This window comes from Amycolatopsis sp. NPDC026612, assembly GCF_040638285.1.
Lineage (GTDB): Bacteria > Actinomycetota > Actinomycetes > Mycobacteriales > Pseudonocardiaceae > Amycolatopsis.
On sequence record NZ_JBEZYB010000038.1, the window covers coordinates 1 to 57,671 of the forward strand.

The following is a 57,671-nucleotide window of genomic DNA, read 5'->3' on the forward strand; positions in this document are numbered from 1 at the left end:
CCACCCTACCCGGGGGGGGGCGCCGCCGTGGGGCGGGGGGGGCGGGGGCGCCCACCCCGGGGCCGGGGTCCCGGCGACGGTGTCGACGTTGACGTGGCAGCTGGTGTCGTCGGGGCACGCGAGGACGACGTCGTTCGTGCCCGCCTTCAGGTCCACCGGCACCGACGAGCTCTTCCACGCGTCCCAGCCGTCGGTGACCGGGAGGGACAGCGTGCGGGTGACGCCGTTCGCGGTGACAGCGGCAGTGCGCATTTCGTGGCGGCCGTCGCCGCCGGTGCCGTTGGCGTACCGGACGTGCAGCAGGTACGTGCCGTCGCCCGGGACGTCCGCCACGCGGTGGGTCAGCGTCGAACCGCGGTTGAGCTCGGCGACGAAACCGCGCCCGGCGTACCCGCTGTGGTCGGTCGCCACGACGGCGGATCCCGTGCGGAGCCCGCTTTCGGCTTCGCAGCTCACCCCGGCCGGGCAGCCGGTGAACGCGCGGGCCGACGCCGGCGGGAACGGCGCGCCGGCGGTCAGGACGGCCAAGCCGTCGAGGTTGACGTTGCCGGAATCGCCCGCGGTGCGTTCGAGGCGGACGCTGTGGTGCCCGGCGCCGAGGGTGACCGGGACCGAGGCGAGGGCCCAGGCGTTCCAGTCGGCCGTCACGGGCAGGGTGAGCTTCTGCGCCGCTCCCCCGTCGACCGAAACGCTGAGCGTGCGCGTGATGTGCTGGCCGTCGCCGCCCTGGCCGTTGGCGTAGCGCGCGGTCAGCGAATACGTCCCCGCGGTGGTCACGACGACGTCCGCGGTCACCGAGTTCCCGGTGCTCTCGAACCCGGCGAGGAAGCCTTCGCCGGTGTAGCCGGGGTGGTCGGTGGCGACGCCGAGCCCGTCGGTCGTGAGGTCTTCGGCCTCGCACCGGGCGCCGGCCGCGCAGGTCAGGTGGTGCCAGGGGGCCGCGAGCACCGGGGCCGGGCCCGCGGTGGTGCGGAGTTCGAGGTTGCCGCCGTCGAACGGGCCGGAGTTCAGCCGGTAGGTCAGCGTCGCCGCGCTCGTCCGGATCGTGAGCACGCCGCCGGAAGTCGTGCTGGTGTACGGCGTCGCCGTGAAGCCTCCGCGGCCGACGGCGTTGAAGGTGGCGGCGTCGGTGAAGCGGCCGTCGCCGGCGTATTCGGTCCGGATCAGGGTCGGGGACAGCACCTGGAAGCGGGCGTTCCCGGCGGTGACGGTCTGGCGCGCGGGCCCGGCCAGTGCGGGCGTCGCGACGGTCACCGCCGCGACGGCGATCCCGGCGACGGCGAGGGCACAGGCCCGCCGGATGGTTCTTGTTCTGCTCCGCACGGGGGAACTCCGTTCCGGTGAAGGGACCCGTCAGTTTTACAACGTTGGAAAGCCGTCCCGATCTGAGCACAGCGGTCGGCTCGTTGTCCAGACCAGTGGGCGGACCTGTCCCGGACAGATCAGCGGCCGGTGACGCCGTCGAGCTGCTCCCGCAGGATGTCCGCGTGTCCAGCGTGCCGGGCGGTCTCGCTCGTCATGTGCGCCAGCACCCACCGGAGGGTGTGGAGCTTGCCGTCGACCGCGACGGCCACGGGGGTGTCCGGGTCCCCGGCCGCCCGGATCGCCGCGTCGCTCGCCTCGATCGCCGCGCGGTAGCCGGCCAGGACCTCGGCCACGGTGAGCCCGTCCGGGACCGTCATCTCCACGTCCCCGGGATCCGGGCCGCCCGCGACGTGGTGGCCGAACCAGACCTGTTCGGCGAGGGTCAGGTGGTGGACGAGCCCGAGCAGTGTCGTGCCCGAGCCGACCAGGACCCGGCGCAGCTGCTCCTCGGTGAGCCCGTCGGTCTTCTTGAGCACGCACTCGCGGGCGAACGCGAGGAACGCCGTCGCCGTGTCGAGCTCGCCGCCGTCGTTGCGCGGCACCGGTTTCCGCTGGGTTTCGACCATGCCGCCGAACCTAGCCGCCGGCCGCTCAGGCCGAGTCGCGGACCACCAGTTCCGGGTCGAAGATCACCGACTCCGCGCGCAGGGCCGGGTCGGCCATGCGGTCCAGCACCATCCGGGCCATCGCCGCACCCATCTCCTCCACCGGCTGGCGGACCGTCGTCAGGCGGGGGCGGCAGCTCAGCGCGACCCGGCTGTCGTCGAAGCCGACCACCGCCACGTCGTCCGGGACCCGCCTGCCCGCTTCCCGCAACACCGTCAGCGCGCCGTACGCCATCAGGTCGTTGGCCACGAAGAGGCCGTCCAGCGCGGGTTCCTCGGCGAGCAGGCGCTCCATCGCCCGTTCGCCGCCGCGCTCGGTGAAGTCGCCCTCCGCCACCGTGACGTACGCGTGGCCGCGGCGGGCCATCGCGTCGCGGAAGCCGGCCAGCCGGTCCTGCCCCGCAGGGGTACCGGCCGGGCCCGCGATCGTGGCGACCCGGTGGCAGCCGCGCGCGACGAGCCTGCCGGCCGCCAGCCGGGCACCGTCCTGGTTGGCCACGTCGACGTAGCACACCGGCGCCGGGCGGCCCGGCCGCGCGAACAGCGCCGTGGGGACGCCCGCGTCCGTCAGCACGCGGGGCAGCGGATCCTCCGCCGGGTGCAACGAGATCAGCAGCACCCCGCTCACCTGCTCCTGACGCAGCTTCGGCACCAGCTTCGCGCGCTCTTCGTCGCTGTCGACGAGCATCAGCAGCGGGTGCAGGCCGTGCGGGCGCAGGTGCGCGACCACGCCTTCGACGACCCGGCCGAAGAAGGGGTCGCCGAACACGCCGCCGGTGAACACTTCGACATGCCGCTCCGGTTCGGACACGACGAGCGCGATCCCGCCGGTGCGCCGGGTGACCAGCGAACGGGCCGCCCGGTTCGGCACGTACCCGGTGTCGGCGATGGCGCGTTCGACCGTCTCCCTCAGCTTGGGGTCGACGTTGCGCACACTGTTCACCACGCGGGACACCGTGGCGCGCGAGACGCCGGCGACCCGCGCGACGTCCTCCAGAGTGGGCGGCTGCGTCGTCACCCGTCTTTTGTAGCACGCTGTGAGAGCGCTCTCCCACTGCCGTGCCGCTGACAAGGCCGCTGACAAATGTCACGGACGGCCCGTGTGGGACGGCACTGCCCGCCGCTGGCTCGCCCGGCGAGCATTTCCCCATGACCACCACGCGAACCGCAACCGTCGCTTTCCGGCCCGTGCTCCTGCTCACCGGCGCGTACGCCGCGCTCTCGATCCTCACCTTCGTCGTGATCGTCCTGTTCCGGAACCACCCCGCGATGGTGACCGACGCGGTCTGGGTGCGCGCCACGCTCGTCGTCGCCAGTTCGCTGCTGACGTTCACCTTCGCCCGCAGCGCCGCCCGTGGCTCGCGCAAGGGCCTCCTGCGGCTGCGGATCGTCTCGGCGGTGATGCTCGTGGCGATCGCCGTCATCGTCGCGCTCCCGGGGTTGTTCCCGCTTTGGCTGCGGCTCGAGCAGGCCGCCTGCGGGGTGCTGCTGCTCGGCGTCACCGTGCTGATCAACGGCCGGCGGGACCGGTAGCGTGCCGGTGGTGGACGAGGCGAGCGACGCGCAGCGGTGGGTGCGCGGCTGGCGGCTGCGGCTGCTCGACGCCGGGATGCTCGTCTACCCGGCCGTGACCGTGGCGGCCGTGCTGCAGCACTCCGCAGGGGCGACCGCGGTGCTGGGCTGCGCGGTCGTCGGCGCGTTCGCCACCGGTTACCTCGCCGCCGCCGAGGCAGCCGCTCGCCGGGCATCACGGCCGTTCTGGCTGCTGGTGGGCGGCTGTGCCGCGCTGTTCGCCGCCGCTGTCCCCTTCGCGCACGCCGACGCGTTCTTCCTCGCCGCCGTCGTCCTTTCCCTCGCCGTGCCGCGGCTGCCCCGGCGCGCCGCGGCCGTGCTGGTGGCCGGGTCCGCGCTCGCCGCCGTCGCGGTGCCCTGGCCGGACGGCCCGGGCTGGACGCAGGCGGTCGCGCTCGTGTTCACCGTGCTCATGGTGTCCGCGTTCGCGGAGGCGATCCGGGCCAACACCGCGCTCGTCGAGGCCCGCGCCGAGGTCGCGCGGCTGGCGTCCGAAGCGGAACGCGCCCGGATCGCGCGGGACCTGCACGACCTGCTCGGCCACTCGCTCACCGCGATCACGGTGAAGAGCACGCTGGCCCGGCGGCTCGTCACGGCCGAGGCCGCTCGCGCGGGCGAGGAGATGGCGGCCGTCGAGACGCTGGCGCGGCAGGCGCTGACCGACGTGCGCGCGGCGGTCTCGGGCTACCGCGAGGTCACGCTGGCCGGTGAGCTCGCGCGTGGCCGCGAGCTGCTGCGCGCGTGCGGGGTCGCCGCGGACCTGCCGACGGCCATCGACGTCGTGGGCCCGGGGCAGCAGGAACTCTTCGGCTGGGTCGTGCGGGAAGGACTCACCAACGTGGCTCGGCACGCGCGGGCGACGCGCTGCGCTGTGACGCTGTCGGCGTCCACTGTGGAGGTGGTCGACGACGGCGTCGGCGGGGCCGCGACCGGGGGTTCGGGGCTCGACGGGCTGCGCGAGCGCGTCACCGCGGCCGGCGGGCGTCTCTCCGCCGGCCCGCTGCGGCCGCGCGGGTGGCGGCTGCGGGTGACGGTATGACCATCCGGTTGCTGCTCGCCGACGACCAGGCACTGGTCCGGGAGGCACTGTGCGCCTTGCTGGCGCTCGAGGACGACTTCGAGGTGGTCGCTTCGGTCGGCCGCGGGGACGAGGTCGTCGCGGCGGCCCGCGAACACCGCCCCGACGTCGCCCTGCTCGACATCGAGATGCCGGGCCTGGACGGGCTGGCGGCCGCGGCGGTGCTCGCCGCGCAGGTGCCGGACTGCCGCGTCGTCATGCTCACGACGTTCGGCCGGGCGGGTTACCTGCGGCGGGCGATGGAGGCGGGCGCGGCCGGGTTCGTGGTGAAGGACGCGCCGGCCGACGTGCTCGCCGACGCGATCCGCCGCGTCCGGGCCGGCGAGCGGGTGGTGGACCCGGCGCTCGCGGTGGCGACCCTGGCGGCGGGCGAATCCCCGCTGACCGCGCGTGAACGGGACGTGCTCATCACGGCCCGGAGCGGAGCGACGATCGCGGAGATCGCTTCGCGGCTGTATCTGTCCGAGGGGACGGTCCGCAACTACGTGTCGGCGGCGATCACGAAGACCGGGGCGCGCAACCGGGTGGAAGCCGTGCGGATCGCGGACGAGCGCGGCTGGCTGTAGCTCGCGGAGCACGTGCGCCGCTAGGTTGAAACGATGCCCGAACCGATCCTGATCTCCATCGCCGCCGCGCTCGCGGCGAAGGGTGCGACCGGCCTCTACGACCTGGTCAAACGCAAGTTCGCCAAGGACCCCGCGGCCGTCGCGGTGCTGGAGGCGGCTTCGGCGGCCCCGGAGGACACCCGCCCGATCACGGCGCTCGCCGAGCGGCTGTACGAGGCGGAAGCGGAGGACGGCGAGTTCGCCGAAGCGCTGCGGGAGGAGTGGCAGAAGCTCCCGGAAAGCCGCGTCACGCACGGCGGGGTGCACAACACGGTGACCGGGAACGTCACGGGGAAGGTCGTGCAGCTCCGGGACGTGCACGGCAACATCAACCTCTGACCCCCGGAGCCGGTCGCGCCGTCAGCCGGGCAGCCGGGCCTCCGCCGCCGCCCAGCCGGCGGTCCCCGACGGCTCGTAGCGCCGGATCTCCTGCGTCTCGCGCACCAGCGCCCGCATCGCCGCCAGGTCCGGCAGGTCCTCGCCCAGCGCGCGGGCCTGGACCAGCACGTTGCCCAGCGCCGCGGCTTCGACCGGGCCCGCCAGGACCGGGACCCCGCACGCGTCCGCCGTCGACTGGCACAGGAGCTCGTTGCGCGCGCCGCCGCCGACGAGGTGGATCACCTCCACCGGCCGGCCCGTCAGGCGGGCCGCCTCGTGGATCGTGCGGCGGTGGGCCAGTGCCAGGCTGTCCACGATGCAGCGGACCACCGCCGCCCGGCTTGACGGCGGGCGCTGGCCCGTCGCCCGGCACGCCGCCGCCACCCGGCCGGGCATGTCGCCGGGAGGCAGGAACGCGGCGCCGTCGATGTCCACCACCGCCGCCAGGGGCGGCTCCCCGGCCGCCGCCTTCAGCAGGGCCGGGAGTTCCTCCGGGCACGACCAGGTGCGCAGCGTCTCCGACAGCACCCACAGGCCCATCACGTTGCGCAGGAACCGGATCGTGCCGTCGACACCGCCTTCGTTCGTGAAGTTCGCCGCCAGTGCCGCGTCGCTCAGCTCCGGTGCGGGCAGCTCCAGGCCGGCGAGGGACCACGTGCCCGAGGAGATGTAGGCGAAGTTCGTCCCCGGGGCAGCCGGGACGGCGACCACCGCCGACGCCGTGTCGTGGGAACCGACCGCCACCACCGGCACGCCGGACAGCTCGTCCGCCGTGCCCACCACCGTGCCGGGGTCGCGCAGCGGTGGCAGCAGCCTCGGCGGGATACCGACGCGCGAAGCGAGCGAAGCAGCCCACGTCCGCGCGCGGACGTCGTAGAGCTGGGTGGTCGACGCGTTCGTGCGCTCCGCGCCGATCGAGCCCGTGAGCCAGTGGTTCAGCAGGTCGGGGATGAGCAGCATCGTCGACGCCGCCTCGAGCCGGTCGCCCTCGGACACCAGCTGGTACAGCGTGTTGAACGGCAGCTGCTGCAAGCCGGTGACGTCGTAGAGCTCGCGCGCGGACACCTTGGACGCAACCTGCGAAGGCACGCCGTCGGTGCGCGAGTCGCGGTAGTGGACGGGGTTGCCGAGCAGTGCGCCGCGGTCGTCGAGGAGCCCGTAGTCGACGGCCCAGGAATCGATGCCGACGCCGTCCAAGCGCCCGGCTTCCCGGATCCCGGCCAGGGTCTCGCGGTACAGCCCCAGGACGTCCCAGTACAGCGCGGGCCCCGCGCGGACGCCGCCGTTCGGGAACCGCCGGACCTCCTCGACGCTCAGCAGCGAAGGCCCGGCCGTCCCGGCCATCACCCGCCCGCTGGACGCGCCGAGGTCGACGGCCGCGACCCGCTTCACGGGCGGACCACCGTCAGCTCCAGGCCGAGCAGGTCCGCCACCGCCGTCAGCTCGGCGACGCGGTGGCCGGTGCCGAGTGCCCAGTGGTGCGCGATGCCGCTGGCGGACCAGGCGTCGGTCCACTCCCCCGGGTCGCAGCCGAAGTCGACGCGGGACGTCGTGTTCCCGATCCGCAACAGTGGCCCGGGCACGACCGTGCCTTCCGACGCGATGAGCGTGAACGTCCCGTCGCGGCGCTGGCCGAGGCCGCACAGCGTCACCGGCCCGTGCTTGACGTCGAACTCCACCGACACGCCCCAGCCGCGCTTGCCGTGGTAGACGCCCAGGCCGCGCAGGAGCGGCTTGCGGGCGCTGATCCCGAGGTGCGCCGGGCCGTCGTGGCCCATCTCGACCACGCCGTCGTGGAAGTTCAGCGCCTGCAGCTCGGTGAAGGAGCCACCCGCGCCGAGCCGGTCCATGACCAGCATGGCCAGCGACGTCCGCAGCTCGTACTCGCCGACGGCCGGGATGCCGCGGGCGGTGAGCAGGGACGCGCCCAGGATGAACCCGGCGCCGACGCGTTCGTGGGTCTCCCCGTCGAGGCCGCGGTGGTAGTAGGCCAGCGAGTCCAGCGAGAAGTCGTCGACGAGCCGGTCGAGGGCCACCGAAACCCGCGCGCCCCAAGCGAAGTCATCGTCCACAACGGACTCGTCCACGGTGAACACTTCACGGGCCAGCGCGACGCGGGCGGCGGTCTCGTCCTCGGTGACCTTCTCCACGCGCACCCGCAGGTCGTCGATCTCGAGGACCTCGACGTGCCCGCCGAGCTGGGCCGAAACCAGCGTCGGGTCGGTGGAGACGTCCATCATGCCCGGGTAGAGGTGCCCCAGCAGGCCGTGGCGGCCGTGCCGCAGCGCCGCCCGCACCCCGGCCGCCTTGATCCACCGTTCGATCCGCGTCCAGGCCCGCTCGTCCTCCAGGTACCCGGACACCGAGCGGAACTCGACGCCGAGGCGCCGGAAACTGTTGGCCATCTCCGGCAGCGGGCACGCGCCGCAATAGGCCAGCCACGCGCCGGTGTCGAAGGACTCGTGGTCCATCGCCTCGGTGGGCTGCAGGTTCAGCAGCAGCACCGGCGCGCCCGAGCGCTGCGCGACCGGCGCCAGCATGCTGGACGTCAGGTACGTGGTGAGGAAGCCGACGATCAGGTCGCAGCCGGCCACCCGCAGCTTCTCCGCCGCGGCCGCGCCCTCGACGGCGTCCGAGACGAACCCGGCGTCGATCACCTCGCAGTCCATCGTGGACAGACGCTCGGTGACGCGGCGAGCCGAGGCCTGCAGCTGGGGCAGCAACGCCGGGAACTGCGGCCAGTACGCCCCGAGCCCGCCGGAGACGAGCCCGACGCGGGTGCGGCGCGGCGTGATGCGGTCGATCATCGGTCTCCTCCGGGAGTCAGCGCAGGAACGCGGCGGCCACCCCGGCGTCCACCGGCACGTGCAGGCCGGTGGTGTGGGTGAGGTCACCGCCGGTGAGGGCGAACACCGCGGCCGCGACGTGCTCGGGCAGCACCTCGCGCTTGAGGATGGTCCGCTGGGCGTAGAACTCGCCCAGTTTCTCCTCCGGGACGCCGTAGACGGCGGCGCGCTGGGCACCCCAGCCCCCGGCGAAGATGCCGGAACCCTGCACGACGCCGTCGGGATTGACGCCGTTGACGCGGATGCCGTGGGCCCCGAGCTCGGCCGCCAGCAGCCGGACCTGGTGGGCCTGATCGGCCTTCGCGGCGCCGTAAGCGACGTTGTTCGGGCCCGCGAACACCGAGTTCTTCGACGAGATGTAGACGATGTCCCCGCCGATGCCCTGCGCGACCATGGCCTTCGCCGCGGCCTGGGCGACCAGGAACGAGCCCTTGGCCATGACGTCGTGCTGCAGGTCCCAGTCGCGCTCGGTGGTCTCCAGCAGCGGCTTCGAGATGGACAGCCCGGCGTTGTTGACCACCAGGTCGATCCCGCCGAACGCCAGCACGGTCGTGTCCACCGCGGCCTGGACCGCCGCCGCGTCGGTGACGTCGGCGGTGACGGCCGTGCCGCCGATCTCCGCGGCGACCTCCGCGGCCGCGTCGCCGTTGAGGTCGGCGATGGCCACGCAGGCGCCTTCGGCCGCGAGCCGCTGCGCGATGGCCTTGCCGATGCCCGACCCGGCCCCGGTCACCAGGGCGATCCGGCCTGCTAGGGGCTTGGGCTTCGGCATCCGCTGCAGCTTCGCCTCTTCGAGCGCCCAGTACTCGATCCGGAACTTCTCGCTTTCCGGGATCGGGGCGTACGTCGAGACGGCTTCGGCGCCGCGCATGACGTTGATCGCGTTGACGTAGAACTCCCCCGCCACCCGCGCGGTCTGCTTGTCCTTGCCGAAGGAGAACATCCCGACGCCCGGGACCAGCACGATCGCCGGGTCCGCGCCGCGCATCGCCGGCGAATCCGGGGTGGCGTGCCGCTCGTAGTAGGAGCGGTACTCGTCGCGGTACTCGCCGTGCAGCTCCTTCAGCCGCGCGACGACGTCCTCCAGGGATGCCGTCGCCGGGAGATCCACGACCAGCGGCCGGACCTTGGTGCGCAGGAAGTGGTCCGGGCACGACGTTCCCAGCGCGGCCAGGGGGCCGAACTTCGCGCGGGCCAGGAACTCCAGCACGACGTCGCTGTCGGTGTAGTGGCCGACCACGCGCTGGTCGGTCGACGCCAGCCCGCGGATCACCGGCGCCAGCGCCGCCGCCCGCGTCCGCCGCTCGGCGTCGGGCAGTGCTTCGAACCCGGGCACGACCGGCCCGAACGGCTCGGGCGCGCCGCGCGAGGCGAGGAACTCCTCGGCGGTCCGGATGATCTCCAGGGAGTTCCGCTCGCACTCTTCCGAGGTGGCGCCCCACGCCGTGATGCCGTGCCCGCCGAGGATGACGCCGATGGCCTGCGGGTTCGCCGCCTTGACCGCGGCGATGTCCAGGCCGAGCTGGAACCCCGGCCGCCGCCAGTCCACCCAGGCGACGCGGTCGCCGAAGCACTCCTTGGTCAACGCGGGTCCGTCGGCCGCCGTGGCCAGCGCGATCCCGGAGTCCGGGTGCAGGTGGTCGACGTGCGGGGCCTCCACGAGCCCGTGCATCGCGGTGTCGATCGACGGCGCCGCGCCACCCCGGCCGTGCAGGCAGTAGTCGAACGCGGCGACCATCTCGTCCTCGCGCTCGACGCCCGGGTAGACGTCCACCAGGGCCCGCAGCCGGTCCAGCCGCAGCACGGCCAGCCCGGCCTCGGTCAGCGTCCCGAGGTCGCCGCCGGAGCCCTTGACCCACAGGACGTCGGTGGGCGAGCCGGTGACCGGGTCGGTCACCGCACCCTTGGCGGAGGTGTTGCCACCGGCGTAGTTGGTGTTGCGCGGGTCGGCCCCGAGCGCGTTGCTGCGCGCGATGAGCTGCTCCGGCACGGTCATGCTCATGCTCCCCATCCGGCCTGCGTGCCGCCGGCGCGCTCGGCCACGATCTTCTCCTGGTACCCGCTGCGGTGGTAGGCCGCGATCGGGTCCGGGTCCAGCCCGGTGTCTTCCCGCAGCTCGGCCAGCAGCGGCCGGACGTCGGTGTTGTAGGCGTCCATCAGCACGGCGTTCGCGGCGAGCACGTCACCCGACTGCTGGGCGGCGCGCAGCGCGGTGCGGTCCACCAGCAGCGCCTTGGCCGTGGCCTCCTGGACGTTCATCACCGACCGGATGATCGCCGGGATCTTCGCCTCGATGTTGTGGCACTGGTCGAGCATGAACGCGATGCCGTAGGCCGGGTCCAGCGCGTCGGCGCGGACGATCTCGTACATGATCCGGAACAGCTGGAACGGGTCCGCCGCCCCGACCATCAGGTCGTCGTCGGCGTAGAAGCGGGAGTTGAAGTCGAACGCGCCGAGCTTCCCCGCCCGCAGCAGGAACGCGACGATGAACTCGATGTTCGTCCCCGGCGCGTGGTGGCCGGTGTCGATGCACACCGTCGCCCGCTCCCCCAGCTCGATGCAGTGGGCGTAGGACGTACCCCAGTCCGGGACGTCGGTGGCGTAGAAAGCGGGCTCGAACAGCTTGTACTCCAGCAGCATCCGCTGGTCCGGGCCGAGCCGCTCGTACGTCTCGCGAAGCGCCGCCGCCAGCCGGTCCTGGCGGTCGCGGATGTCGTCCTGACCGGGGTAGTTGATGCCGTCGGAGAACCACAGCTTCAGGTCCCGCGAGCCCGTCGCGTCCATGATCGAGATGGCTTCGAGCAGGTGGTCGGTCGCCTTGCGGCGGATGCCGGGGTCGGGGTTGGTCACCGAACCGAGCTTGTAGTCCTCGTCCTGGAAGACGTTGGTGTTGATCGCACCGACCTCGACCCCGAGATCGCGGGCGTACGCGGTCAAGGCGCCGTAGTCGTCGACCTCGTCCCAGGGAATGTGCAGCGCGACGCTCGGCGCCACCCCGGTGAACCGGTGCACGGTCGCGGCGTCGGCGATCTTCTCCTCCGGCGTGCGCGGCACCCCCGGCTGCGGGAACACCTTGAACCGGGTGCCCGAGTTCGCGTACGCCCACGACGGCGTTTCGATGCGCTGAGCTCGCAGGGCCTGTTTCACGGCCGTCAAGTCGCCCACGGCGATCACTGTCCTTCCGCGACGGTGGTGGGGTCGAGGTGGAAGACCTCGGCCAGGAGCTGGAAGCCCTCGTCGGGCGGGCCGCCGTCCAGGCCGGTGAAGAACTCCGCCATCTCCGCCTGCCAGCGGGCGTTGACGTCGGTCTCGGCCATCGCGGCCTGCGCGGCGGCGAGGTCATCGGCCTCGACGTACCCGATCAGCAGGCCGTCTTCGCGCAGGAACAGCGAATAGTTGCGCCAGCCGGTGTCGCGCAGGGCCTGCTGCATCTCGGGCCACACCGCGCGGTGCCGCTCGGCGTACTCGGCCCTCCGGTCCGGTTTGACCTGCAGACAGAAGCAGTATCGGGGCAAAATCCGTCCTTTGTGGAGTCCGGCCGGGCCGCCCGTCGCGACCCGGCCGGAAGTGAGAACCTTATTCAGCCGTCGGCCGCCGCATGACTTTCGCGGTAATCAGCAGTACGCGCGCGGGGCGCGGCGGCCTAACCGGAATAAGGTTCTCTCAGAAGTTGAACTTGTCGATGTTGTTCGTGTCGAAGGTCGTCGGCGGGCCGAGGACGATCTCGCCGTTCTCGCCGATCGTGTAGTCGCCGAGCTTGCCCGCCTTGAACTTCTCGCCCTGCTTGCCGCTGATCTGGCCCGACTTCAGCGCGACGCCGGCGTAGGCGGCCAGGTAGCCGATGTCGGCCGGGTTCCACAGCGCGAACTGCTTCACCGTGCCGTCCTTGACGAAGGCACGCATCTGGTTCGGCGTGCCCAGCCCGGTCACCGCGACCTTGCCCTTGTAGCTGGACGAGCTGACGTACCGCGCGGCGGCCGCGATGCCGACGGTGGTCGGCGCGATGATCACCTTGAGGTTCGGGAACGACTGCAGCAGGCCCTGGGCCTCCTGGAACGACTTCTGGTCGTCGTCGTTGCCGTAGGCGACCTTGTCCAGCTTCAAGCTCGCGTACTCCGGCTTGGCCAGTTCCTTCTTGAACACGTCGATCCAGGCGTTCTGGTTGGTGGCGTTGGGCGTCGCGGACAGGACCGCGACCTCGCCGGAGCCGCCGGACAGGTCCTTCGCCTGCTTGGCGAGCGCCTCGCCGATGCCCTGCGTGGTGGCCTGGTTGATGAAGACGTCGCGGCAGTCCTTCGCCGCGTCGGAGTCGAACGCGACGACCTTGATGCCGGCGCTGCGGGCCTGGTTGAGCGACGGGCAGACGGCGTTCGGGTCGTTCGCGGCGATGCCGATCACGTCCTGCTGCTGCTGGATCAGCGTGTTGATGTAGCTGACCTGCGACGACGCGCTGGCGTCGTTCGGCCCGACCAGCTTGTACTCGCCCTTCAGCTCGCCGAGGGCCGCCTTGCCGCCGCTGACCTCGATGTCGCTGTAGGGGTTGTTGAGCTGCTTGGGCAGGAACGCCATCTTGACGCCCTCCTTCGCCGCGGCGTTCGGGTTCGCCGCCGCGGTGGACTGCTGGGCGCCGGAGCCGGCGTTGTCGTTCTTGGTCGTGCCGCTGCAGGCGGCCAGGACCAGCACCAGCCCGGCCGACACTGCGCCGGTGAGGAACCGTCGGGACATCTTTGTCACCTTTCTGGGGATACCGGAGCAGTCGCTCGGCTCCGGCGCCGCAGCGCCGTCCGGGCCGAGGACACGATGTTGGGAAGGAGGACCGACACGATGAGCAGCACGCCGGTCACGATGTTGAGCGCCTCGTTCGAGACGTCCTGCAGGCGCAGGGCGTTCTGCAGGGACGCGAGCAGGACCACCCCGGCGAGCACGCCGGGAAGCGTGCCCTTGCCGCCGAAGATGGACACGCCGCCGAGCAGCACGGCGGCCACGACGGCCAGTTCGGCCCCGAACCCGTTGTCGGCACGGGCGCTGGAGTACCGCAGCGTCCACAGCACCCCGGCCAGGCCGGCGACCGCGCCGCTCACCACGTACAGCCAGAACTTGAGCCTGCCGGTGCGGATGCCGGCGAACCGTGCCGCCTGTTCGCCCGCGCCGGCGGCGAACACGCCGCGGCCGATCGGCGTCGCGTGCAGCACGACGCCGAAGATCAGGGCCGCCACGATGAGCGGGACCAGGACGTTCGGGATCGGGCCGTCGCCGATCGTCCCGGTGACCCAGCTCGTGTAGGCACGCGGGAAGTCGGCGACCGCGCCGTCACCCAGCACGACGAAGGCCAGGCCGCGGTAGAGGGCCAGCGTGCCGATCGTGACGGCCAGGGACGGCAGTTTCAGCACGGTGACGAAGAAGCCGTTCAGCGCGCCGAGGACCGCGCCGAGCACGATGCAGAGCGGGATGATCGCCTCGATCGTCAGGCCCGCGTCCCACAGCGACCCCATCACCGCCGACGTCAGGCCGAGCGTGCTGGCCACCGAGAGGTCGATCTCGCCGGTGACGATGATGAACGTCATCGGCAGGGCGATCAGCGCGATCGGCAGCAGGTCGAGCAGCAGGAAGGTGAAGTTGCGGCTGGTGCCGAAGTTTTCGACGGCGCCGGAGGCGACGATCAGCACGATGACCGTCACCAGGACGACGGCGGCGTCCCAGCTGAGCAGCCGGCCGAGCCGGTTCCCCTGGTCAGACATGGGAATCCCTCTTCTTCAGTGCCTTGGCGACGCGCACGGCGACGAGCCGGTCGGCGCCGATGGCCAGCAGGATCAGCGCGCCGACGATCGCCTGCTGCCAGAACTGGTTGATGTCCAGCACGGCCAGCGCGCTGCCGATCACCGTCAGCAGGAGCGCGCCGAGGCCCGCCCCCCAGACCGAGCCGCTGCCGCCGAACACCGCGACCCCGCCGACGACGGCCGCGGCGACGACGTTGAGCTCGTAGCCGGTGCCTGCCGCGGCGTCCACGGTGCCGAACCGGGCGGCGAACAGGACACCCGCCAGACCCGCGAGCGCCCCGCTGACCAGGAACGCCACGCTGGTGTTGCGGCCGACCCGGATGCCGGCCAGCTGCGCGGCCTGCGGGCTCGACCCCATCGCGTACAGCTCGCGCCCGCCGCGGTAGCTCCGCAGCACGATCCCGGCCACCACCAGGACCAGGAGCGCGATGAGGACCAGCCACGGCACACCGAGCAGCGAGGCCGTGCCGAAGTCCAGGAAGGACACCGGCAGCTTGTCGGCGTTGATCTGCCGGCCACCGGCCCAGAAGAAGCTGACGCCGCGGTAGGCGTAGAGCGTGCCCAGCGTGACGACCAGCGCCGGGACCTGGCCGAAGCGCACCAGCGCCCCGTTGACCAGCCCGCACACCGCGCCGACGGCCAGCCCCACCAGGATCGTGACGATCACCGGCAGGCCCGGGTTGTCCTGCATCAGGGTGCCGGCGGCGAACGCGGCGAGGCCGAGCACCGAGCCGACCGAGAGGTCGATGTTGCGGGTGATCATCACGATCGCCTGCCCGACGGCGAGCACCGCCAGGATCGCCGTCCCCAGCAGGATGTCGCGGATGCTCTGCCCCGACAGGAACCGGGAGTTCTGCGTCGCGGTGAACGCGACCAGGACGATCAGGGCCAGTACGATGCCGGCTTCGCGGGCCTTCAGGACGTTCGCGGTCCACGACCGTCGCGGGTGGACGGTCGGTTTCCCGGTCACGCGGGCCTCCTCGGTGACGGTCATGCGGCGGCTCCCTGGCCCATCGCGGCGAACATGACCGAGTCCTCGGTCGCCTCGGCGCGCGGGAGCCCGGCCACGATCCGGCCCTCCCGCATGACCAGCACGCGGTCGGCCATGCCCAGCACCTCCGGCAGTTCCGAGGACACCATGACGATCGCGACGCCTTCGGCGGCCAGCGCGGACATCAGCCGGTGGACCTCGGCCTTCGTGCCGACGTCGATGCCCCGCGTCGGTTCGTCCACGATCAGCACCTTCGGCGCCATCGCCAGCCACTTGGCCAGCACGACCTTCTGCTGGTTGCCGCCGGAGAGCGTGCCGACGGGGTCGCCGAGGCGGCGGTACTTGGTGCGCAGCCGTTCCGTCCAGTGGCGCGCCTCCTGCCGTTCGCTCGCGCCGGTCAGGAAGCCGAGCTTCGCCAGCGCGGCCGACCGCGGCAGCGTCACGTTCCGCTCGATCGACAGGTCCATGATGAGGCCCTGCTGCCGCCGGTCCTCGGGCACCAGAGCCATCCCGGCGGCCATCGCGGCCCGCGGCGAGTGCGGCTTGAGCTTCTTCCCGCTGACGCGCACGACCCCCGCGTCACGCTCGTCGACGCCGAAGACGGCCTGGACGACCTCGGAGCGGCCGGACCCGACCAGCCCGGCGAACGCGACGATTTCCCCGGCGCGCACGGAGAAGGAGATGTCGCGGAACACGCCCTCCCGGGCGAGGCCCTCGACCTCCAGCACGACCGCGCCGGGTTCGACGTCCTGCTTGGGGAACAGCGCGTCCAGGTCACGGCCGACCATCCGCTTCACCATCTCCTCGACGGTGACGTCGGCGACCGCGTCGGTGGAGACGTGCCGCCCGTCGCGCATGATCGTCACGCGCTGGCAGAGCTCGGTGATCTCCTCGAAGCGGTGGGAGATGAACATGATCGCCGCGCCTTCCCCGCGCAGCGTCCTGGCGACGGTGAAGAGCCGCTCGACCTCGACGCGGCTCAGCGCGGCGGTCGGCTCGTCCATCACGAGCACGCGGGCGTCGGCGCTGAGCGCCTTCGCGATCTCGACGATCTGCTGGTCGGCGATGGACAGCCCGCGAGCGGGGCGCGCCGGGTCGATCCGGACGCCGAGGCGGGCGAAGAGCCGCTCGGCTTCGGCGCGGATCGCCGCACGGTCGATCCGGCCGAGGCTCTTGCGCGGGTGGCGGCCCATCACGATGTTCTCCGCGACCGAAAGGTCGGGGAAGAGCGTCGGTTCCTGGTAGATCACCGCGATGCCGGCCGCCTTCGCGTCGGCGGGCGAGCCGAACTCGACCACCTCGCCGTCCAGGAGCAGCGTGCCGTCGTCGGGCTTGTGCACCCCGGCGAGCATCTTGACGATCGTGGACTTGCCGGCGCCGTTCTCCCCGACCAGCGCGTGGGCCTCCCCGGCGTGCAAGCCGAAGCTCACGCCGGCGACGGCCGCGACTGCACCGAACGACTTCGTCACGCCGCGCACCTCCAGCAGAGGGGCTCGGCCCGGGTCCTGCCGCGTCATCGCGACCTCCGGATTGAAAGGTTTCACAAATCTGGTGCGGTGAAGCTACTATGCGGCGGAAGAGGAAGTCAATGCATCGGCACAGCCGTGGCCAAACAGCTTCTCCACCGGGTAGTTCGTGGTGATGTTACGTTTCAACGCCGCCGGTCCAAGAGGGGGTCGCATGGTAGTCAGGGAACCCGGTACCGAGCCGAGGTCAGCGGGCATGAAGGACGTCGCGGCCGCCGCCGGCGTCTCTCTCGGCACCGTGTCCAACGTGCTCAACCGGCCCGACCGGGTCAGCCCGGCGACCCGGGCCAAGGTCGAGGCCGTGATGGCCGAACTCCGCTTCGTGCGCAACGAATCCGCGCGGCAGCTGCGGGCCGGGCGCAGCCGGGTGCTGGCCTACGTCATGCTCGACGGCAGCAACCCGTTCTTCACCGACGTCGCGGCCGGCATGGAAGACGCGGCCGACGCGGGCGACCTCTCCCTCTTCCTGTGCAACAGCGCACACCAGCCGTCGCGGGAGGCGGCCTACCTCGGGCGCCTCGAACAGCAGCGCGTCCAGGGCATCCTCATCACGCCGGTCGACCCGGACGCCCCGCTGCTGGGCGAGATCGCGCGCCGCGGCACGCCGGTGGTCGTCGTCGATCGCACTCCCGGCGGCACCACCCACTGCTCGGTCGCGGTCGACGACGTCTACGGCGGCGAGATCGCCGTGCGGCACCTGATCGAACAGGGTCACGAGCGGATCGCCTTCATCGGCAACCACACGACCGTCGGCCAGGTCCGCGACCGGCGGCTCGGCGCGTTGCGGGCGCTGAGCGCCGCCGGCCTGTACCCCGGCCACCTCGTCGACCTGACGACGACGGCGCTGACGGTGGCCGACGGCCGCGGTGCCGGCGAGCGGCTGGCGGGGCTGCCGGCGGCGGTCCGCCCGACCGCCGCGTTCTGCGCCAACGACCTCGTCGCGCTCGGCCTGCTGCAAACCTGCGCGAACCTCCGCATGCGCGTGCCCGGCGACCTGGCGATCGTGGGGTACGACGACATCGAATTCGCCGCCGCGGCCGCGGTCCCGCTGACGTCGGTCCGCCAGCCCCGGCGGCGGCTCGGCCGCACCGCCGCGGAGCTCCTGCTGGCGGAAACCACCGAAACCGGCCATGAACACCGGAAGGTCGTGTTCACCCCGGAACTGGTGGTCCGCGCCTCGACCCTGCGCTGAGGCCCGTGTAACCCCCGGGACCCCACACCTGATTCACAGGGGGAGACGCACGATCGGGTACGAGGCGCACGGAGGTCGTCATGGGCGGGGAGCGGCGGCTGTCCCGGCGTGGGTTCCTCGCCGCGAGCGGGGCCGCGCTGCTCGGCGCCGCCGTCGCCGGCTCGGCCGGGCACGCCGCGCCCGGCCCGGATCCGGCACAACTCGGCGATTTCTGGTTGTTCGGGCGGTACGACGACGGCTGCACCGACCTCGGCTTCGACGAGGTCGACCTCTCGCCGGTGCAGCTCCCCCACTGCGTGACGCCGCTTTCGTGGACCGGCTGGGACCCGGCGTCCTGGCAGGACCGGTGGATCTACCGCAAGCACTTCACGGTCACGACCACCGAGCGCCACACCGCCCGCTTCGACGGCGTCATGACGAACTCGGCGGTGTACCTCAACGGCACGCTCGCCGGCACCCACGAAGGCGGCTACCTGCCGTTCGAGGTGGAGCTGCCGGACGTCGTGGCGGGCGACAACGTGCTCGCCGTGGTCGTCGACGGGCGGTGGGCGCTGGACGTCCCGCCCAACCTGCCGCGCAGCGCGGGGCCGTCGGTGATCGATTTCTACCAGCCGGCCGGGATCTACCGTCCCGCCACGATCGGCGCGGTGCCGCGGACGCGGCTGACCGACGTCTTCGCCCGGCCCGTCGACGTCCTCTCCCCCGGCCGGTCGCTGCACCTGACGTGCACGCTCGACGCGCCCGTCGCCGCGGAGATCACCGCGTCGGTGCGGCAAGCGGGTCGCGAGCTGGCGCGCGGCACCGCCCCGGTGACGGCCGGCGGCACCACCGTCGAGTTCGACGTCCGCGAGCTCGGCGCGGTCCGGCTCTGGGACGTCGAGGACCCCGCCCTGTGCGACGTCGTGGTGACCGTCCGGGCCGGGCTCCGGGTGCTCGACCAGCGGGTGGTGCGGACCGGGTTCCGCGACGCGCGGTTCACCACCGAGGGCTTCTTCCTCAACGGCAGGCGGCTCAAGCTGTTCGGCCTCAACCGCCACCAGTGGTACCCGTTCGCCGGCGGCGCGCTGCCGGACCGCGTCCAGCGGCGCGACGCGGAGATCCTGCGCCGCGAGCTGAACTGCACCATGGTCCGCTGCTCGCACTACCCGCAGTCGAGCGCGTTCCTCGACGCCTGCGACGAGCTGGGCCTGCTGGTGTGGGAGGAGATCCCGGGCTGGGGCCACATCGGGGACGACGCCTGGCAGCGGCGGAACCTGGCGGACGTCACCGGGATGGTCGTGCGCGACCGCAACCACCCGAGCATCGTCGTCTGGGGCACGCGGGTGAACGAGGCCAACGGCACGACGGCGATGTACCAGCGGACCGGGCAGCGCGCCCGGCAGCTCGACCCGTCCCGGCCGACCAGCGGCGCGCTGGCCAGCGCCACCGGTGGGCGGTTCGCCGGCGGTGACGTCGAGATCCTGGCCTACAACGACTACACCGCCCGGCGCGGCGCGCCCTTCCAGCTGCGCCCGCCGCGGCCGGGGGTGCCGTACCTGGTGACGGAGACGATCGGCACGCTCGCCGGGGCCCGCGCCTACCGCCGCACCGACGCTCCGGCCGCCCGGCAGCAGCAGGCGGAGCTGCACGCGAAGGCCCACGACCTGGCCGCCGCCGACGACCGCTACTGCGGGCTGCTCGCCTGGTGCGCGTTCGACTACCCGTCGGGCTGGCTGCGATCCGTCGGCGGGTCGAAGTACTGCGGGGTGTCGGACATCTTCCGGATCCCCAAGCCCGCCGCGGCCTTCTACGCCTCCCAGTGCGACCCGCGGGTGCGCGCGGTCGCCGAGCCCGGCTTCGCCTGGGACTTCACCGACCGGCCGGGCGGGCCGGGTCCCGGCGCGACGATCTGGTCGAACTGCGACCGCCTGCTGCTGTTCCTCGACGACCGGCCCGCGGGCGAGGCCCGCAGCCGGCGCGGCGACTTCCCGCACCTGCGGTACCCGCCCTTCGCCGCCGACCTGACCGTGCCGAAGGGACGGCGGCCGCAGCTGCGCATCGACGGCTACGCGGGCGGTCGCCTGGTCCTCAGCCGTCGCTTCAGCGGCGACCGCGGCCGGGACGTGCTCAGCTGCGTCCCCGACGATCCGGAACTGCGGGCCGACGGCGGCGACGCGACCCGCGTGGTCGTGGCGGCGGTGGACCGCTTCGGGACGCTGCGCGCGGGCACGACCGGCGAGGTGAGCCTGACGCTGACCGGCCCGGGCGAGCTGATCGGCGATCCGACGCTGGACTTCGGCGCGACCGGCGGTGCGGCCGCGGTCTGGCTGCGCCCGGCGGCCGGCCCGTCGGGGACGCTGACGCTGACGGCCCGGCACGAGACGCTCGGCTCCGCGACGGCGATCGTCAAGGTGACGCCGGACGCGACGCACCCCTGAGCCGGCCGCCTCGATGGACGACAGGGGCTCAACCCTCGGTGAGCACCGCCGCGAGCACGGCCGCCTGGCTGATCGACGGTGCCCCGCTCGCCGTCAGCAGGGTCACCGGCCCGTCCCCGGCCAGCGCGCGCAACCGCGCCAGCGCGGCCATCCGGTCCGGCTCGCGCAGCTCGGCGCGGTAGCGCTCGGCGAATTCCGCGAAGCGGCCGGGGTCGTGGCCGTACCAGGTGCGCAGCTCGTCGGAGGGAGCCAGCCCGCGGTACCAGCCGTCGAGCACGACCGAGGTGCGGGCGGTGCCCCGCGGCCAGAGCCGTTCGACGAGCACGCGGACGCCGTCGGCGGGCCCGGCCGGGTCGGCCAGGCGCGCCACCCGGACGGCCGTGGGCTGCATGCGCGCATTCTGCGTCGGGCGGGGACCCGCCGCCACCGGAGAGCAGCGAGGGACCGTGCGCCCGGGCTACCGCCCCCGGGGGTAGCTGCCTCGGGCAGGAACCTTCCCGCCCGCGCCGGCGGCGCTCACGGGACCAGGCAAAAGGGCCACCACGGCGACCGTGGAGGGGTCGCTGTGGTGGCCCTACCCCCAGCTCGTGCCGCCCGTGGAAACGACAACCGAACCCGCCGGTTCCCCGGGACCGAGCCGGTGCGTGGACGTCGTCGGAAGCGTGTCCTGCAGCCCGGCCAGGATGGCGGACCGGGGCTGCACCACGCTTGCAGTACGCTTGCACGCCAGGCCACGACCGGGTGAACGCAAGCGGAGGTGACCGGGTGGAGTTCCGCGTCCTCGGCGCCGTCGAGGCCACGGCGGACGGCGCCCCGGTCGACCTCGGCTCCCGCAAGCAGCGCCTGGTCCTCGCCGTCCTGCTGCTCGAAACCGGCCGCCCGGTCGCCATGGACCGGCTCGTGGACCTGCTCTGGCCCGACGATCCCCCGGCCAGCGCCCGCAACACCGTCCAGGCGCTGATTTCGCGGCTGCGCGCGGTGTTCCGCGCCACGGGCGGCCCCGAGCTGGTCACCGAGGGGCACGGGTACGTCCTGCGCGCCGACCCGGACACCGTCGACGCCCACCGCTTCACCGCCCTCGTCCGCCGGGCCCGCGCGGCCGCCGACGAAGCCGCCGTCGCGCTGCTCGACGAGGCACTCGCGCTGTGGCGGGGCGACGCACTGGCCGGGACCGCCTCCGCCGCCGTCGCCGGGCGGCTGCTCGCCGGGCTGGACGAGGACCGCTGGACCGCGCTGGAAGACCGCATCGACGCGCAGCTGCGGCTCGGCCGGGGCCGTGCCGTCCTCGCCGAACTGACGACGCTGATCACCGCGCACCCCCTGCGGCAGCGGTTCGTCGGCCAGCTGATGCTCGCCCTGCACCGCGAAGGCCGCACCGACGCCGCGCTCGCCGCCTTCCGCGGCCTGCGCGCCCGGCTCGCCACCGAGCTCGGCCTCGACCCGGCGCCCGAGCTGACCCGCCTGGAAGCCGGGATCCTCGCCGCCGACCCGGCGCTGGACCCCGCGCCGGAGCCACCGCCCGAACCGGTGCGCCCGGCCCAGCTGCCCCACGACGTGCGCGGGTTCACCGGCCGAGCCGCCGAGCTCGCCCAGCTCGACGCACCGGCCGGCGCCGGCCCCGGGCCGGACATCCGCGTGGTCACGGGCACCGCGGGCGTCGGCAAGACCGCGCTCGCCGTCCGCTGGGCGCACCGCGTCCGCGACCGGTTCGCCGACGGCCAGCTCTACCTCGACCTGCGCGGGTTCGACCCGGACCACGAACCGCTCACGCCGGCCGTCGCGGCCGGGCAGCTGCTGCGGGCGCTGGGCACCGACCCGCGCGCGATCCCGCCGGACCCGGACGGCCGCACCGCGCTGTGGCGCTCACTGCTGGCCGACCGGCAGGTGCTGGTCCTGCTCGACAACGCCCGGGACAGCGCGCAGGTGACGCCGCTGCTGCCGTCGTCGGGCACGGTGCTGGTCACCAGCCGCCAGCGGCTCGGCGACCTCATCGCCCGCACCGGTGCGCGGGCGGTACCGCTGTCCGTGCTGCCGGCCGAGGACTCCCGGCAGCTGCTGGAAACCGTGCTCGGCCCACCCGCGGTCGCCGCCGAGCCGGCCGCCGCCGCCGAGCTGGCCCGGCTGTGCGGGCACCTCCCGCTGGCGCTGCGGCTGGCCGCGGCGAACCTCGGCGCCGGCGAGGCGTCCGGGATCGCGGAGCTGGCCCGGGAACTCGCCGACGGCGATCCCCTGACCGGGCTGAGCGTCGACGGCGCCGAAGAAAGCGCGGTCACGACGGCGTTCTCCGTGTCGTACCGGGCACTGCCCGCCGAGCACCGCCTGCTGTTCCGGCGGCTCGCGCTGGTGCCGGGCCAGACGTTCACCGCGCCGGTGGCCGCGCGGCTCGCCGCGGTCGCCGAAGGCCGGGCGGGCCAGCAGCTCAAGGCCCTCGCCGCGGCCAACCTCGTCGAACGGCACCTGCCCGGCCGCTACCGCTTCCACGACCTGCTGCGCAGCTACGCGGGCGACCGGGTCGCGGCCGACGACAGCGCCGCCGAGGGGGACGCGGCCCGGCGACGGCTGCTCGAGCACTACCTCGCCACGGCCGACGCGGCGGGGCGCCTGCTGATCCCGCACTTCCTCCGGCTGCCCCGGCCCGACCCGCAGCCGGTGTTCGACGGGACCGAGGACGCGCTGGCCTGGCTGGACACGGAGTGGCCGAACCTCGCCGCCGCCGTCGAGCACGCGGCGGCGCACGGCCCGCGCGAGTACGCGTGGCACCTCGCCGACGCGCTCCGGGCGTTCTTCCACCACCGCGGCCACCACACGGAGTGGATCGACACGGCCACGACGGCGCTGACCGCCGCCCAGGCCGCCGCCGACCGCCGGGCGCAGGCGGCGATGCGGCTGTCCATCGCGCTCGCCGGGGTCAACAGCGGCCGGTACGCCGAGGCTCGCGCCCACCTGACGACGGTGCTGGCCGACGGGCTGGCCGCGGAGTGGCCGGCCGGGCGCGCCGCGGCGCTGAACAACCTGAGCGCCGTGCACCAGCGGCTCGGCGACGCCCACGAGGCGATCGCGTGCGGCCTGGAGGCCCTGCGGCTGTGCGAAGAGCTCGCCATGCCCAGCGTCACGATGGCGCTGGCCAACCTCGGGTTCGCCTGCGGCCAGGTCGGGGACTTCGACGCCGCGCTCGGCCACTTCGCCCGCGCGCTGGAGATCGCCGAACGCGACGGCGCCCGGTTCAGCGTGGCGGTGCTGCTGGTCGACCTCGGGCACGTCCACCGCGACCTCGGGAACGCCGTCGCGGCCGAGTTCTACGAGCGGGCCCTGACCGCCAACCGGGAACTCGGTTACCAATACGGCGAAGCGGCGGCGCTGTCCGGCCGGGCCGTCATGGAGGCCCGGGCGGGCGACGCCACGCGAGCCCTCGCCGACGCGGCGGACGCGGTGGAGCTGACCCGCCGCATCGGCGACCGCGGCACCGAAGCGTCCGCGCTGGCCGCGCTCGGGGAAACCTGCCTCCGGCTGGACCGGGCGGCGGACGCGGTCACGCACCTGACGGCAGCGCTGGACATCGCCCGCGAAACGAGCTTCACGTGGTGCGAAGCGGCGGCGCTGACCGGCCTCGCCGAAGCGGCGCTCGCCGTGGGTGACACCGAAGTGGCGCGCACCCACGGCGAAGCGGCGGCCAAGCTCGCCGCCGAGGCGGGCTACCGGCCCCTGGAAACGCGGGCGGCGCGCACGCTCGAGAGCCTGACCGGCTGAGCCTTCAGCAGGTGCCGGTGGGCGGGGCGGAACACTTGGCGCGGGCCAGGATGGTGCTGAAGTTGTCCTGGTAGGCGGCGCTGATCGCCGCGTTCTCCACCTTGATCAGGATCTCGTCGTTGTCGCGCAGGGCCGCGCCGGAAACGTTGTGCGAGCCGGTGAAGACGAGCGCGCGGCCGGCCTTCTCGCTGTAGTTGCCCGTGTAGAGCATGTACTTCGAGTGCACGGTGATCTCGCGGTCGTTCACCGTCGTGCTGAACCGCTTGAGCGTCACGTTCGCCTTGCCCTTGAGGGCGGCGAGCGCCGCCGTGCCCATGTCGTCGTAGACGATCCGGACCTTGCAGCCCAGCTTGGCGATCCGCAGCAGCTCGGTGACGACCGGGGTGCGCGAGTCGGCGATGTTGGCCTGCACGACGTTCAGCGAGCAGCCGGCTTCGTACTTGGTGATCCACGTCAGCAGCTGCGCCCACGTGTCGGTGGCGAGTTCCTCGGCGGCGCCGCCCTTGGAGTCGGCGCGCGGCGAGAGGTAGCTGGTGACCATGCTGGTCAGCGTCTTGTGGTAGCCGGCGTCGGCGTAGTAGTTGTTGTTCTTCTTCTGCGCCAGCAGCTTTTGCATGTGCCCGAGGTAGAAGCCGTACAGGTCAGGGTCGCCGTAGGTCAGCAGGGCGTTGTTGAACATGTTGCCCTGCACCGAAGTCAGGTTGTAGGAGCCGATGACGACGACGTCCTTCTTGCCCTCGGTGTCGGAAAACATCCACAGCTTGTCGTGGTTGATCGAGTGCGGGCTGCCGTCGTGGGCGATGCAGCCGGTGTTGTCGCCCCCGGTGCCGCAGAACACCAGCTGGGTGAGCCCGGCGCTCTTGAGGATCGGCATCGCGGTGTTGGCCGGATCGTCGTCCGCGCCGCCGTCGAGCGCGATCCGCACCTTGACCCCGCGTGCCTGCGCTGCCTTGATCGCCTCGGCGAGCGCGGGGCGGGTCCAGCTGTAGAGGGAGATGTGGATCTCCGAACCGGCCGGGGCGCCGTCTGTCAGCCGGACCAGCCGGGTTTCGATGGAGTGGTCGCGGTCGCCGTTCTCGGGCGGGTTGTTGAAGATCGCTTCCATGCCGTTGCCGTCGACAGCCGGCGTCGCGTGCGCGATCCCGCCGCCGGCCAGCGCGAGCAGCGCGCCGACGGCCACGGTCAGCGCCTTGAACTTGGGGGCCATGTCTTCCTCCCGGTCGGAAGGCGCCAAGTTCCCAATCCGGTGTACAAGTTCCGTACATCCGGACGGTGGTGCTCCACATCCGTCCGAAGTGGATGTTCGCATCGGAAGCCGCGACACCCGAATTCAGCTTGCACGGCAATGATTCCTACGAATACCGCGGATGGCGCCCAGCCGGGTTCCGAGGAACGCCGCGCGCGGCGGCCGCCAGGGCCGTCCGGCCCGGAAAGGCGGTTCCGATAAGCCATGGCGCCGGGCGTCCGTCGGGTCTAGAAAGGAACACCGTCCACCGTTCCCGTCCGGAAGGGACTCGCTCGTGTCCGTCTTCATCGCCGTCCTCCTCGCGCTGGGTGCCGGGCTGCTCGTCGGCAGCCGCGTTCACAGTGCCCGCGAGGCCCGCGCCAGCTACTCCGCCTACCGGGCCCGCACCGCCAAGGGGTTCGGGGAGATGATCCGGTCCGCCGTCTCCGCGTGCCTCGCGGTCGCCGGCGCCGTCGCACTCCTGGTCATCCTGCTGAACGTGCTCCAGCAGGGCTGATCGCGGAACCCGACTCATGGCGGGTTGTTGCGGCGTGAGCCGCAGAGGACGCTTTTCAAGGCTCCCACGGGCGGAGCCGGGAAAGGACGACCTCCATGAGATCGAGGGTGCTTTCTGCTGCGCTCGGCGTGGCCACCGGCCTGCTGGGCACAGTCATCGTCGCCGCGCCGGCCCAGGCCGCCGTGGTCTGCGGTGACCAGATCGTCGGCAACGGCGGGTTCGAGAGCGGCACCACGCCGTGGACCCAGACCACCGGGGTCATCTCCGCCGCCACCACGGCGGAACCCGCGCACAGCGGCACGACGGTCGCCTGGCTGGACGGCACCGGCAGCACACACACCGACACCCTGTCCCAGACGCTGACGCTCCCCTCCGGGTGCGCGTCGGCGACGCTGTCGTGGTGGTCGCACATCGACACCAAGGAGACGACGACCAGCACGAAGTACGACAAACTGCTGGTCCAGGCGGGCTCCGACACCCTCGCCGGCTACTCGAACCTCGACAAGAACACCGGCTACGTCCAGCGCACGGTGGACGTCTCCCGCTACCTCGGCCAGACGGTGACGCTGACCATCACCGGCACCGAGGACTCCAGCCTCGCCACGAACTTCGTCCTCGACGACTTTTCGCTGACCACCACCGGGACGAGCAACCCGCAGTCGCCGGTCGTCACCTCGCCGGGCGCCCAGTCGGGTGCCGTCGGCCAGGCCGTGTCGCTGCAGGTCCAGGCGAGCGACCCGCAGGGCGACACGCTCACCTACAGCGCCACCGGCCTGCCCGCCGGCCTCACGATCGGCGCGAGCACGGGCAAGATCACCGGCACGCCGACGACCGCGGGCACGTCCTCGGTGACCGTGACGGCGAAGGACCCGGCCGGCAACAGCGGGAGCGTCACGTTCGGCTGGACGGTCTCGGCGGCGCCCGGCGACTCGACACGCACCCCGGTCAACCCGGCGTACACGGTGAACCTGACCTCGAACACCGCGGGCGACACGTGGACCGGGCACCAGAGCGTCAGCTTCACCAACGGCTCGTCGACCGCGTTGCCGGAGGTGTACCTGCGGCTTTGGGACAACTACCACGGCTCCTGCCCGACGACACCGATCACCGTCACGAACGTCACCGGCGGTACGCCGTCGGCGCTGAGCGTGAACTGCACCGCGCTGAAGGTCACGCTGCCGGCGCCGCTGTCGCAGGGTCAGTCGGCGACCATCGGCTTCGATCTGAAGATCGTCGTGCCCAGTGGCGCCGACCGGTTCGGCCACGACGGCGCGTACAACATGATCGGCAACGCGCTGCCGGTGCTCGCGGTCCGCGACGGCGCGGGCTGGCACCTGGACCCGTACACGAACAACGGCGAGTCCTTCTACACGGTGATCAGCGACTTCGACGTCACGCTCGTGCACCCGACGACCCTGCTGACGCCGGCCACCGGCACCTCGGCCGAGACGACCAGCGGCACCACGACCACCACGCACGCCGTGGCGGCCAAGGTGCGGGACTTCGCGTGGGCCGCCGGGCCGTTCGCGAAGATCGCGACGACGTCCGGCAAGGGCGTGCGGGTCAACGTCTACTCGGTCAGCGGGATCTCGACCAGCAGCGCCAACCAGATGCTGAGCCTGGCCGCCGACTCCATCGACGTCCACTCGGGCCGCTTCGGCGACTACCCGTACGGCGAGGTGGACGTGGTGCTGGACAACAACTTCTGGTTCGGCGGCATGGAGTACCCGGGCTTCGTGATGGACCTCGTCTCGACCACGGCGCTCCCGCACGAGCTGGCGCACCAGTGGTTCTACGGGGTCGTCGGTGACGACGAGTACAACTCGCCCTGGCTCGACGAGAGCTTCACCGACTACGCCACCGACCTCTACCGCGGGATCACCGGCAGCGGCTGCGGCATCACGTGGCAGTCGAGCGCGGAGAAGCTGACCAACTCGATGGCCTACTGGGACGCGCATTCGTCCCGGTACTCCACGGTGGTCTACAACTACGGCAAGTGCACGCTGCACGACCTGCGGCGGCTGATCGGCGACACGGCGATGGCGAACCTGCTGAAGTCGTACGCGCAGTCGCACTGGTACGGCGTGTCGACCACGGCGGAGTTCAAGGCCGCGGCGCAGGCGGCGGCCGGGTCGACCGACCTGACGTCGTTCTGGGCCTCGCACCGCGTGGAGGGCTGAAACCGGTTGGAGTTCCCCGTCCACGTCCGCCACTGTGGGGACATGGACGGGGAACGGCTTTTCTGCGACGTCGGCTTGGCCCGGCGCATCGAACACGCGGAAGCGCGGTTCGTCGGCGCCTGCTGTGCCGCCGCTCAGGAACGACTCGGGGACGATGCCGGCTTCACGCGCCCGCTCGCCGACGGCATCGCGAGCTTCGCCGAGGCGGGCTCACCGTTCAACAAGGTCGCGGGCCTCGGCTTCGCCGGCCTGCCGGACGTCGACGAGCTGGCTGGGATCGAGGCGGCTTTCGCGGCGGTGGGTGCGCCGGTGCAGGTCGAGCTGTCCCAGCTCGCCGACCCGTCGGTGGGCGCGTTCCTGACCGCTCGCGGATACCGGCTGGAGTCCTACGAGAACGTGCTCGGGCGGCGGATCGGTGACGGTGACTCCCCCGGCGACGTCCGCGCCTGCCGGGACGACGAGCTGGAGACCTGGCTGGCCGCGGTGGCCGAAGCGTCCGCGGTGGCCGACGAGCAAGGCCTCCCGTCGCACGAGGACTTCCCCCGCGAGCTGCTCGTCAACGCCCTGCGGGACATGGCCGGGGTCCGGCGGTACCTCGCGGAGCGGGATGGCTCGTTCGCCGGTGGCGCCAGTTTCCGCGTCACCGGCGGGATCGCGCAGTTCACCGGCGCCGCGACCATGCCCGCCCACCGGCGCCGCGGCGTCCAGACCGCGCTGCTGCAGGCCCGGCTCGCGGCGGCCGCCGAGGCCCGGTGCGACATCGCCGTCGTCACCACCCAGCCGGGATCGAAGTCGCACCAGAACGCGCAGCGGCAGGGGTTCGACCTGCTCTACGCCCGGGCGATCCTGGTGAAGGGCACTTCCTCGACGAGCTCTTCCGGTGCGGACAGCCGCCAGGCTTCGTAGAGGAGCTCGGCGAGCTCGTCGGCGTCGATGCCGTCGAGGTACACGACCACCCAGCCGAACCCGCCCGCGGTGAACTGCACCTCGAAGACGTCCGGCCGTTCCGACACCAGCGCGAGCTGCTCGGACACGGTCTGCTTGAGACCGACGGTCCGGGTCCGCGGCCAGAAGTAGCCGAACCGCTTGCCGCGCACGCTGAACGACGAGTAGTCGCGCGCTTCCGACCGCTGGACCTCCGCCAGCGCGCCGATCAGCTGGTCGAGCTTCCGGACCTGCACCGTCACCGTCGTCCCCCTTGTTCTCCGGCGACCACCGTAGCGCGCCGGTAGCGTGGGCCGACATGAGCGAGCCCGGAGGCGTCCGCGAAGCCGTCCTCGACGACGGCCGCGAGGTGGTGGTCAAGCGCGGTCACGCTCCCGGCGCGGCGGCGGCCGAGGCCGCCGGCCTGCGCTGGCTGGCCGCGGCGGACACGGTGCCGGTACCCACCGTGCACCGCCACGACGACGACCACCTCGTCATCGACCGCGTCCCGGCCGGGCGGCCGTCGGCCTCGGCGGCGGAACGCTTCGGCCGCGGGCTCGCCGGGTTGCACGCCGCGGGCGCCCCGGCGTTCGGCGCCCCGCCACCGGACGGACCGGCGGAGGCGTGGATCGGCCGGGCACCGATGGCCAACGTCCCGGCCGGCGACTGGGCGTCCTGGTACGCGTCGGACCGCGTGCTGCCCTACGTCCGGCTGGCGGTGGACGCGGGGACGTTCGAGCCGTCCGAAGCGGCCGTGTTCGAGCGGGCCTGCGCGCGGATCCCGGCCTCGGCCGAGCCGCCCGCGCGGCTGCACGGCGACCTCTGGAACGGCAACGTCCTGTGGGACGGGCGCGAGGCGTGGCTGATCGACCCGGCCGCGCACGGCGGGCACCGCGAGACGGACCTGGCGATGCTGCACCTGTTCGGCTGCCCGCACCTCGACCGCGTCGTCGCCGCCTACGACGAGGCGACGACGCTCGCGGACGGCCGGCGCGACCGGATCGGGCTGCACCAGCTGTTCCCGCTGCTGGTGCACACCGTCCTGTTCGGACAGTCATACGCCGCGCAGGCGGTGGCGGCGGCACGCTCGTTCTAACAGCGGTCCAGCATCGATTCCAGGGCCTTCTTCTCCGGCACGGTGATCGTCAGGCCGTAGTTGCTCTTCACGACGATCCAGTCGGTGGCGTAGGCGCACCAGTACGAGACCAGCGGCGGCTTCCACGCGTCCGGGGCCTTGTCGCTCTTCTGTTCGTTGAGGTTGTCGGTGACCGCCTTCAGCTGCGGCCGGATGAGGTCGTTCGCGAACTGCTCGCGCCGTTGCCGCGTCCAGGACTTCGCGCCGCTGATCCAGGCCTGCCCGAGCGGCACCATGTGGTCGATGTCCACATCGGACGCCTTGTGCCAGGTCTCGCCGTCGTAGGGGCTGACCCACGTACCGGACTTCGCCGCGCACTGCGCGTCGGTCTTGACGTCCTTGCCGTCGCGCTTGAGCACCTGCTCCCGGACGTCGCAGTTCGCGTCGACCTTGTCCCAGTGCGGGAACTCGTCGCGGCTGTAGCCGTCCATGGTGCCGCGCACGGCGACCTTCAGCGCCGCCAGCTCGCTCCGCGCCTCGGTGGGCGGCACCCGCGGGGCGGCGACCGTCCCGGGTGCCTGGGTCCCGGCCCCGGATGCCAGCCCGTCGGGAACCTTGCACGCGGTGAGGGACGAACCCGCGAGGACGGCCAGCAGGACAAGCGCTCGGGTGCGCGGCATCGTGAACCCCTTTCAGGTCTACCGGGAGGTGCCCAGCCGACGCGCCCGGGAAACGGTGCAGATGGCCTAGTTGACGCGAAACGATCGGGGCAGTCAGGAGCCGTGGAAGACCTGCGCGACGAAGACCGCGGCGACGACGCCCACGGCAACGAGCACGGTGAGCACGAAGACGAGGCCCCACGGAACCTGCCGGATCAGCCGCGGCCGGGGGAAGGCGGCCGAGCCGGGCCCGCGCGGCACCGGGATCCACGGACCAGGATCGTCATCGGCCGCGGCGGGCGGCGGCGGTTCCGTGAGCACGGGGAGGGCGGGAAGGACGGGGACGACGGCGGGCAGTTCCGGCAGCCGCGAGAGCGCCGGAAGCCGCGCCGGGAAGCCATCGGCGATCAGGACCGCGCGCGGTGGGGCCAGGTGGGCGAGGGAAAGGGCGTAGCAGGCGTCGAGGACGTCGTCGGCCGACCAGACGGTCCGCCACCGGTTGTGCTGGGCGATGATCCGCCGCAGGCCCCGCGAGTCGGCCAGCACAACCGCAACACCGGGCACGGCCGCCGCCGCCGATCGCTCCGGCCAGGACTCCGACGGGGCCACCATCGGCTCCGACCCGGCCACCACCGACGCTCCTGCCTGGTCCGATCCGATCGCCACCGGCTGAGGCCGATCCCCCGCCGGGATCTCCGCCGCTCCGGAACCGTTGCCCGGCGCATCCACCGGCCGCGGCACGACCGCGACCAGGCCCGTCACATGGCGGCCTCCTTCGTGCCCGGCGAGCGCGCTCTTCGCCGCCGCGACCGCGGCTCCCGTCCGGTTTCCCGGGCCCGGCCACTCCGCCGGATCCGGTTCGTGCGCGGCGATGACCACCACTCCGTAGCGGGTGAAGACGAGCGCATCGACGAAACGGGGGCCCAGCCGGCTCGGCAGGGTGATGCCCGCCAGCGTCAGCCCCGTCAGGTGGTCCGGCCCGGGGCCCCACGACCGCAACAGCCCCAGCAAATGCTGCGCCGCCGCGGGGAGCGGCCGGTCTTCGCCGGTGCGCTGGAGCGACACGAGCACGCCGGTGACCCCCTCCCACGACGAAGCGGCGAGCACTTCTTCGACGGTAAGAGGCAACCGCGCCGCCACCCAGCAGCCGAACGAGTGGTCGATCACCACCGTGCGTAGCCGCGGCATCCTGGAGGGGCCACTCCACCGACGAGGGAGACCGCCGATGGCTTCACCCCCAGCCGCGTACCGAGGCTCCGCCCTCGATGTCGACCGGCCCTTCTACCGGCGGCTCGCCGGGGAAAACGGCCGGGAGCTCGTCGAGGCATTCGAGGTCCCGATCCGCTCGGGACGCGCGTGGCGGGTGCCGCGCGGGCACCTGTGCCGCCTGCGGACCGTCGACGGGCCGCAGGTCGGCGACCTCAACCTGTGGCACGCCGACGACCCGCGCGAACGGTTCTGGGCTTCGCGCACCCGCCAGCTGCAGCGCGCCCACGTCAGCACCTTCGACCGCCTGTGGTCGACCCTGCCGTTCCTGCGCCCGCTGGCCACGATCACCGCCGACACCCTCGCCGGTTACGGCGCCGACGGTGACGGCGGCCGCGTCCACGACCTGCTCGGCACCCGCTGTGACCCGTACGTCAACCGGCTGCTCACCGGCGAGGACTTCGACTTCTGCTGCCACTCGAACCTGGTCCGCGCGGTCGCCCCGTTCGGGCTCACCGAGTTCGACGTGCACGACGTCCTCAACGTCTTCCAGTGCACCGGCCTCGACGACGAGGACCGGTACTTCATGAAGGCCTGCCCGGCGCGCCCGGGCGACCACTTCGAGTTCTTCGCCGAGGTCGACCTGCTGTGCGCGCTGTCCACCTGCCCGGGCGGCGATCTGTCGGTGCCGCTGTGGGGCCCGGACGCCCGCGACCCGATCGACACCTGCCGCCCGCTCGGTGTCGAGGTCTTCAAGCCACCGGCGGAACTCCTCGACGGCTGGGCACCCCCGGCGCGCGCGGCCTACCGCGGGCTGCACGGCGTCCGCCTGCCGGAGTGGACCGAGCGGGCGCCGTAGTCACCGATCCACAGTGGACTGCGGCCGGAGCTACGGCCGCGGGGTGTTGCGCAGGTTGGCCCGCGCCAGGTCGACCATCTTGCCGACCCCGCCGTTGAGCACGGTCTTCGTTGCGCCCAGCGCGAAGCCGCGCACCATCTCGCCGGTGATCCGCGGCGGGATCGACAGGGCGTTCGGGTCGGTGACCACCTCGACCACCGCCGGACCGGGGTGGGCGAACGCCTTTTCCAGCGCGCCGCGCACATCGGCCGGGTCCTCGACGCGCTCGGAGAACACGCCGCAGGCGGCCGCGATCGCCGCGAAGTTCACCGGCGCGTGGTCGGTGCCGAAGTCCGGGAGGCCGTCGACGAGCATCTCCAGCTTCACCATGCCCAGCGTGGCGTTGTTGAACACCACGACCTTCACCGGGACGTCGTAGGCGGGCAGCGTCAGCAGGTCACCCATCAGCATGGCGAGCCCGCCGTCGCCCGAGAGCGACACGACCTGGCGGCCCGGCCGGGCCAGCTGCGCCCCGATCGCGTGCGGCAGCGCGTTCGCCATGCTGCCGTGCCGGAACGAACCCAGCACGCGGCGGCGGCCGTTCGGCGTCAGGTATCGCGCGGCCCAGACGTTGCCCATGCCGGTGTCGACGGTGAACACCGCGTCGTCGGCGGCGACTTCGTCGAGCACCGAAGCGACGTACTCCGGGTGGATCGGACGCCGGTGCTCGATCTTCGTCGCGTAGGCGCCGACGACCTTTTCCAGCTTCCGCACGTGCTCGCGCAGCATCCGGTCGAGGAACGCCCGGTCGGGGCGTGGCCGCAGCAGCGGGAGCAGCGCGCGCAGCGTCTCCCGGACGTCGCCGTGCACGGCCAGCTCCAGCGGGGTGCGGCGGCCGAGGCGCGCGGGGTCGTGGTCGATCTGCACCGTGCGGGCCTGCGGGAGGAAGTTGTCGTACGGGAAGTCCGTGCCCAGCAGCACGATCCGGTCGGCTTCGTGCATCGCGTCGTAGCAGGCGCCGTAGCCGAGCAGGCCGCTCATGCCGACGTCGAACGGGTTGTCGTACTGGATCCACTCCTTGCCGCCGAGCGAGTGCCCGACCGGCGCGGCGAGCTTCTCCGCCAGCGCCATGACCTCTTCGTGCGCGCCGCGGACCCCCGCGCCGGCGAACAGCATCACCTTCTCGCCGGAGTTCAGCAGGTCGGCGAGTTCTTGGACCGTCTCGGAAGAAGGCACCGCGGGCGAGGGCGTCACCAGCGGGAGGCGCTCGGTGAGCGGGCCGGTGGCCTTGCGGTCGGCGAGGTCGCCCGGGATGGTCAGCACCGCGACGCCGCCCTTGCCGACGGCGGTCTGCGTGGCGATCCGCAGCAGCCGCGGCAGCTGCGCGGGCTCGGCGACCAGCTCGCTGAAGTGGCTGCATTCGGCGAAGAGCCGGTCGGGGTGGGTCTCCTGGAAGAAGCCGGTGCCGATCTGGTTCGACGGGATGTGCGATGCGATCGCCAGCACCGGCGCGCCCGAGCGGTGCGCGTCGAACAGGCCGTTGATCAGGTGCAGGTTGCCCGGCCCGCAGCTGCCCGCGCAGACGGCGAGCTTGCCGGTGACCTGCGCTTCGGCCGCCGCGGCGAAGGCGGCGGTCTCTTCGTGGCGCACGTGGACCCACTCGATGCCGTCGGTGCGGCGGACGGCGTCGACGATGGGGTTGAGACTGTCGCCCACGATGCCGTAGATGCGCTCGACACCCGCGTCCCGCAGGGTCCTGACCAGTTGTTCTGCCACGGTTGCCATACCTCCAGCGTGGCCTGCGCCGACCGATGCGTCCAATGCCTGATTGGCTGAATTTCCATACACTGGAGGCATGGACGTCCAGACCCTGCGGCTCTTCCGCCAGGTCGCGGCCGGCGCCACGGTCACCGAGACGGCGCTGCGGGGCCACCTCACCCAGCCGGCGCTGTCCCGCGCCCTGCGGCGGCTCGAACACGAGGCCGGCGCCGAGCTGTTCCGCCGCTCCGGGCGCCTGCTGCGGCTGACGCCGGCCGGGCACGCCTTCAAGCGGCACGTCGATCTCGTGCTCGACCAGCTCGACCAGGGGCTGCGCGAAGTCGGCGAGATCGTCGCGCCGGGCGCCGGGGTCGTCCCGCTGGCCTTCCTGCACACGTTCGGCACCTGGCTCGTGCCCGCCGTGCTGAGCGGCTTCCTGCGCGAGCACCCCGGCACCCGGTTCGAGCTGCGCCAGCACGGCGAGGCCGGGCTCGAAGGGGAACTGCTGGACGGCACCGCGGACCTCGTCATCACCAGCGGCGACCCCGGGCACCCCCAGCTGCACTGGTCCCGCCTGCTCGTCGAGCCGCTGCGGCTGGCCGTTCCCCCGCACCACCGGCTCGCCGGACACGACCGGGTCCGCCTCGCCGACGTCGCGGACGAAACCTTCATCCTCCTGCGGCCCGGCTACGCCCTGCGCGAGACGACCGAGCGGCTGTGCGCCGAGGCCGGGTTCGCCCCGCGCATCGGGTTCGAGGGCGACGAGGTCGAGACGCTGCGGGGGCTCGTCACCGCCGGGCTCGGCGTGTCCGTGCTGCCGCTCCCGCACACGGCGGCGTTCCCGGCGCCACACCTGGAACTGACCGATGTGGACGCTGCCCGCGACATCGGGCTCGCCTGGGCGGCCGGGCGGACGCTCCCGCCGCCCAGCGAAACGTTCCGCCAGCACGTCCTCGACACCGTCCCCCGATCGTCCACAGTGGACTGAGCCGGAAATGTGAGAATCCCCTGACGAACACGCGACGTGACCGCCGGTGTGCGAGGGTGGAGGCATGGTCGCCGCGCTGAGATCCTTTCTGCTGTCCTGGACCTCCGTCACCCCGGTGCTCGGCGTGCTCGTGCTGGCGCTCACCTGGGGCCGCGACCCCGGCCCGGTCTTCGTGGCGATCGTCGCCGTCGCGCTCGGGGCGACCGTGCTGGCCGCGGTGCACCACGCCGAAGTCGTCGCCCACCGCGTCGGGGAACCGTTCGGCTCGCTCGTGCTCGCGGTCGCGGTCACCGTCATCGAGGTCGCGCTGATCGTCACGATGATGGTCTCCGGCGGCCCGGAGACCGGCTCGCTCGCGCGGGACACCGTGTTCGCCGCCGTCATGATCACGACCAACGGCATCGTCGGCATCTCGCTGCTCGTCGGCGCGCGGCGCTACGGCTCGACCCTGTTCAACCCGGAAGGCAGCGGGGCCGCGCTCGCGACGGTGGCCACGCTGGCCACGCTGAGCCTGGTGCTGCCGGCGTTCACCACCAGCACGCCCGGCCCGGAGTTCTCGCCGACGCAACTGACCTTCGCGGCGCTGGCGTCCCTGGTGCTGTACGGCACGTTCGTGCTGACGCAGACGGTGCGGCACCGCGACTTCTTCCTCCCGGTGGCCGCCGACGGCGCGGTCAAGGAGGACGACCACGCCGATCCGCCGACCGGCCGCGCGGCGCTGGGCAGCCTCGTGCTCCTGCTCGTGGCACTGGTCGCGGTGGTCGGGTTGGCGAAGGTGGAGTCGCCGGCGATCGAAGCCGGGGTGCGCGCGGCCGGGTTCCCGCAGTCGTTCGTCGGGGTGGTGATCGCGCTGCTGGTGCTGCTGCCGGAGACCTTGGCGGCGGTCCGCGCGGCCCAGCGCGACCGGATGCAGATCAGCCTGAACCTGGCGTACGGCTCCGCGATCGCGAGCATCGGCCTGACCATCCCGGCGATCGCGCTGGCGTCGGTGTGGCTGCCGGGCCGGCTGCTGCTCGGCCTGGGCTCGACGCAGATCGTGCTGCTGGCGCTGACGGTGGTGGTGAGCGTCCTGACCGTGGTCCCGGGCCGCGCGACCCGTCTCCAGGGCGGCGTGCACCTGGTGCTGCTGGCGGGTTTCCTGGTCCTGGCCATCAACCCCTGAGCCGGGCGCCGCTGCCCGGGCGCCGGGGGCGGTTGCCCGGCGAACCCGAGCGGCCGCTGCCGGAGCCGCCGGGCAGCACGGCTCAGTTCGAGGTGACCTCGATGCCGACCACGCAGGTGTCGTCGTCGGTGTCCGCCGTGCTGTACGTCAGCAGCCGGTCCAGCTGGTTCTCGAGGCCGCCGTCGTGGCCGTCGACCAGGGTGACCAAGCGGGACACCGAATCCTGCACCGGGCGGTCGCGGCGCTCGATCAGGCCGTCGGTGTAGATCAGCAGGATGTCGCCCTCGGCCAGCTGGACCTCCTCCTCCTGGTAGGTGACGTCGCGGACCGCGCCGAGGAGGGAGCCGCGGATCAGCGGCAGCGTCGTCGCCGACCCGTCGCGGCGGCGGACGATCGGCGGCAGGTGCCCCGCCCGCGCCCAGCGCAGCATCCGGCTCGCCGGGTCGTAGACCGCCGCGACCGCGGTCGCCGTGACGTGGTCGGTGAGGTGGTAGGCCACCAGGTTCAGCCACGTGAGCAGCTGGGCAGGCCCGGCGCCGGTCGCCGCGAGGCCGCGCAGCGCGTTGCGGAGGCTCACCATCCCGGTCGCCGCGTCGATGCCGTGGCCGGCGACGTCGCCGACGCACAGCAGCACCTCGCCGGTCGGCAGGGCGACCGCGTCGTACCAGTCGCCGCCGACCAGGTGCTCCTTCTCCGCCGGGCGGTAGCGGACCGCGGCCCGCAGGCCCGGCATGTCGATCGGGCCCTTGGCCGGCGGCATGATCGCGTGCTGCAGCTGCAGCGCCAGCCGGTTCCGCTCGATCGCCTCCTGCTCGGTCTCGGCCAGCCTGTCCCGCGTGGCGGCCAGCGCCACCTCGGTCCAGTGCTGCGACGAAACGTCCTGGTAGGCGCCGCGGACGGCGACCAGCTCGCCCCGGGCGTCGACGACCGGCTCGGCGACCACCCGGATGTGCCGGGCGACGCCGTCGGAGCGCTGCAGCCGGAACGCCGTCGACGACGGGCGCTTGTGGTGCAGCACCGCCCGCAGGAACCGGCCGATCGACGGCGCGTCGTCGGGGTGCGCGTGCGTGGCCAGTTCGTGCAGCGACAGCGGCGTGGCGTTCGGCGGCAGACCGTACAAGGAGAACAGCTCGGTGTTCCAGGTGATCACCCCGTTGACCACGTTCTCCTCGAAGCCGCCGATGCGGCCGAGCCGCTGGGCGTGCTGCAGCAGCACGGCGAGCTTCGCCGCGTCCTCCTGGATGCGCAGGATCAGCAGCACGTTCCCGGCGAAGCGCGTGACGCTGACGTCGGTGAGCACGGTCAGCGGCACCTGGTCGACCACGGTGGTGACCGCCATGCTCTCGGCGCGGAACGGCTCGCCGGTTGCGTAGACGCGCTGGATCTTGTCGAGCAGGCCGCTCTCCTCGGCCGCCAGCGGGTACGCCTCCAGCAGCCGGGTGCCGACTATCCGGCTGCGCGGCCGCCCGCCGGGGTCGGCGAACCGGACGTTGGCGTGGTGGATCCGGAAGTCGCTCAGCCGGCCGCCCTCGAGGCACGGCGAAAGCAGCACGGCCGGGTCGTGCAGGCCGTCGATGAAGTCGACCAGCTCGCCGAGGAAGTCACCGGAGTGGCCTGACACCGCCACCGGCGTGATCACGCCGTCCCACGTGTCGAGGGTGTGCGCGCAGAGCTCGGCCAGGGCCTCCAGCTGGCGGAGCTGCCGGCCCGGTTCCGCGGGCAGCGGCTCCGGCCAGCACATCTCGACGACGCCGATGATCCGCCCGCCGGTGCCGGTCGGGATGGTGACCCGCCCGCCGCCGGCCAGCGTGTGCTGCCCGATCGAGGGCAGGCCGCCGCCCGCGAGCGTGGGGAACCAGACGGTGTCGCGCTCGAGCAGCGCGCTGCGCGCGGGCGTGGCCACGCCGGGCGGGACGTAGCACCAGCGGGTGGCCTCCTCGGCGGAGAACCCGGCCGAACCGGCCAGCGTCAGCGACCCGTCCGGCCCGGCGAGCCACACCGCGACGGCGGTCGCGCCCAGCGGCCGCAGGGCGTGCTCCAGAATGGACTCCGCGACGCGCTGGGTGTCCCCCGCCGCGAGCACGCCGCTCTCGGCGGTCCGCAGCCGCACCGCGACGGACTTCTCGCCGTCCGCACGGGCCAGGAATTCCTGCGTCACCTCGGTGATGCGGTCCTCGGCCGCCTCGCCGACGACGTCCGCGGCGAACTCCAGCGGTGTCATCCCGGAGCGCTCCGCCAGCGACTCCAGCTGCTTCGCCGCGTCCGAGGGCGTGCAGTGCAGGCGTTCCATCAGCACACCCTTGGCCAGCTCGATCAGCCCGCGGCCGTCGGCGACGGCGTGGGCGTGGTCGACCTCGCCGCGCAGGCGGGCGACGGTGTCGGCGAGCCGGGCGAGGTTGGCCGACACCTCGGACGGCGAAGGCAGCACGGGCAGGCCCTGGTTTTCGGCAGGCAACCGCTCGTCCCCGATCACGCCGTCACGTGCCGCTTGATCCGGCCGATCAGGTCGTCCGCGTCGACGGGTTTGGTGACGTAGTCGGTGGCGCCCGACGCGAGGCTCTTCTCCCGGTCGCCCGGCATCGCCTTCGCCGTCACCGCCACGATCGGGATCCGGGCGTGCTCGGGCATCGCCCGGATCGCCGCGGTCGCGGTGTAGCCGTCCATCTCCGGCATCATCACGTCCATCAGGATCAGGTCGATGCCGGGGTGCGACGCGACCGTCTCGACGCCCTTGCGGCCGTCCTCGGCGTGCAGCACGTGCATCCCGTGCAGCTCCAGGATCCCGGTCAGCGCGTAGACGTTGCGCGGGTCGTCGTCGACGATCAGCACCGTGCGCCCGGCCAGGGTGGTGTCGACATCGGCGGCCTGCACCGGCCCGGCCGGCTCGTCCGGGCGGACCAGCGGCAGCACCGCGCCGGGTTCCTCCGCCGACAGGTGCAGCGCGATCCGCTCGCGCAGCTCGTCCAGCCCGGACAGCACTTCCAGGGACTGGACGTCCGAGCGCGACTGCACCAGCTGTTCCAGTTCGCTGTCGAGCCGGCGGCTGTTGTGCGCGAGCACGGGCACCAGCCGCAGCGCGCTGTCGCCCTGCATCGCGTCGAGGAACGTGAACGCGGTCCGGTCCGGCAGGTCCAGGTCGAGCACCACGCAGTGGTAGGCCTCGGTGGCGAGCGCGGCCGCGGCCTCCTGCGTGCCGACCGCCGTCACGACTTCGACGTCCGCGGGCGAGAGCCCGATGTCCCGGCTGTCGGCCAGGTCGGCCGCCGCGCTCTCGGCGACGAGCGTCAGCAGCCCGTGCTGGCGTTCCTCGACGACCAGCAGCCGCCGGTACGCCCGCGGGCCCGACGACGGGAGGGCACGACCTGAAGCGGTCGTCGCGAGGGCGCTGCCGGGCTGCTCCCCCGCCGGCAGCGACGCGAAGTCCGGCCGCGCGACCGGCAGCGAGAAGGTGAACGTACTGCCCTCGCCCAGGGTGCTTTCGGCGGTGATGACGCCGCCGAGCAGCTGGGCGATCTCGCGGCTGATCGACAGGCCGAGCCCGGTGCCGCCGTACTTGCGGCTGGTCGTGCCGTCGGCCTGCTGGAACGCGCCGAAGATCGACTCGAGCTGGTGCTCGGCGATCCCGATGCCGGTGTCGGTGACCCGGAACGCGAGCGCGGGCCCGTGCACGCGCAGCGGCCGGGGCAGCCGCTCGGGTTCCACCGGTTCGATGTGCAGTTCGATCCCGCCGATCTCGGTGAACTTGACCGCGTTGGACAGCAGGTTGCGCAGCACCTGGCGCAGCCGCGAATCGTCGGTGAGCAGCTCGGCCGGCGAGCCGGGCGCGACGGTGATCCGGAAGTCCAGGTTGCGCTGCGAGGTCATCGGCCGGAACGTCGCCTCGACGTAGTCGATGAGCTGGCGCACCGACACCTGCTCCGGGGTGACGTCCATCTTCCCGGCCTCGACCTTCGACAGGTCGAGGATGTCGTTGATCAGCTGCAGCAGGTCCGAGCCCGCGGAATGGATGATGCCCGCGTACTCCACCTGTTTCGCGGTGAGGTTGCGGGTCGGGTTCTGGGCGAGCAGCTGGGCGAGGATCAGCAGGCTGTTGAGCGGGGTGCGCAGCTCGTGGCTCATGTTGGCCAGGAACTCCGACTTGTACTTCGACGCGATCGTCAGCTGCTGGGCGCGCGCCTCCAGCTCTTGGCGCGCCTGCTCGATCTCGAGGTTCTTCGTCTCGATGTCGCGGTTCTGCGTGACCAGCAGCGCCGCCTTTTCCTCCAGCTCGGCGTTGGACGACTGGAGCTCTTCCTGGCGTGCCTGCAGCTCTTCGGACCGGGTCTGCAGCTCCGCGGTCAGCCGCTGCGACTCGCCGAGCAGCTCGTCGGTGCGGGCGTTGGCGACGATGCTGTTGACGTTGACGCCGATCTGCTCCATCAGCAGTTCGAGGAACGCCCGGTGCACCGCTGTGAAGCCGTGCACCGACGCCAGTTCGAGCACGCCGAGCACCTGGTCCTCGACGACGATCGGCAGCACGATCAGGCTGGCCGGCGCCGTGCTGCCGAGGCCGGACGAGATCGTCGCGTAGCCGGGCGGCACGTCGTCGATCGCGATCGGGCGGCGGCTGCGCGCAGCCTGCCCGACCAGGGACTGGCCGACCCGGAACCGCACGGCGGGGCCGTCACCGTCGTCCGGGTGGCCGTACGCGCCGACCAGGCGCAGCTCGGGCACCTCGGCGGTGTCGTCGGCCAGGTAGAAGGCCCCGTACTGGGCGTTGACCAGCGGGACGAGTTCGTCCATCACCGCGGCCGCGACGACGGCGAGGTCGCGGCGGCCCTGCATCAGCCCGGTGATGGTGGCCAGGTTCGACTTCAGCCAGTCCTGTTCCTGGTTCGCCCGCGTCGTCTCGCGCAGCGACTCGACCATCGAGTTGATGTTGTCCTTCAGCTCGGCGACCTCGCCGGAGGCGTCAACGGTGATCGACCGGGTCAGGTCGCCCTCGGCGACCGCGCTGGTGACCTCAGCGATGGCACGGACCTGCCGGGTGAGGTTCCCGGCCAGCTCGTTGACGTTCTCGGTGAGCCGCTTCCACGTGCCGGACACGCCTTCGACCTCGGCCTGGCCACCGAGGCGACCCTCGCTGCCGACCTCGCGCGCCACGCGGGTGACTTCCGCGGCGAACGCCGAGAGCTGGTCGACCATCGTGTTGATCGTGGTCTTGAGCTCGAGGATCTCGCCGCGGGCGTCGACGTCGATCTTGCGGGTCAGGTCGCCCTGGGCGACGGCGGTGGTCACCTGGGCGATGTTGCGGACCTGCCCGGTGAGGTTGTTCGCCATCGAGTTGACGTTGTCGGTGAGGTCCTTCCAGGTGCCGGCGACGTTCGGCACGCGTGCCTGACCGCCGAGCATGCCTTCGGTGCCGACTTCGCGGGCCACGCGGGTGACCTCGTCCGCGAACGCCGACAGCGTGTCGACCATCGTGTTGATGACGTCGGCCAGCGCCGCGACCTCGCCCTTGGCCTCGACGGTGATCTTGCCCGACAGGTCACCGCGCGCGACGGCCGTGGCGACCTGGGCGATCGAGCGCACCTGGCCGGTCAGGTTGGACGCCATGACGTTGACGTTGTCGGTGAGGTTCTTCCACGTCCCCGACACGCCGCGGACGGTCGCCTGGCCGCCGAGGTTGCCCTCAGTGCCCACCTCGCGCGCCACCCGGGTGACCTCGTCCGCGAACGCCGACAGCTGATCCACCATCGTGTTGATGGTGTCCTTCAGCTCGAGGATTTCGCCGCGGGCGTCGACGCGGATCTTCTGGGACAGGTCGCCGCGGGCGACCGCGGTGGTGACCTGGGCGATCGAGCGGACCTGCGCGGTGAGGTTGTCGGCCATGACGTTGACCGACTCGGTGAGGTCCTTCCAGGTGCCCGAGACACCCTTGACGTCGGCCTGGCCGCCCAGCCGGCCCTCGGTGCCCACCTCTCGCGCCACCCGGGTGACCTCGTCCGCGAACGCGGACAGCTGATCCACCATCGTGTTCAGCGTGTCCTTGAGCTCCAGGACCTCGCCGCGGGCGGTGACGTTGATCTTCTGCGACAGGTCGCCGCTCGCCACCGCGGTGGCGACCTGGGCGATGTTGCGGACCTGGTCGGTCAGGTTGCCCGCCATGAAGTTCACCGAGTCGGTGAGGTCGCGCCAGGTGCCCGAGACGCCCTTGACGTCGGCCTGGCCGCCCAGCCGGCCCTCGGTACCCACTTCGCGGGCCACTCTCGTGACTTCGTCGGCGAACGACGACAGCTGGTCCACCATCGTGTTGATCGTGTTCTTGAGTTCGAGGATTTCACCGCGGGCGTCGACGGTGATCTTCTGCGAGAGATCGCCCTTGGCGACCGCCGTCGTCACCTGGGCGATGTTGCGGACCTGGTCGGTCAGGTTCCCGGCCATGAAGTTCACCGAGTCGGTGAGGTCGCGCCACACGCCGCCGACGCCGGGGACCTGGGCCTGCCCGCCGAGGCGGCCTTCGCTGCCCACCTCGCGGGCCACTCTGGTGACCTCGTCCGCGAACGACGACAGCTGATCCACCATCGTGTTGACGGTGTCCTTCAGCTCGAGGATCTCACCGCGGGCGTCGACGTCGATCTTCTGCGACAGGTCACCCTTCGCGACCGCGGTGGCCACCTGCGCGATGTCGCGGACCTGGGTGGTCAGGTTGCCGGCCATGGCGTTCACCGAGTCGGTGAGGTCCTTCCACGTGCCCGAAACGCCGGGGACCTTCGCCTGCCCGCCCAGCTGCCCCTCGCTGCCGACCTCGCGGGCGACGCGGGTGACCTCGGAGGTGAACAGCGACAGCTGGTCGGCCATGCCGTTGAAGACGGTGGCGATCTCGCCGAGCAGGCCGTCCGCCCCGCCGGGCAGCCGGATGCCGAAGTCGCCGTCGCGGACGGCGGTCAGGCCGGCCAGCAGCCGGCGCAGCTCCTGCTCGCCGGCCTCGCCCACGCCCGAGGCGTCCGCCCCCGCACCCGGGCGCACACCGTCGACCATTGCCCCGCTCATCCGTCACCCGTTTCTTCGTTCGCCGGCGCCGTCCGCTGTGCACACCGGATGGCCCAGCATAGTGCAGCTGCACTAAGCTGAGGGGCAACGGTTGAGCAACCAGCCGCGCCCGTGTTCACGCGCGCTTCCCAGGCGGTGCTCGAAGCCTTTCCTTCTCCCCCAGGCCATCCGGCCGCATTGACCCGTTCGGCTGAACGCCGTTCCGTAGTTCGGTGGCACGCGCCCCGGCGCTGTCGCCGCGCTTCGCCGTGCCCGGATTCAGCGTCCGGTATGGACACTCCACTGTGGAGTCGCGGGCGCGCGCCTCACAGCCAGTCCTTGCGCTTGAACAACGCGTACAGCCCCACCGAAAGCACCAGCAAGGCGGCCGTCGAGGTCCAGAACCCGCTCGGCGCGCCGTTGCCCGGGTACGGCACGTTCTGGCCGTAGAACCCCGTCACCGCGGTGGGCACCGCGATCACCGCGGCCCAGCCGGTGACCTTCTTCATGATCAGGTTCAGCCGGTTGCCCTGCAGGTTCAGCTGCGTCTCCCGGACCGTGGCGATCAGCTCCCGCAGCGCCTCGGTCTGCTCCGCGGCCTGGCGGGCGTGGTCGTGGACGTCCTCGAAGTACGGCCGGGTCAGCTCGTCGGCCAGCTTCAGGTCCGGCCGCATCAGCGAACTGATCACTTCCCGCATCGGCAGCACCACGCGGCGCAGCGCGGTCAGGCTCTTGCGCAGCGTGAACGAGCGGCGCTGCAGTTCCGAGGAATCCGGGCGGTCGTCGAAGACCAGGTCCTCCAGGGCTTCGACTTCGTCGTCGAGTGCCTGCACGGCCTCGAACTGCCCGTCGACGACGTGGTCGAGCAGGCCGTGCACCAGGAAGGGCACACCGGACTTCGCCAGTTCCCCGGCCTGGTCCCAGCGCCGGACGACCGGCTCGATGGCGAAGCCGTCGTCCTTGCGCACGGTCACCAACGCCCGGGGCGTGACGAAGGCGCCGAACTCGGCGGTGGTGACGCGGCCGGTCCCCGCGTCGAAGCGCACAGCGTAGGCGGCCAGGAAAGCGTGGCCGTCGTAGCGGTCGAGCTTGGGCCGCTGGTGCTCGGAAACCGCGTCCTCCACGGCGAGCCGGTGCAGGCCCAGTTCCCCGGCCAGCTCGGCCAGATCCGCTTCGGTCGGCGCGCAGAGGTCCACCCACACCGCGGTCCCCGGCTCGGCCAGGAACTCCGAGACGTCTTCGACGGGGAAGTCTTCCTTCTGCAGCACGCCGTCGCGGTACACCCGGGTTCTGGTCATCCAGGCGATTACCCGGAACGGCGGTTTCTACCCCGGGCGGCCGGAGGTCAAGCCGGGGGGAGCCACCGGGAGAACCACTCCCGCGTGCGGCGCAGGACGTCGAGCTGGTGGCCACGTTCGCGGATCGAGTGGTTCTCCCGCGGGTAGACGACGTACTCGTGCTCGCGGTCCCGGAGCGCGCGGTGCAGGAGCTGGGCCTGGGAAAGCGGGACGTTGGTGTCATCCTCGCCGTGCAGGATGAGGACCGGGGTGCGGATGCGGTGGGCGTGGGTGATCGGGCTGTTCTCCGGGCCGCCGAGGGCGGCTTCGAACCGCGTGTGATCGCCGGTTGCGGCGAGCAGGGGCCAGTCGATGACGCCGGCGCTGACAAGCGCCGCGGCGAAGCGATCGGTCTGCGAAACCGCCCACGCGGCCATGAACCCGCCGTGGCTCCCGCCGCCGATCCCGAGCCGGCCTTCCTCGGCGACGCCCTCCTCGACGAGGAGGTCGACCCCGGCGAGCAGGTCGGTGAACTCCGCTCCCCCGACGTCCCCGGCGACGCTCGCCGCGAAGGCGTGCCCGTGGCCGAGGCCGCCGCGCGGGTTCGGCAGGAACACCGCGAACCCGGCCGCCGCCAGCCACTGGCCCGAGGGGTACCAGGCGAGGTGGAAGCGATCCGCGTAGCGGTCGTACGGGCCGCCGTGGACCAGCGTGACGAGCGGGAAGGGGCCGTCGTCGCGGGTCCGGCCGGGCGGGAGGATCAGGAGGCCGTCGAGGTCCAGGCCGTCTTCGGCGCGGTAGAACAGGCGTTCCTGGGTGCCGAGGCGGATTCCGCGCAGCGGGGGTTCGCCGAGGCGGGTCAGCGGGCCTTCCGGCGGTCCCGCGTGGACGGCGTCGGGCTCGGCCGCGGTGCTCGCGACGGCGGCGATCTTCCCGCCGCCGACGGTCAGGAACTGCAGGCCGCCCCGGGCCCGGGTCAGCTCGGCGAAGGTTCCCGTGGCGGGCTCCAGGCGCCGGACGGTGGTGTCCAGTCCTTCGGCGAACAACGCCAGCGGCGGGCCACCGCCGGTTCCGGCCAGCTCGGTCGGACAGCGGCTCGCCCCGGCGGTGCGGTTCCGGTGGGTGCCGTCGCCGTCGACCTCGAACACGGCCTGGCCGCCGATCAAGGCGGGCGGGGTCAGGCCGAGGTAACCGAGCCGCCAGCCGGCTTCGTCCCGCCACCAGGTGAGCGACGACGCCTCCAGTGCCGGGACGCCCAGCTCGCTTCGCGCGCCGGTGGCGACGTCGAGGAGGTGGAGGCCGGGTTCGAAGAGCCCGGGATCCCGATCGGCGACGGACCAGGTGAGCACGGCGAGGGTCGTTCCGTCCGGCCGGAGCGCGGCTTCGACGACGTGCCGCCGGCCGAAGTCGCCGAGGGCACGCGTGGCGAGGGTGGCCGGGTCGAGGAGCCAGAGCCGATCAGGGCGTTCGACGGTGTCCCAGGTGGCTCGAGGAGCTGGGCCGGCAGCACCGGGGACCCGGTCGAGACCCCCCTCCACAACACGCACCCGAGGATCGGCCAGCCGGTCGGTCTCCTCCGGCGCGATGAGCACCAGCCCGCCGCCGTCCGGCAGCACGACGTAGTCACGAACCCCGGTGCGCCGGTCCGTCAGCCGCTCCGGCGCACCGCCGTCACGTCGCACCCGGTACACCTGCGCGGTACCGCGCTCGGCGCGGTCGGAAAGGAAGTAGACCCATTCGGCATCCGGTGACCAGCGCGGCTCACGGTCTTCCGCCGCCGCGGGGGCGAGTTCCCGCGGTCGCTCCCCGGCGTCCGCGGGAGCGAGCTGCAGAGCGCTGTCCGGATGCTTCCCCGCCCGGCCGACCGGGGCACTGACGAACACCACCCACCGGCCGTCCGGCGAGAGGCGCGGAGTCCGCGGCACCATCCGGTCGACCACGGCCTCCGCCGTCAGTTTCCCCATTCGCCCCATTGTGCTGCAAAGAAGTGCCGCAAGAACTCACCCGCGGCCGACGGGCGCCATCTCCGGGACCAGCGCCAGCAATTGCTCGTGGTTTCCCGGCTCGCGGAGGACCGGGGCTTCCAGCGTGCCCGCGTCCGGGTCGCCCGCCCGGATCGCCGCCAGGAAGCGGACCACCGCGCGGGGTTCGGGGAAGATCTCCCCGCCGAGGTGGGCCAGGACGGTCGCTGCCTCGCCGGTGGCGTCTTCGATCGCCGCCGCCCAGCCGTGGACTTCGTCCCAGACCAGGGCCAGGTCGTGGCCGGGGAACCGGGACAAGCGCCAGTCCAGGGCGATGTAGGCGGCCGCGGGCGTACCCGCGTCGAGCGTGCAGGACTCCAGTCCCACCCCCACCGCCCGGGCCACCGCACTCAGGTAGCCGCGCAACCGCCGCTCGAACGAGAACTCCGTGTCGCGCTCGAAGTCGATCAGAATGCTCAACGCCGCCTCGCTTTCCGCGTTCCGCCGCGGGATCCTCCGCAGTCCCCCGATCGGGTACCCCGGTGTCAGGCTGCTCAATCCCGGCGAACCGGGCACAATACGTCGTCTATCCGGCGACATCTTTCTTGTCATCGTTTCGATGACATGCTAGAAAGCGAAGAGCCTGCCGAACCCAGGAGCGGCCCGGCCGCTCCGCACCCGAGAAAGGCTTCGCGCCCCCGTGACCGCATCGATCGGATTCCCGACCGGTTACCAGCACCCCGCCGTCCCGCCGCTGCTCGACTACCTGCGCAGCGTGACCGCCGAGCTGGGCATCGGCCTCGAGTCGTGCACCGTCGACCACGACCACCCGGTTTCGGCGTACGTCGCCCTCGACACGCGGCTGCCGCACTACCCCGACCGCGATGTCGCCCTGCTGTGGGACGAGGAGCGCGGCTGGGCGGCGGCGATCGAGACACACTCGGGCGAGGACCTGATCGTCCTGCGCTACCTGGGCGGCCCCACCGTCGTCCCGCCGCCGCGCCGGGTCGCGCGGTTCGTCACCGCACTGCACCAGGACGACCACACGGTCGGACGGCCCGACCCGGTGCGCCTCCGGACCGCGGGTGACGCCGACGGCCTTGCCGAACTGCTGCGCCGTCCGGCCGTGGCCCGATGACGGCGCCCCTGCCCCTGCCTCTGCCCGAGAGCTTCGCGCTGCAGGTGCGGGGCTACGACCGTGAGCAGGTCGACGAGCGGATCGACGAGCTCCTCGCCGAGATCCGGCTGCTCACGGCCGACCGCGACGCCGCCGTCACCGAGGCCGAGCACCTGGCGCGGCAGCTCGAACGGGCCCGCGCCGGGCACGCCGAGCTGAGCGCCCGCGTCGACCGGCTGTGCCGCACCCCCGCCGATCCGGCCGCGGTCGGCGACCGGGTGCGGCACCTGCTCGAACTGGCGCACGCCGAAGCGGACGGGATCGTCGCGACGGCCCGGGAGCGCGCGGCCGCGATCGTCCGGGAAGCCGAGGAGGACGCGGACCGGCGTACCGCCGAAGCCCGCGCGCGGGCCCACCGGATCGTCGACGACGCCCGGCGCCGCGCCGACCGGCTCGCGGCGATCGAGCGGCGCACCGCCGACCGGCTGCGGCGGATCGACGCCTTCCTGGCCGGCGCCGCGGCGCTCCTGGACGAGCAGACCCCGCTCCGCGCCGTCGCCTGAGGCCTTCCGACCGCCGTCCGACCGCCGCCTGGCCGCCGACGCGGCGTCGTGACCGACTCGTTCGCCTCCTTCGACGAGATCAATGCGTTATTCACGACGTCCGACGAGCCACCAGGGCCTCCGGTGAGGCAGGATCGAGGACGTGACCATCGATCAGGCCGGGGTGCCCGAAGCCCGTCCGGGCCCGGCATTCCCCGAGCACGAAGCCCGCGTAGACGCCCTGAGACGGCAACTCACCGCGATCGGCGGTGAAGCCACCGTCCGGCTGGCGAAACGGACGTCGAACCTCTTCCGCTCCCGCACCGCGGCGAAGCACCCGGGCCTGGATGTGTCCGGGTTCACCCACGTGCTGCGCGTCGACCCGGACAGCCGCACCGCCGACGTCGAGGGCATGGTCACCTACGAGCAGCTCGTCGACGCCACGCTGCCGCACGGCCTGATGCCGCTGGTCGTGCCGCAGCTGAAGACGATCACCCTCGGCGGCGCGGTGACCGGCCTCGGCATCGAGTCCTCGTCGTTCCGCAACGGCATGCCGCACGAATCGGTGCTCGAGCTGGAGGTGCTCACCGGCGACGGCCGGATCGTCGTCGCCACGCCGGACAACGAGCACCACGCCCTCTTCCACGGCTTCCCCAACTCCTACGGCAGCCTCGGCTACGCGCTGCGGTTGCGGATCCTCCTGGAGCCGGTCAAGCCGTTCGTGCGGGTCCGCCACGTCCGCCACCACGACCGCGCGACGTACTTCGAGGCACTGGGCGAGATCTGCGCGAAGAGCGAACACGATGGCGAGCACGTCGATTTCGTCGACGGCACGGTCTTCGGCCCGGACGAGCTGTACCTGACGCTCGGGACGTTCACCGACACCGCGCCCGCGACGAGCGACTACACCTGGCTGGACATCTACTACCGGTCCATCCGGGAGCGCGAGACCGACCACCTGACCGTCCGCGACTACCTCTGGCGCTGGGACACCGACTGGTTCTGGTGCTCGCGGGCGTTCGGCGTCCAGCACCGGCTGCCGCGGCTGGTGCTCGGCCGCCGGTTCCTGCGGTCCTCGGTGTACTGGAAGGCCGTCGCGCTGGACCGCCGGTTCCGGATCGCCGAGCGGCTGCTGAAACTCCGGCGCCTGCCGCCGGAGGAGACGATCGTGCAGGACATCGAGGTCCCCCTCGGCCGCGCCGCGGAGTTCCTCGAGTTCTTCGAACGCGAGATCCCGATCAGCCCGGTCTGGATCTGCCCGCTGCGGCAGCGGCCCGGCGGCGTCCGCTGGCCGCTCTACGAACTCGACCCCGACGAGCTGTACGTCAACTTCGGGTTCTGGTCGTCGGTGCCCCTGGCTCCCGGTGAGCGGGACGGCGTGCACAACCGGATGGTCGAAGCCGAGGTCACCCGGCTCGGCGGGCACAAGTCGCTCTACTCCGACAGCTTCTACACCGAAGACGAGTTCTGGCGGCTCTACAACGGCGACGCCTACCGCAAGCTCAAGCAGGCCTACGACCCGGGTGAACGGTTGCTCGGGCTCTACGAAAAATGCGTCCGCCGACGGTGAAAGGAACGAACGTGACCCAGGAAAGCATCCCGGTCGGTGCCGTCTTCGAGCGGTTGCTCGGCCCCCGCGCCGAGGTGTCGATCACCGCCTACGACGGCAGCCGCAGCGGCCCGGCCGACGCGCCGGTGGCCATCGAGGTGCGCTCGCCGCTGGCGCTCGACTACCTGATGTCCTCCCCCGGTGATCTCGGTCTCGCCCGCGCGTACGTCGCCGGCGCGCTCGACGTCACAGGCGACCTCTACACCGCGCTGCGCGCACTGGCGACGCAGGTCGACCAGCTCACCCCGGCCGACCGGCTGTGGCTGCTGCGCAAGCTCGGCCCGCGCCACCTGCGGCTGGTCAAGCCGCCGGTCGAGGAGCACCCGAGCCGGTTCCAGCGTGGGCTGACCGCGCTGCGGCACTCGAAGCAGCGCGACAGCGAGGCCATCGCCAGCCACTACGACGTGTCGAACCGGTTCTACGAGCTGGTCCTCGGGCCGTCGATGGCCTACACCTGCGCGGTGTTCCCGACCCCGGACGCTTCGCTGGAGGAAGCGCAGGCCAACAAGTTCGACCTGGTCTGCCGCAAGCTCGGCCTGAAGCCGGGGATGCGGCTGCTCGACGTCGGCTGCGGCTGGGGCGGGATGGTCGCCCACGCCGTCCGGCACTACGGCGTCGAGGCGCTCGGCGTCACACTTTCGCGTGAACAAGCGCAGTGGGCGCAGAAGAACATCGTCGCCCTCGGGCTCGCGGACCGGGCCGAGATCCGTCACCTCGACTACCGGGACGTCACCGAGACGGGGTTCGACGCGATCTCCTCGATCGGCCTGACCGAGCACATCGGGGCGCGCAACGTGCCCGGCTACTTCCGCTTCCTGGCGGCCAAGCTCAAGCCGCACGGACGCCTGCTCAACCACTGCATCACCAACCCGGACACCAGCGTCGCCCACCGGTCACGGGGCTTCATCGACCGCTACGTCTTCCCGGACGGCGAGCTGGAGGCACCCGGCGAGCTCATGACCGCCATGCACGACGCCGGCCTGGAGGTGCGGCACTCGGAGAACCTGCGCGAGCACTACGCGACGACGCTGGCCGGCTGGTGCGCCAACCTCGCCGAGCACTGGGACGAGGCGGTCGCCGAGGCCGGCGCCGGGCGCGCCCGGGTGTGGGCGCTGTACCTCGCGGCCTGCCGGCTGGCCTTCGAGCGGCGCGAGATCGAGCTGCACCACATCCTCGGGGTGCGGACCGACAGCGAGGGCGGAATGGGCATGCCGCTGCGCCCGGACTGGGGTGTGTGACCACTGATGCGCGAACCCCGGGGGTTATGGAAGGATGGTGGTGAGACCGGACGTCCGAACGGGGCGTCCAGGCTCACTAACAAAGAGTAGGTATTAGCATGGCTCAGGGCAGTGTCAAGTGGTTCAACGGTGAAAAGGGCTTCGGCTTCATTGCGCAGGACGGCGGCGGTCCCGACGTCTTCGTGCACTACTCGGAGATCCAGGGCAACGGCTTCAAGTCGCTCGACGAGGGCCAGCGCGTGGAGTTCGAAATCGGCCAGGGCCAGAAGGGCCCGCAGGCCCAGCGCGTAAGCGTCATCTGAGCCACGAGGCACACGAAGGCCCTCGCCCCGCACGGGGCGGGGGCCTTTCTCGTTCGCGTCACCGTCCGGGTCACACAGCAGGTTCACCACGATCGGGTAATCTGGGTCGAGTCGAGAGCACCTCGTACGCCGGTGTCCCGCCGGCCTCACTCTCGCCCCGTGGCCCTCGAGGCAGATCGCCGGCAGGAGCGGTGACGCGCCCCGGGCCACCCGTAGACCGCTGATCGCCGGGTGTTCCCGCTCCCCGGCCTCCCGCACGCGGCCCTCGTGCCGCCCGCGGTGCTGATTCGAATCGAGTAGTGCATGACCGCCTCTGTGAAGGCTGCCCGCCCGGCCCCGAAACCCGTGCTCTCCGGCAGGCAGACGCTCCCCGAGCTCATCACCATCCGCACCTTCCTGCTCGTCCCGTTCCTCGCGCTCGCCGCCGCCGTCCCGGTCTTCTGGGGCTGGGGCGTCAGCTGGCTCGACCTCACGATCGGTGCCGCCTTCTTCCTGGTGTCGACGCTGGGCGTGACCGTCGGCTACCACCGTTACTTCACCCACGGGGCGTTCCGCGCGAAGCGGGCCCTGCGGATCGCGCTCGCCATCGCCGGCGGCCTCGCGGCGCAGGGCCCGGTGATCGGCTGGGTCGCCGACCACCGCCGGCACCACGCGTTCTCCGACCGCGACGGCGACCCGCACTCGCCGTGGCTGTTCGGCACGTCCCCGGTGGCGCTCGCCCGCGGCTTCTGGCACGCCCACATGGGCTGGCTCTTCGGCCGCGACAAGACCAACGTCGAGCGGTTCGCCCCGGACCTGGCCGCCGACCGCGACCTGCGCGTCGTCGACCGCCTCTTCCCGCTGTGGGTGGTGGTGAGCCTGCTGCTCCCGCCGCTGCTCGGCGGGTTGATCACGATGTCCTGGTGGGGCGCGCTGACCGCGTTCCTGTGGGCCGGCCTGGCCCGGATCTCCTTCCAGCACCACGTCACGTGGTCGGTGAACTCGATCTGCCACATGATCGGCGAGCGCCCGTTCGCCAGCCGCGACCGCTCGGCGAACTTCTGGCCGCTGGCCATCCTGTCGATGGGCGAGTCCTGGCACAACACCCACCACGCGGACCCGACGTCGGCCCGCCACGGCGCGCAGCGCGGGCAGATCGACATCTCCGCCCGGGTGATCTGGGTGTTCGAGAAGCTGGGCTGGGCGTGGAACGTGCGCTGGCCGACGCCGAAGCGCTTGGCCGCGCTGGCCCGCTGAACCGGCCGGGCACCGTCGCCGCTGACGAAATCGGACTCGCGGCCGAGCCGGGCGGCCTTCGTGCCTCAGCACGGAGGCCGCCCGGCTCGGCGCCCGTCAGGGGTTGAGGCGGAAGTAGGCCGGCTTCGGGTGCAGGTTCTCGTCGAAGAGGCAGGCCGCGCCTTCGCCGGGGAAGACGTCCGGAACCCACGAATGCCGGTCCGTGAAACCCCACGTCGTGAACTCGACGCACCGCCGGACCGCGTGGCAGCCGTCCCACAGCTGACCGAAGTAGCTCGCCTGCGTGGCCAGCTTGGCCGCGTCCGGCGGGGTCGGGATCCGGACGTCGGCCTCGGTGACCGCGGTGTCCACGCCGATCCGGGCGAAGCGGGCCAGGTTTTCGCGGTACTGACCCGGGAAGCCGTACTGGATCGACAGGTGTCCCTGGATGCCGACGCCGCTGATCGGCACGCCCTGCCGCCGCAGCGTCTTCACCAGGTCGTACACCGCGTCACTCTTCGCGTTGATCCCTTCGATGTTGTAGTCGTTGATGTACAGCTTCGCCGCCGGGTCGGCCGCGTGCGCCCAGCGGAAGACGTCGGCGACGAAGCCGTCACCGAGCTTCTGCCGGAAGACCGTGTCGCGCCGGGTGCCGTCCTCGTTGAAGATCTCGTTGACGACGTCCCAGGCCCGGATCTTCCCCCGGTACCGCTTGACTTCCGTCGTGATGTGGTCGTGCAGGACCCGCCGGAGCTCGTCGGCGGGCAGCGCCGCGACCCAGTCCGGGAGCTGGGAGTGCCAGACCAGGGTGTGGCCGCGGACGGTCTTGTGGTGCGTTTGGGCGTACCGGACGATCGCGTCGGCGCCCGACCAGTCGTACTGGCCCCGCACCGCTTCGACCGTGCCCCACTTCATCTCGTTCTCGGGCGTCACGTTGTCGAATTCCCGGGTGAGCACCGCCCGGTAATCGGTTTCCGAAGCCAGGTACGTCGCAGCGACCGCGCTGCCGACGTAACGGTTCGTGGTGTATTGCAGCGGCACCGCCGCCGAAGCCGCAGGCGCCTGCCACACGGCAATACCGAGAGTGGCCGCAACCGCCATCAGGACGCGTTTCCTGGGAAGTCTTCCCGACATCTTCATCCTCCGCGAGACAATGGAGCTCCGAAAGTTTCCAACCGTTTCAAATCGGGTTTCGATGACCTAGAATCTCCTTCATGACAACGAAGTCTGACGAGCTCGAGCCGACCGCGACCCGGGTGACCATCGCCCGGATCGCCGCCGAGACCGGTGTTTCCGTGCCGACAGTTTCGAAAGTCCTGAACGGCCGCCCCGACGTCGCCGAATCCACTCGCGCCCGCGTGGAAGCGGTCATCGGAAAATACGGGTACCGACGCCGGGCCGACGAACGGTCCCGCCGTTCCCGGCTGTTGGAATTGATGTTCCACGAACTCGAAAGCACGTGGGCGCTCGAAATCATCCGCGGGGTCGAGTACGTTGCCCGCGAAAACGGAATGGCGGTCGTGCTGGCGGAATCGTCCGGACGGCACACGCCCGGCCAGAGCTGGCTGGAGAGCGTGCTCGCCCGGCGGCCGGTCGGCATCGTTTCGGTGTGCTCGGACTTCACCGGCGGGCAGCTGGCGAAGCTCCGGGCCCGGGACATCCCGCTGGTCGTGGTCGACCCGGCCGGCGCGCCCGGCCCGGAGACGCCCTCGATCGGGGCCACGAACTGGCAGGGCGGGCTGACCGCCACCCGGCACCTCGTGGAGCTGGGCCACCGCCGGATCGCGGTGATCGGCGGGCCGGAGGGGGTGCTGTGCAGCCGGGCGCGGATCGACGGGTACCGCACGGCGCTGGAGACGGCCGGGCTGGCGTTCGACCCGGCACTGGTGCGCCGCGGCGACTTCCACGTCCGGGCCGGCTACCGCGAACTCGCATCACTGCTCACCCTCCCCGACCGGCCGACGGCGGTGTTCGCCGGCAGCGACCTGCAAGCGCTCGGCGTGTACGAGGCAGCGCGCGATGCGGGGCTGCGCATCCCGGACGACCTGAGCGTGGTGGGCTTCGACGACCTGCCGATCGCCCGCTGGCTGACCCCGGAGCTGACGACGATCCGCCAGCCCCTCCAGGAAATGGCGGCGGCCGGCGCGCGGCTGGCGATCTCCCTGGCCCGCGGGGTCGACCCGGAGAGCCACCGGGTGGAGCTGGCGACGAGCCTGGTGGTCCGCCACAGCACGGCGGCCCCGGCCCACCACGGCTACCGGGTCCTGACCGGCGGAGCGAGGTAGCCGGGCGGCCGACGGGAGCGAACCAGCGGCCGGCGGGCGCGGCGCCGGCCCGCGGGCTCGCCCTGCCGACCACCCAGGGCCGGATCCGCCCGTCGCCGCGTGCAGGCGCCGGGCCGGGAGACCCCGGCTCTCCCTCACCACGGCCATCGCGTGCTCTCCGGCGGCCCCAGGTAACTCGCGCGCAGTCCCCCCGTGTCCACCACGAGCTTCTGCACGATCACCGCCGGGTCGACCATCCAGAACTTCAGCACGTGCGGGCCCGCCGCGCCGATCACGTGGCGGGTCGACGTCAGGTTCACGTTGTCCGAGGTGGTCCGCTCCCACTGGCGGTTCATGGACGTGTCGTCCGCGCCCGTGGCCGTCGTGATGTTCACGACCTGCGGGTCCGCGTCGTCGAACGAGACCGCGTAGCGCAGGCCGTCGCCCGCCAGCACGTTGTTGCGCGGGGACAAGTATGCCCACACCGTCACCGGGCCGGTCGTGAACAGCGTCATCCGGTACTCCAGCCGCGGTCCCGCGCCCGGCGGCCGGCTCGCCGCCGTCACCGGGAACGGCGTCATCCCCGCCCCTGTGCGGCCGATGTCCGGGATCCGCCGCCACGCCACGTCCGCCGCGCCGACGTCGGCGGTGCAGTGCTCGGCCTCCATCGACACGTACCCGCCGGCTTCGATGAACCCGCGCCGCCACGACGAGGGCAGTTCCGGGTTGCGGACGACGGCGTCCACCACCACCGAAGTGTCCGCGCCCGACACCGTGATCGGCACCGTCGTGGTGCCCTTCGGGGCGCGGGCCCAGTCGATCCGCACGGTCATCCGCAGCTCCTCGGTGACCCGGCCGCCGCGTGGCTCGACCTGCACCCACGGCGCACCCGCGACGGAGACGTGGCAGCGGAACGGCGTCCGGCCGCGGTTGAAGACGTCGACGTACTGCGGTGGCGCGCTTTGGTAGGGACTGAACTCCGGCAGCACCGGACGCCCCGGCGCACCGGGCCACGCCTGCTCGGAGCCGTCGACCGCCACCCCCAGCGAAGCCGCGGCGGGCAGCTCGAGGCGTTTCACCGCGGGGAAGATGACGTCCGGCAGCGCGACGTTGTCCTTCTCCGGCTGCTGCCAGGGCGCGTTGGGGCCGTACCGGGCGATGTCGCCGTAGTCGATGTGCGGCTGGGTCTGGAAACCCTGCCACTTCCCGCCCGCGATGCCGGTGTTGTACTTCTCCGCCAGCGCCAGGTCGTCGGCGAAGCGGGCCTCGGTGACGGCGGCGAGCGCGTTGGCCGAAGCCCGGCCCTGAGTCACGTAGAGCAGGTTGGTGAACTCGGCGCGCCGCAGCGCGTACAGGTTCGCCGACGCCTGGACCTCGTACAGCACGAGTTCGTAGAAGGCGTCCCGGTACGCGGCCGGGATCCGCGCCGCGATCTTCGCGGCCCGCGCCGCCAGGTCCTGCCACTCCTGGGTGACCGTGTCCAGCTCGCGGTGGTTGACCAGGCTGAACGGCGTCATCTGGTCGTCGTAGGAGATGGCCGCGGCCGTGGCCGGGTCCTTCGCCGGGTCGACGGTGATGCGCCGGTTGAGCAGCTCCGGCTTGCGGCGGGACTGCAGGCGTCCGTAGTCGTGCAGGACACCCGCGATCGCCGCGGCCGTGCTCGCGCCGAAGTTCGTCTCGGCGAACTGGCGCTCCCAGGTGGACAGCTGCTCGACCGGCAGGGCCGCGGGATCCCAGGCGTAGTCGAGGAAGAACTGCAGCGGCAGCTCGTTGCCCTTCATGTCGCCGACGTTGGCCACCCACAGGCGGTCGTTGCCGTAGGCGGTGGCCTGGTGCAGCTGCTCCCACGTGTTCGCGAGCAGCGTGGTGTCGACCCACTTGTAGTTGCGGCCGCCGCCGACGTAGTCGAAGTGGTAGTAGAGCCCGTACCCGCCGGGGTGCGGCGGCAGGGACCGGTCGGGCATCTTGCGGATGTTGCCCCAGTTGTCGTCGGTGAACACCACGATGACGTCGTCCGGCGGCCGCAGGCCCTTCGCCCAGTACCGCTGGACTTCCTTGTACAGCGTCCAGACCTGCGGCACCGTGGTGAGGTCCCGGCCGGTTTCGCGGGCGAGGATGTCCCGTTCGGTGGCGATGATCTCGCGCATCAGCTCGATGCCGTCGCCGTCGGGCAGGCCGACGTCGCCGTTTCCGCGCATGCCGAGCGTGACGACGCCCTCGAAGTCCTCGCGGACCATCCGGCGGATCCCGTCGGCCCAGTAGGCCTTGATCGCCTCGCCGTTGCGGCGGAAACTCCACTCCCCCGTGCCGCCGTACGGGTCGTGCCCCGGCGTCGTGATGTTCCCGGCCGCGTCGCGGACCGCGGGCACCGCGTGCCGGTTCCACTCCTCGATCCCGCGCATCATCGGCGCCTCGTGCGAGGTGCCCATCACGATGCCGTATTCCTTGGCCGTGGCGTGGTTGAGCGGGTCGTCCTCGGCGAACGCGCGCCCCCACACCGCCGG

The 57,671-nt window shown here is 72.3% G+C and carries 46 protein-coding genes (1 of these 46 running past the window's edge); 21 read left to right on the plus strand and 25 right to left on the minus strand.

Going from position 1 to position 57,671, the window contains the following annotated elements:
* From AB0F15_RS28460 to AB0F15_RS28470, 3 genes are all read right to left on the minus strand, one after another.
* On the minus strand, positions 1-1,323 hold a 1,323-nt coding region (locus AB0F15_RS28460; protein WP_360276586.1), incomplete at its 3' end, for a carbohydrate-binding protein.
* 119 nt (positions 1,324-1,442) lie between these two features.
* Positions 1,443-1,931 (minus strand): DinB family protein, encoded by a 489-nt coding sequence (locus tag AB0F15_RS28465; protein ID WP_360276588.1) that lies wholly within the window; start codon positions 1,929-1,931, stop codon positions 1,443-1,445.
* 25 nt (positions 1,932-1,956) lie between these two features.
* The gene (locus AB0F15_RS28470; protein WP_360276591.1) at positions 1,957-2,988 is read right to left on the minus strand and encodes a LacI family DNA-binding transcriptional regulator; all 1,032 of its coding nucleotides are present in this window, start codon (positions 2,986-2,988) and stop codon (positions 1,957-1,959) included.
* Positions 2,989-3,119: 131 nt separating this feature from the next.
* On the opposite strand from AB0F15_RS28470, the gene AB0F15_RS28475 reads away from it, so the two are divergent.
* Genes AB0F15_RS28475 through AB0F15_RS28490 form a run of 4 tightly spaced genes read left to right on the plus strand, consistent with a single transcriptional unit; the run spans position 3,120 to position 5,564 of the window.
* Complete coding sequence (locus AB0F15_RS28475) at positions 3,120-3,503, plus strand: hypothetical protein (protein ID WP_360276594.1); 384 nt, start codon at positions 3,120-3,122, stop codon at positions 3,501-3,503.
* Between the two features lie 10 nt (positions 3,504-3,513).
* The gene (locus tag AB0F15_RS28480) at positions 3,514-4,581 is read left to right on the plus strand and encodes a sensor histidine kinase (RefSeq protein WP_360276597.1); all 1,068 of its coding nucleotides are present in this window, start codon (positions 3,514-3,516) and stop codon (positions 4,579-4,581) included.
* Positions 4,578-5,186: a response regulator transcription factor gene (locus AB0F15_RS28485; RefSeq protein WP_360276600.1), complete on the plus strand. Its 609-nt coding sequence runs from the start codon at positions 4,578-4,580 to the stop codon at positions 5,184-5,186. The genes AB0F15_RS28480 and AB0F15_RS28485 overlap by 4 nt, the downstream gene beginning before the upstream one ends.
* A gap of 33 nt (positions 5,187-5,219) precedes the next feature.
* The gene (locus tag AB0F15_RS28490) at positions 5,220-5,564 is read left to right on the plus strand and encodes a hypothetical protein (protein ID WP_360276603.1); all 345 of its coding nucleotides are present in this window, start codon (positions 5,220-5,222) and stop codon (positions 5,562-5,564) included.
* 21 nt (positions 5,565-5,585) lie between these two features.
* Here AB0F15_RS28490 and AB0F15_RS28495 read toward each other — a convergent pair whose 3' ends face one another.
* The 9 genes from AB0F15_RS28495 to AB0F15_RS28535 all read right to left on the minus strand — a co-directional run bounded on the left by AB0F15_RS28495 (position 5,586) and on the right by AB0F15_RS28535 (position 16,734).
* Complete coding sequence (locus AB0F15_RS28495; protein WP_360276742.1) at positions 5,586-6,947, minus strand: rhamnulokinase family protein; 1,362 nt, start codon at positions 6,945-6,947, stop codon at positions 5,586-5,588.
* Between the two features lie 44 nt (positions 6,948-6,991).
* Positions 6,992-8,410 (minus strand): L-fucose/L-arabinose isomerase family protein, encoded by a 1,419-nt coding sequence (locus AB0F15_RS28500; protein ID WP_360276606.1) that lies wholly within the window; start codon positions 8,408-8,410, stop codon positions 6,992-6,994.
* Positions 8,411-8,426: 16 nt separating this feature from the next.
* Positions 8,427-10,445, minus strand: coding sequence for a bifunctional aldolase/short-chain dehydrogenase (locus AB0F15_RS28505; RefSeq protein WP_360276609.1), 2,019 nt, complete (start codon positions 10,443-10,445; stop codon positions 8,427-8,429).
* A gap of 2 nt (positions 10,446-10,447) precedes the next feature.
* Entirely contained in the window at positions 10,448-11,623 is a 1,176-nt protein-coding gene (rhaI, locus tag AB0F15_RS28510) for an L-rhamnose isomerase (protein WP_360276612.1), read from the minus strand.
* On the minus strand, positions 11,620-11,964 hold the full coding sequence (locus AB0F15_RS28515) for an L-rhamnose mutarotase (RefSeq protein ID WP_360276615.1): 345 nt from the start codon (positions 11,962-11,964) through the stop codon (positions 11,620-11,622). The genes rhaI and AB0F15_RS28515 overlap by 4 nt, the downstream gene beginning before the upstream one ends.
* Before the next feature lie 148 nt (positions 11,965-12,112).
* Positions 12,113-13,174 carry a rhamnose ABC transporter substrate-binding protein gene (gene rhaS, locus AB0F15_RS28520; RefSeq protein ID WP_360276618.1) on the minus strand — a complete coding sequence of 354 codons (1,062 nt, stop codon included), beginning with the start codon at positions 13,172-13,174 and terminating at the stop codon, positions 12,113-12,115.
* A 5-nt stretch (positions 13,175-13,179) separates the two neighbouring features.
* Positions 13,180-14,187: an ABC transporter permease gene (locus AB0F15_RS28525; RefSeq protein WP_360276622.1), complete on the minus strand. Its 1,008-nt coding sequence runs from the start codon at positions 14,185-14,187 to the stop codon at positions 13,180-13,182.
* Complete coding sequence (locus AB0F15_RS28530; RefSeq protein WP_360276625.1) at positions 14,180-15,220, minus strand: ABC transporter permease; 1,041 nt, start codon at positions 15,218-15,220, stop codon at positions 14,180-14,182. Before AB0F15_RS28530 ends, AB0F15_RS28525 begins: the two co-directional genes overlap by 8 nt.
* Positions 15,217-16,734 (minus strand): sugar ABC transporter ATP-binding protein, encoded by a 1,518-nt coding sequence (locus AB0F15_RS28535; RefSeq protein WP_360276628.1) that lies wholly within the window; start codon positions 16,732-16,734, stop codon positions 15,217-15,219. Before AB0F15_RS28535 ends, AB0F15_RS28530 begins: the two co-directional genes overlap by 4 nt.
* A gap of 205 nt (positions 16,735-16,939) precedes the next feature.
* On the opposite strand from AB0F15_RS28535, the gene AB0F15_RS28540 reads away from it, so the two are divergent.
* On the plus strand, positions 16,940-17,935 hold the full coding sequence (locus AB0F15_RS28540; RefSeq protein WP_360276631.1) for a LacI family DNA-binding transcriptional regulator: 996 nt from the start codon (positions 16,940-16,942) through the stop codon (positions 17,933-17,935).
* 80 nt (positions 17,936-18,015) lie between these two features.
* Entirely contained in the window at positions 18,016-20,352 is a 2,337-nt protein-coding gene (locus AB0F15_RS28545; protein WP_360276634.1) for a glycoside hydrolase family 2 TIM barrel-domain containing protein, read from the plus strand.
* Positions 20,353-20,380: 28 nt separating this feature from the next.
* Here the strand turns inward: AB0F15_RS28545 and AB0F15_RS28550 are convergent, their stop codons facing one another.
* Complete coding sequence (locus AB0F15_RS28550; protein ID WP_360276637.1) at positions 20,381-20,743, minus strand: DUF488 family protein; 363 nt, start codon at positions 20,741-20,743, stop codon at positions 20,381-20,383.
* A gap of 374 nt (positions 20,744-21,117) precedes the next feature.
* Here AB0F15_RS28550 and AB0F15_RS28555 point away from each other — a divergent pair, with 374 nt between their 5' ends.
* Positions 21,118-24,099, plus strand: a complete 2,982-nt coding sequence (locus AB0F15_RS28555; protein ID WP_360276640.1) for a BTAD domain-containing putative transcriptional regulator — start codon at positions 21,118-21,120, stop codon at positions 24,097-24,099.
* A 4-nt stretch (positions 24,100-24,103) separates the two neighbouring features.
* On the opposite strand, the gene AB0F15_RS28560 is transcribed toward AB0F15_RS28555, so the two are convergent.
* The gene (locus AB0F15_RS28560) at positions 24,104-25,306 is read right to left on the minus strand and encodes a phospholipase D-like domain-containing protein (RefSeq protein ID WP_360276643.1); all 1,203 of its coding nucleotides are present in this window, start codon (positions 25,304-25,306) and stop codon (positions 24,104-24,106) included.
* Between the two features lie 313 nt (positions 25,307-25,619).
* On the opposite strand from AB0F15_RS28560, the gene AB0F15_RS28565 reads away from it, so the two are divergent.
* From AB0F15_RS28565 to AB0F15_RS28575, 3 genes are all read left to right on the plus strand, one after another.
* Positions 25,620-25,841, plus strand: coding sequence for a hypothetical protein (locus AB0F15_RS28565; RefSeq protein ID WP_360276646.1), 222 nt, complete (start codon positions 25,620-25,622; stop codon positions 25,839-25,841).
* A gap of 107 nt (positions 25,842-25,948) precedes the next feature.
* Positions 25,949-28,021, plus strand: coding sequence for a putative Ig domain-containing protein (locus AB0F15_RS28570; protein ID WP_360276745.1), 2,073 nt, complete (start codon positions 25,949-25,951; stop codon positions 28,019-28,021).
* Positions 28,022-28,063: 42 nt separating this feature from the next.
* Positions 28,064-28,927, plus strand: coding sequence for a GNAT family N-acetyltransferase (locus AB0F15_RS28575; protein WP_360276649.1), 864 nt, complete (start codon positions 28,064-28,066; stop codon positions 28,925-28,927).
* Here AB0F15_RS28575 and AB0F15_RS28580 read toward each other — a convergent pair.
* Positions 28,852-29,208, minus strand: a complete 357-nt coding sequence (locus tag AB0F15_RS28580) for an MmcQ/YjbR family DNA-binding protein (RefSeq protein ID WP_360276652.1) — start codon at positions 29,206-29,208, stop codon at positions 28,852-28,854. The two genes, AB0F15_RS28575 and AB0F15_RS28580, sit on opposite strands and share 76 nt — an antisense overlap.
* A gap of 56 nt (positions 29,209-29,264) precedes the next feature.
* On the opposite strand from AB0F15_RS28580, the gene AB0F15_RS28585 reads away from it, so the two are divergent.
* Positions 29,265-30,041 carry a fructosamine kinase family protein gene (locus AB0F15_RS28585; RefSeq protein WP_360276655.1) on the plus strand — a complete coding sequence of 259 codons (777 nt, stop codon included), beginning with the start codon at positions 29,265-29,267 and terminating at the stop codon, positions 30,039-30,041.
* Here AB0F15_RS28585 and AB0F15_RS28590 read toward each other — a convergent pair.
* Positions 30,038-30,700 (minus strand): HNH endonuclease family protein, encoded by a 663-nt coding sequence (locus tag AB0F15_RS28590; protein WP_360276658.1) that lies wholly within the window; start codon positions 30,698-30,700, stop codon positions 30,038-30,040. The two genes, AB0F15_RS28585 and AB0F15_RS28590, sit on opposite strands and share 4 nt — an antisense overlap.
* Positions 30,701-30,793: 93 nt before the next feature.
* The gene (locus tag AB0F15_RS28595) at positions 30,794-31,867 is read right to left on the minus strand and encodes a hypothetical protein (RefSeq protein ID WP_360276661.1); all 1,074 of its coding nucleotides are present in this window, start codon (positions 31,865-31,867) and stop codon (positions 30,794-30,796) included.
* Positions 31,868-31,904: 37 nt separating this feature from the next.
* On the opposite strand from AB0F15_RS28595, the gene AB0F15_RS28600 reads away from it, so the two are divergent.
* The gene (locus AB0F15_RS28600) at positions 31,905-32,744 is read left to right on the plus strand and encodes an urea carboxylase-associated family protein (RefSeq protein ID WP_360276664.1); all 840 of its coding nucleotides are present in this window, start codon (positions 31,905-31,907) and stop codon (positions 32,742-32,744) included.
* A gap of 30 nt (positions 32,745-32,774) precedes the next feature.
* Here AB0F15_RS28600 and AB0F15_RS28605 read toward each other — a convergent pair whose 3' ends face one another.
* Entirely contained in the window at positions 32,775-34,508 is a 1,734-nt protein-coding gene (locus tag AB0F15_RS28605; protein ID WP_360276667.1) for a pyruvate dehydrogenase, read from the minus strand.
* 70 nt (positions 34,509-34,578) lie between these two features.
* On the opposite strand from AB0F15_RS28605, the gene AB0F15_RS28610 reads away from it, so the two are divergent.
* Entirely contained in the window at positions 34,579-35,469 is an 891-nt protein-coding gene (locus AB0F15_RS28610; RefSeq protein WP_360276670.1) for a LysR family transcriptional regulator, read from the plus strand.
* Between the two features lie 64 nt (positions 35,470-35,533).
* Entirely contained in the window at positions 35,534-36,631 is a 1,098-nt protein-coding gene (locus tag AB0F15_RS28615; RefSeq protein WP_360276673.1) for an ionic transporter y4hA, read from the plus strand.
* Between the two features lie 82 nt (positions 36,632-36,713).
* Here AB0F15_RS28615 and AB0F15_RS28620 read toward each other — a convergent pair whose 3' ends face one another.
* The 5 genes from AB0F15_RS28620 to AB0F15_RS28640 all read right to left on the minus strand — a co-directional run bounded on the left by AB0F15_RS28620 (position 36,714) and on the right by AB0F15_RS28640 (position 47,360).
* Positions 36,714-39,104 (minus strand): SpoIIE family protein phosphatase, encoded by a 2,391-nt coding sequence (locus AB0F15_RS28620; RefSeq protein ID WP_360276676.1) that lies wholly within the window; start codon positions 39,102-39,104, stop codon positions 36,714-36,716.
* Positions 39,101-43,651, minus strand: a complete 4,551-nt coding sequence (locus AB0F15_RS28625) for a HAMP domain-containing protein (RefSeq protein ID WP_360276748.1) — start codon at positions 43,649-43,651, stop codon at positions 39,101-39,103. The genes AB0F15_RS28620 and AB0F15_RS28625 overlap by 4 nt, the downstream gene beginning before the upstream one ends.
* A 317-nt stretch (positions 43,652-43,968) precedes the next feature.
* A complete protein-coding gene (locus AB0F15_RS28630; protein ID WP_360276678.1) occupies positions 43,969-44,940 on the minus strand; it encodes a magnesium transporter CorA family protein in 972 nt (323 codons plus the stop codon).
* Positions 44,941-44,987: 47 nt separating this feature from the next.
* Positions 44,988-46,883, minus strand: a complete 1,896-nt coding sequence (locus tag AB0F15_RS28635; protein ID WP_360276680.1) for a prolyl oligopeptidase family serine peptidase — start codon at positions 46,881-46,883, stop codon at positions 44,988-44,990.
* 36 nt (positions 46,884-46,919) lie between these two features.
* Entirely contained in the window at positions 46,920-47,360 is a 441-nt protein-coding gene (locus tag AB0F15_RS28640) for a DUF6292 family protein (protein ID WP_360276682.1), read from the minus strand.
* Positions 47,361-47,580: 220 nt separating this feature from the next.
* Between AB0F15_RS28640 and AB0F15_RS28645 the strand changes: the two genes are divergently transcribed.
* The 6 genes from AB0F15_RS28645 to AB0F15_RS28670 all read left to right on the plus strand — a co-directional run bounded on the left by AB0F15_RS28645 (position 47,581) and on the right by AB0F15_RS28670 (position 52,924).
* Positions 47,581-48,018 carry a DUF6292 family protein gene (locus tag AB0F15_RS28645; RefSeq protein ID WP_360276685.1) on the plus strand — a complete coding sequence of 146 codons (438 nt, stop codon included), beginning with the start codon at positions 47,581-47,583 and terminating at the stop codon, positions 48,016-48,018.
* On the plus strand, positions 48,015-48,560 hold the full coding sequence (locus AB0F15_RS28650; protein ID WP_360276687.1) for a hypothetical protein: 546 nt from the start codon (positions 48,015-48,017) through the stop codon (positions 48,558-48,560). The genes AB0F15_RS28645 and AB0F15_RS28650 overlap by 4 nt, the downstream gene beginning before the upstream one ends.
* 142 nt (positions 48,561-48,702) lie before the next feature.
* Entirely contained in the window at positions 48,703-50,109 is a 1,407-nt protein-coding gene (locus tag AB0F15_RS28655; protein WP_360276690.1) for an FAD-binding oxidoreductase, read from the plus strand.
* An 11-nt stretch (positions 50,110-50,120) separates the two neighbouring features.
* The gene (locus tag AB0F15_RS28660; RefSeq protein ID WP_360276693.1) at positions 50,121-51,386 is read left to right on the plus strand and encodes a class I SAM-dependent methyltransferase; all 1,266 of its coding nucleotides are present in this window, start codon (positions 50,121-50,123) and stop codon (positions 51,384-51,386) included.
* A gap of 98 nt (positions 51,387-51,484) precedes the next feature.
* Positions 51,485-51,688 (plus strand): cold-shock protein, encoded by a 204-nt coding sequence (locus AB0F15_RS28665; protein WP_072479091.1) that lies wholly within the window; start codon positions 51,485-51,487, stop codon positions 51,686-51,688.
* Between the two features lie 303 nt (positions 51,689-51,991).
* Positions 51,992-52,924 carry an acyl-CoA desaturase gene (locus tag AB0F15_RS28670; RefSeq protein WP_360276697.1) on the plus strand — a complete coding sequence of 311 codons (933 nt, stop codon included), beginning with the start codon at positions 51,992-51,994 and terminating at the stop codon, positions 52,922-52,924.
* Positions 52,925-53,020: 96 nt separating this feature from the next.
* Here AB0F15_RS28670 and AB0F15_RS28675 read toward each other — a convergent pair whose 3' ends face one another.
* Positions 53,021-53,974 (minus strand): endo-1,4-beta-xylanase, encoded by a 954-nt coding sequence (locus AB0F15_RS28675; protein ID WP_360276699.1) that lies wholly within the window; start codon positions 53,972-53,974, stop codon positions 53,021-53,023.
* A gap of 143 nt (positions 53,975-54,117) precedes the next feature.
* Between AB0F15_RS28675 and AB0F15_RS28680 the strand changes: the two genes are divergently transcribed.
* Positions 54,118-55,188, plus strand: coding sequence for a LacI family DNA-binding transcriptional regulator (locus AB0F15_RS28680; protein ID WP_360276702.1), 1,071 nt, complete (start codon positions 54,118-54,120; stop codon positions 55,186-55,188).
* Positions 55,189-55,322: 134 nt separating this feature from the next.
* Here the strand turns inward: AB0F15_RS28680 and AB0F15_RS28685 are convergent, their stop codons facing one another.
* Positions 55,323-57,671, minus strand: the 3' portion of a protein-coding gene (locus tag AB0F15_RS28685; RefSeq protein ID WP_360276705.1) for a glycosyl hydrolase 115 family protein. Its footprint extends 714 nt past the window's final position; only the last 2,349 of its 3,063 coding nucleotides appear in the window; the start codon falls outside the window, past its right edge; the stop codon is at positions 55,323-55,325.

Excerpts from the sequence above, each read along its gene's own strand:
- AB0F15_RS28465 (WP_360276588.1), bottom strand. The coding sequence starts at position 1,931 with ATGGTCGAAACCCAGCGGAAACCGGTGCCGCGCAACGACGGCGGCGAG.
- AB0F15_RS28475 (WP_360276594.1), top strand. The coding sequence starts at position 3,120 with ATGACCACCACGCGAACCGCAACCGTCGCTTTCCGGCCCGTGCTCCTG.
- AB0F15_RS28485 (WP_360276600.1), top strand. The coding sequence starts at position 4,578 with ATGACCATCCGGTTGCTGCTCGCCGACGACCAGGCACTGGTCCGGGAG.
- AB0F15_RS28490 (WP_360276603.1), top strand. The coding sequence starts at position 5,220 with ATGCCCGAACCGATCCTGATCTCCATCGCCGCCGCGCTCGCGGCGAAG.
- AB0F15_RS28495 (WP_360276742.1), bottom strand. The coding sequence starts at position 6,947 with ATGGCCGGGACGGCCGGGCCTTCGCTGCTGAGCGTCGAGGAGGTCCGG.
- AB0F15_RS28500 (WP_360276606.1), bottom strand. The coding sequence starts at position 8,410 with ATGATCGACCGCATCACGCCGCGCCGCACCCGCGTCGGGCTCGTCTCC.
- AB0F15_RS28505 (WP_360276609.1), bottom strand. The coding sequence starts at position 10,445 with ATGACCGTGCCGGAGCAGCTCATCGCGCGCAGCAACGCGCTCGGGGCC.
- rhaS (WP_360276618.1), bottom strand. The coding sequence starts at position 13,174 with ATGTCCCGACGGTTCCTCACCGGCGCAGTGTCGGCCGGGCTGGTGCTG.
- AB0F15_RS28525 (WP_360276622.1), bottom strand. The coding sequence starts at position 14,187 with ATGTCTGACCAGGGGAACCGGCTCGGCCGGCTGCTCAGCTGGGACGCC.
- AB0F15_RS28530 (WP_360276625.1), bottom strand. The coding sequence starts at position 15,220 with ATGACCGTCACCGAGGAGGCCCGCGTGACCGGGAAACCGACCGTCCAC.
- AB0F15_RS28535 (WP_360276628.1), bottom strand. The coding sequence starts at position 16,734 with ATGACGCGGCAGGACCCGGGCCGAGCCCCTCTGCTGGAGGTGCGCGGC.
- AB0F15_RS28540 (WP_360276631.1), top strand. The coding sequence starts at position 16,940 with ATGAAGGACGTCGCGGCCGCCGCCGGCGTCTCTCTCGGCACCGTGTCC.
- AB0F15_RS28545 (WP_360276634.1), top strand. The coding sequence starts at position 18,016 with ATGGGCGGGGAGCGGCGGCTGTCCCGGCGTGGGTTCCTCGCCGCGAGC.
- AB0F15_RS28550 (WP_360276637.1), bottom strand. The coding sequence starts at position 20,743 with ATGCAGCCCACGGCCGTCCGGGTGGCGCGCCTGGCCGACCCGGCCGGG.
- AB0F15_RS28560 (WP_360276643.1), bottom strand. The coding sequence starts at position 25,306 with ATGGCCCCCAAGTTCAAGGCGCTGACCGTGGCCGTCGGCGCGCTGCTC.
- AB0F15_RS28575 (WP_360276649.1), top strand. The coding sequence starts at position 28,064 with ATGGACGGGGAACGGCTTTTCTGCGACGTCGGCTTGGCCCGGCGCATC.
- AB0F15_RS28585 (WP_360276655.1), top strand. The coding sequence starts at position 29,265 with ATGAGCGAGCCCGGAGGCGTCCGCGAAGCCGTCCTCGACGACGGCCGC.
- AB0F15_RS28590 (WP_360276658.1), bottom strand. The coding sequence starts at position 30,700 with ATGCCGCGCACCCGAGCGCTTGTCCTGCTGGCCGTCCTCGCGGGTTCG.
- AB0F15_RS28595 (WP_360276661.1), bottom strand. The coding sequence starts at position 31,867 with ATGCCGCGGCTACGCACGGTGGTGATCGACCACTCGTTCGGCTGCTGG.
- AB0F15_RS28600 (WP_360276664.1), top strand. The coding sequence starts at position 31,905 with ATGGCTTCACCCCCAGCCGCGTACCGAGGCTCCGCCCTCGATGTCGAC.
- AB0F15_RS28605 (WP_360276667.1), bottom strand. The coding sequence starts at position 34,508 with ATGGCAACCGTGGCAGAACAACTGGTCAGGACCCTGCGGGACGCGGGT.
- AB0F15_RS28610 (WP_360276670.1), top strand. The coding sequence starts at position 34,579 with ATGGACGTCCAGACCCTGCGGCTCTTCCGCCAGGTCGCGGCCGGCGCC.
- AB0F15_RS28615 (WP_360276673.1), top strand. The coding sequence starts at position 35,534 with ATGGTCGCCGCGCTGAGATCCTTTCTGCTGTCCTGGACCTCCGTCACC.
- AB0F15_RS28625 (WP_360276748.1), bottom strand. The coding sequence starts at position 43,651 with ATGGTCGACGGTGTGCGCCCGGGTGCGGGGGCGGACGCCTCGGGCGTG.
- AB0F15_RS28630 (WP_360276678.1), bottom strand. The coding sequence starts at position 44,940 with ATGACCAGAACCCGGGTGTACCGCGACGGCGTGCTGCAGAAGGAAGAC.
- AB0F15_RS28635 (WP_360276680.1), bottom strand. The coding sequence starts at position 46,883 with ATGGGGAAACTGACGGCGGAGGCCGTGGTCGACCGGATGGTGCCGCGG.
- AB0F15_RS28650 (WP_360276687.1), top strand. The coding sequence starts at position 48,015 with ATGACGGCGCCCCTGCCCCTGCCTCTGCCCGAGAGCTTCGCGCTGCAG.
- AB0F15_RS28665 (WP_072479091.1), top strand. The coding sequence starts at position 51,485 with ATGGCTCAGGGCAGTGTCAAGTGGTTCAACGGTGAAAAGGGCTTCGGC.
- AB0F15_RS28670 (WP_360276697.1), top strand. The coding sequence starts at position 51,992 with ATGACCGCCTCTGTGAAGGCTGCCCGCCCGGCCCCGAAACCCGTGCTC.
- AB0F15_RS28680 (WP_360276702.1), top strand. The coding sequence starts at position 54,118 with ATGACAACGAAGTCTGACGAGCTCGAGCCGACCGCGACCCGGGTGACC.